This window comes from Nostoc sp. (assembly GCF_036919675.1).
In the GTDB taxonomy this organism is placed as follows: Bacteria; Cyanobacteriota; Cyanobacteriia; order Cyanobacteriales; family Nostocaceae; genus Nostoc.
This window is the reverse complement of the sequence record NZ_JBALCP010000098.1, coordinates 57,672-115,342: the sequence shown is the minus strand read 5'-3', so window position 1 is coordinate 115,342 and position 57,671 is coordinate 57,672. Positions and strand designations below refer to the sequence as shown.

General features: G+C 40.7%; 47 protein-coding genes and 2 pseudogenes (2 of these 49 cut by a window edge). 27 read left to right on the top strand and 22 right to left on the bottom strand.

Annotated features, from left to right (window positions below):
- The 10 genes from V7K49_RS21090 to V7K49_RS21045 all read left to right on the top strand — a co-directional run.
- Positions 1 to 619 carry the 3' portion of a glycosyltransferase gene (locus tag V7K49_RS21090; protein ID WP_335207255.1) on the top strand. It extends 356 nt beyond the left edge of the window, so the window shows 619 of its 975 coding nt (coding positions 357-975); its start codon lies off the left edge, out of view; it ends in the stop codon at positions 617 to 619.
- Positions 620 to 770: 151 nt separating this feature from the next.
- The gene (locus tag V7K49_RS21085; RefSeq protein WP_335207254.1) at positions 771 to 1,424 is read left to right on the top strand and encodes a methyltransferase domain-containing protein; all 654 of its coding nucleotides are present in this window, start codon (positions 771 to 773) and stop codon (positions 1,422 to 1,424) included.
- A gap of 494 nt (positions 1,425 to 1,918) precedes the next feature.
- Positions 1,919 to 3,460 carry a lipopolysaccharide biosynthesis protein gene (locus V7K49_RS21080; RefSeq protein ID WP_335207253.1) on the top strand — a complete coding sequence of 514 codons (1,542 nt, stop codon included), beginning with the start codon at positions 1,919 to 1,921 and terminating at the stop codon, positions 3,458 to 3,460.
- A 191-nt stretch (positions 3,461 to 3,651) separates the two neighbouring features.
- A complete protein-coding gene (locus V7K49_RS21075; RefSeq protein ID WP_335207252.1) occupies positions 3,652 to 5,085 on the top strand; it encodes a hypothetical protein in 1,434 nt (477 codons plus the stop codon).
- 86 nt (positions 5,086 to 5,171) lie between these two features.
- The gene (locus V7K49_RS21070; protein WP_335207251.1) at positions 5,172 to 6,266 is read left to right on the top strand and encodes a glycosyltransferase family 4 protein; all 1,095 of its coding nucleotides are present in this window, start codon (positions 5,172 to 5,174) and stop codon (positions 6,264 to 6,266) included.
- Positions 6,267 to 6,366: 100 nt separating this feature from the next.
- A complete protein-coding gene (asnB, locus tag V7K49_RS21065; RefSeq protein ID WP_334871919.1) occupies positions 6,367 to 8,238 on the top strand; it encodes an asparagine synthase (glutamine-hydrolyzing) in 1,872 nt (623 codons plus the stop codon).
- Between the two features lie 6 nt (positions 8,239 to 8,244).
- Positions 8,245 to 9,432 carry a glycosyltransferase gene (locus V7K49_RS21060; RefSeq protein ID WP_335207250.1) on the top strand — a complete coding sequence of 396 codons (1,188 nt, stop codon included), beginning with the start codon at positions 8,245 to 8,247 and terminating at the stop codon, positions 9,430 to 9,432.
- Positions 9,425 to 10,186, top strand: a complete 762-nt coding sequence (locus V7K49_RS21055) for an FkbM family methyltransferase (RefSeq protein ID WP_334871917.1) — start codon at positions 9,425 to 9,427, stop codon at positions 10,184 to 10,186. The genes V7K49_RS21060 and V7K49_RS21055 overlap by 8 nt, the downstream gene beginning before the upstream one ends.
- A gap of 6 nt (positions 10,187 to 10,192) precedes the next feature.
- Positions 10,193 to 11,026, top strand: a complete 834-nt coding sequence (locus V7K49_RS21050; RefSeq protein WP_334871916.1) for a glycosyltransferase family 2 protein — start codon at positions 10,193 to 10,195, stop codon at positions 11,024 to 11,026.
- Positions 11,027 to 11,044: 18 nt separating this feature from the next.
- Complete coding sequence (locus tag V7K49_RS21045; RefSeq protein ID WP_335207249.1) at positions 11,045 to 12,235, top strand: glycosyltransferase family 4 protein; 1,191 nt, start codon at positions 11,045 to 11,047, stop codon at positions 12,233 to 12,235.
- An 89-nt stretch (positions 12,236 to 12,324) separates the two neighbouring features.
- Here V7K49_RS21045 and V7K49_RS21040 read toward each other — a convergent pair whose 3' ends face one another.
- From V7K49_RS21040 to queA, 3 genes and pseudogenes are all read right to left on the bottom strand, one after another.
- Complete coding sequence (locus tag V7K49_RS21040) at positions 12,325 to 13,167, bottom strand: methyltransferase domain-containing protein (RefSeq protein ID WP_334871914.1); 843 nt, start codon at positions 13,165 to 13,167, stop codon at positions 12,325 to 12,327.
- A gap of 313 nt (positions 13,168 to 13,480) precedes the next feature.
- A pseudogene (locus V7K49_RS21035) lies at positions 13,481 to 14,125 on the bottom strand (tetratricopeptide repeat protein); the annotation flags it as partial.
- Positions 14,126 to 14,494: 369 nt separating this feature from the next.
- Positions 14,495 to 15,679, bottom strand: a complete 1,185-nt coding sequence (gene queA / locus V7K49_RS21030; RefSeq protein WP_442948683.1) for a tRNA preQ1(34) S-adenosylmethionine ribosyltransferase-isomerase QueA — start codon at positions 15,677 to 15,679, stop codon at positions 14,495 to 14,497.
- Between the two features lie 273 nt (positions 15,680 to 15,952).
- Between queA and V7K49_RS21025 the strand changes: the two genes are divergently transcribed.
- Positions 15,953 to 16,342, top strand: a complete 390-nt coding sequence (locus V7K49_RS21025; protein WP_069068139.1) for a hypothetical protein — start codon at positions 15,953 to 15,955, stop codon at positions 16,340 to 16,342.
- Between the two features lie 64 nt (positions 16,343 to 16,406).
- Here V7K49_RS21025 and V7K49_RS21020 read toward each other — a convergent pair whose 3' ends face one another.
- Positions 16,407 to 16,937, bottom strand: a complete 531-nt coding sequence (locus V7K49_RS21020; RefSeq protein WP_335207248.1) for a YraN family protein — start codon at positions 16,935 to 16,937, stop codon at positions 16,407 to 16,409.
- 23 nt (positions 16,938 to 16,960) lie between these two features.
- Here V7K49_RS21020 and V7K49_RS21015 point away from each other — a divergent pair, with 23 nt between their 5' ends.
- Positions 16,961 to 17,536, top strand: coding sequence for a pentapeptide repeat-containing protein (locus V7K49_RS21015; protein ID WP_335207311.1), 576 nt, complete (start codon positions 16,961 to 16,963; stop codon positions 17,534 to 17,536).
- 615 nt (positions 17,537 to 18,151) lie between these two features.
- Here V7K49_RS21015 and V7K49_RS21010 read toward each other — a convergent pair.
- A complete protein-coding gene (locus V7K49_RS21010; protein WP_335207247.1) occupies positions 18,152 to 19,351 on the bottom strand; it encodes a DUF1624 domain-containing protein in 1,200 nt (399 codons plus the stop codon).
- A 77-nt stretch (positions 19,352 to 19,428) separates the two neighbouring features.
- Here V7K49_RS21010 and V7K49_RS21005 point away from each other — a divergent pair, with 77 nt between their 5' ends.
- Complete coding sequence (locus tag V7K49_RS21005; RefSeq protein WP_335207246.1) at positions 19,429 to 19,680, top strand: hypothetical protein; 252 nt, start codon at positions 19,429 to 19,431, stop codon at positions 19,678 to 19,680.
- Between the two features lie 111 nt (positions 19,681 to 19,791).
- Here the strand turns inward: V7K49_RS21005 and V7K49_RS21000 are convergent, their stop codons facing one another.
- A complete protein-coding gene (locus tag V7K49_RS21000) occupies positions 19,792 to 21,546 on the bottom strand; it encodes an N-acetylmuramoyl-L-alanine amidase (RefSeq protein ID WP_334871911.1) in 1,755 nt (584 codons plus the stop codon).
- A gap of 85 nt (positions 21,547 to 21,631) precedes the next feature.
- Here V7K49_RS21000 and V7K49_RS20995 point away from each other — a divergent pair, with 85 nt between their 5' ends.
- The gene (locus V7K49_RS20995; RefSeq protein ID WP_335207245.1) at positions 21,632 to 23,269 is read left to right on the top strand and encodes a CTP synthase; all 1,638 of its coding nucleotides are present in this window, start codon (positions 21,632 to 21,634) and stop codon (positions 23,267 to 23,269) included.
- Positions 23,270 to 23,394: 125 nt separating this feature from the next.
- Positions 23,395 to 23,817 carry a hypothetical protein gene (locus tag V7K49_RS20990; protein ID WP_335207244.1) on the top strand — a complete coding sequence of 141 codons (423 nt, stop codon included), beginning with the start codon at positions 23,395 to 23,397 and terminating at the stop codon, positions 23,815 to 23,817.
- A gap of 191 nt (positions 23,818 to 24,008) precedes the next feature.
- On the opposite strand, the gene V7K49_RS20985 is transcribed toward V7K49_RS20990, so the two are convergent.
- From V7K49_RS20985 to V7K49_RS20970, 4 genes are all read right to left on the bottom strand, one after another.
- Positions 24,009 to 24,347, bottom strand: coding sequence for a hypothetical protein (locus V7K49_RS20985; protein WP_335207243.1), 339 nt, complete (start codon positions 24,345 to 24,347; stop codon positions 24,009 to 24,011).
- A 102-nt stretch (positions 24,348 to 24,449) separates the two neighbouring features.
- Positions 24,450 to 25,346 (bottom strand): ROK family protein, encoded by an 897-nt coding sequence (locus V7K49_RS20980; RefSeq protein ID WP_335207242.1) that lies wholly within the window; start codon positions 25,344 to 25,346, stop codon positions 24,450 to 24,452.
- A gap of 492 nt (positions 25,347 to 25,838) precedes the next feature.
- Complete coding sequence (locus V7K49_RS20975) at positions 25,839 to 26,012, bottom strand: hypothetical protein (RefSeq protein ID WP_273762828.1); 174 nt, start codon at positions 26,010 to 26,012, stop codon at positions 25,839 to 25,841.
- Positions 26,013 to 26,084: 72 nt separating this feature from the next.
- Positions 26,085 to 26,981: an ABC transporter permease gene (locus V7K49_RS20970; protein WP_335207241.1), complete on the bottom strand. Its 897-nt coding sequence runs from the start codon at positions 26,979 to 26,981 to the stop codon at positions 26,085 to 26,087.
- A 225-nt stretch (positions 26,982 to 27,206) separates the two neighbouring features.
- On the opposite strand from V7K49_RS20970, the gene V7K49_RS20965 reads away from it, so the two are divergent.
- Positions 27,207 to 27,446 (top strand): hypothetical protein, encoded by a 240-nt coding sequence (locus V7K49_RS20965; RefSeq protein ID WP_334871903.1) that lies wholly within the window; start codon positions 27,207 to 27,209, stop codon positions 27,444 to 27,446.
- The gene (locus tag V7K49_RS20960; protein WP_334871902.1) at positions 27,443 to 27,856 is read left to right on the top strand and encodes a putative toxin-antitoxin system toxin component, PIN family; all 414 of its coding nucleotides are present in this window, start codon (positions 27,443 to 27,445) and stop codon (positions 27,854 to 27,856) included. Before V7K49_RS20965 ends, V7K49_RS20960 begins: the two co-directional genes overlap by 4 nt.
- A gap of 63 nt (positions 27,857 to 27,919) precedes the next feature.
- Here V7K49_RS20960 and trxB read toward each other — a convergent pair whose 3' ends face one another.
- A complete protein-coding gene (gene trxB, locus V7K49_RS20955; protein WP_335207240.1) occupies positions 27,920 to 29,290 on the bottom strand; it encodes a thioredoxin-disulfide reductase in 1,371 nt (456 codons plus the stop codon).
- Between the two features lie 48 nt (positions 29,291 to 29,338).
- On the opposite strand from trxB, the gene V7K49_RS20950 reads away from it, so the two are divergent.
- From V7K49_RS20950 to V7K49_RS20930, 5 genes and pseudogenes are all read left to right on the top strand, one after another.
- A complete protein-coding gene (locus tag V7K49_RS20950; protein ID WP_335207310.1) occupies positions 29,339 to 29,635 on the top strand; it encodes a hypothetical protein in 297 nt (98 codons plus the stop codon).
- A gap of 142 nt (positions 29,636 to 29,777) precedes the next feature.
- A complete protein-coding gene (locus V7K49_RS20945; RefSeq protein WP_335207239.1) occupies positions 29,778 to 30,335 on the top strand; it encodes a type IV pilin-like G/H family protein in 558 nt (185 codons plus the stop codon).
- A gap of 139 nt (positions 30,336 to 30,474) precedes the next feature.
- Positions 30,475 to 32,694: an O-linked N-acetylglucosamine transferase, SPINDLY family protein gene (locus tag V7K49_RS20940; RefSeq protein ID WP_335207238.1), complete on the top strand. Its 2,220-nt coding sequence runs from the start codon at positions 30,475 to 30,477 to the stop codon at positions 32,692 to 32,694.
- Positions 32,695 to 32,904: 210 nt separating this feature from the next.
- Positions 32,905 to 33,341, top strand: a pseudogene (locus tag V7K49_RS20935) (XisH family protein).
- A complete protein-coding gene (locus tag V7K49_RS20930) occupies positions 33,329 to 33,664 on the top strand; it encodes a XisI protein (protein ID WP_335207237.1) in 336 nt (111 codons plus the stop codon). The pseudogene V7K49_RS20935 and the gene V7K49_RS20930 overlap by 13 nt, the downstream one beginning before the upstream one ends.
- Before the next feature lie 66 nt (positions 33,665 to 33,730).
- Here the strand turns inward: V7K49_RS20930 and V7K49_RS20925 are convergent, their stop codons facing one another.
- Complete coding sequence (locus V7K49_RS20925) at positions 33,731 to 35,023, bottom strand: O-linked N-acetylglucosamine transferase, SPINDLY family protein (RefSeq protein WP_335207236.1); 1,293 nt, start codon at positions 35,021 to 35,023, stop codon at positions 33,731 to 33,733.
- 392 nt (positions 35,024 to 35,415) lie between these two features.
- Positions 35,416 to 39,816, bottom strand: a complete 4,401-nt coding sequence (locus tag V7K49_RS20920; protein WP_335207308.1) for a class I SAM-dependent methyltransferase — start codon at positions 39,814 to 39,816, stop codon at positions 35,416 to 35,418.
- Between the two features lie 277 nt (positions 39,817 to 40,093).
- Between V7K49_RS20920 and V7K49_RS20915 the strand changes: the two genes are divergently transcribed.
- Positions 40,094 to 41,068, top strand: a complete 975-nt coding sequence (locus V7K49_RS20915; protein WP_335207235.1) for an FkbM family methyltransferase — start codon at positions 40,094 to 40,096, stop codon at positions 41,066 to 41,068.
- 68 nt (positions 41,069 to 41,136) lie between these two features.
- On the opposite strand, the gene V7K49_RS20910 is transcribed toward V7K49_RS20915, so the two are convergent.
- Complete coding sequence (locus V7K49_RS20910; protein ID WP_335207234.1) at positions 41,137 to 41,535, bottom strand: tetratricopeptide repeat protein; 399 nt, start codon at positions 41,533 to 41,535, stop codon at positions 41,137 to 41,139.
- 906 nt (positions 41,536 to 42,441) lie between these two features.
- On the opposite strand from V7K49_RS20910, the gene V7K49_RS20905 reads away from it, so the two are divergent.
- Positions 42,442 to 42,660, top strand: coding sequence for a DUF4327 family protein (locus V7K49_RS20905; RefSeq protein ID WP_012407469.1), 219 nt, complete (start codon positions 42,442 to 42,444; stop codon positions 42,658 to 42,660).
- Positions 42,661 to 42,882: 222 nt separating this feature from the next.
- Here V7K49_RS20905 and V7K49_RS20900 read toward each other — a convergent pair whose 3' ends face one another.
- The 4 genes from V7K49_RS20900 to V7K49_RS20885 form a co-directional block, all read right to left on the bottom strand.
- On the bottom strand, positions 42,883 to 44,160 hold the full coding sequence (locus V7K49_RS20900) for a protein kinase domain-containing protein (protein WP_335207233.1): 1,278 nt from the start codon (positions 44,158 to 44,160) through the stop codon (positions 42,883 to 42,885).
- A 288-nt stretch (positions 44,161 to 44,448) separates the two neighbouring features.
- On the bottom strand, positions 44,449 to 46,443 hold the full coding sequence (locus V7K49_RS20895) for a serine/threonine phosphatase (RefSeq protein WP_335207232.1): 1,995 nt from the start codon (positions 46,441 to 46,443) through the stop codon (positions 44,449 to 44,451).
- 413 nt (positions 46,444 to 46,856) lie between these two features.
- The gene (locus tag V7K49_RS20890) at positions 46,857 to 47,663 is read right to left on the bottom strand and encodes a basic amino acid ABC transporter substrate-binding protein (RefSeq protein ID WP_335207231.1); all 807 of its coding nucleotides are present in this window, start codon (positions 47,661 to 47,663) and stop codon (positions 46,857 to 46,859) included.
- Between the two features lie 18 nt (positions 47,664 to 47,681).
- Positions 47,682 to 48,539, bottom strand: a complete 858-nt coding sequence (locus V7K49_RS20885) for an MFS transporter (RefSeq protein ID WP_335207307.1) — start codon at positions 48,537 to 48,539, stop codon at positions 47,682 to 47,684.
- Positions 48,540 to 48,865: 326 nt separating this feature from the next.
- Between V7K49_RS20885 and V7K49_RS20880 the strand changes: the two genes are divergently transcribed.
- Complete coding sequence (locus tag V7K49_RS20880; RefSeq protein ID WP_335207230.1) at positions 48,866 to 50,065, top strand: aminotransferase-like domain-containing protein; 1,200 nt, start codon at positions 48,866 to 48,868, stop codon at positions 50,063 to 50,065.
- Positions 50,066 to 50,307: 242 nt separating this feature from the next.
- Here the strand turns inward: V7K49_RS20880 and V7K49_RS20875 are convergent, their stop codons facing one another.
- The 4 genes from V7K49_RS20875 to V7K49_RS20860 all read right to left on the bottom strand — a co-directional run bounded on the left by V7K49_RS20875 (position 50,308) and on the right by V7K49_RS20860 (position 53,838).
- A complete protein-coding gene (locus V7K49_RS20875) occupies positions 50,308 to 50,919 on the bottom strand; it encodes a J domain-containing protein (protein ID WP_335207229.1) in 612 nt (203 codons plus the stop codon).
- 201 nt (positions 50,920 to 51,120) lie between these two features.
- The gene (locus tag V7K49_RS20870; RefSeq protein WP_334874898.1) at positions 51,121 to 51,732 is read right to left on the bottom strand and encodes an ATP-dependent Clp protease proteolytic subunit; all 612 of its coding nucleotides are present in this window, start codon (positions 51,730 to 51,732) and stop codon (positions 51,121 to 51,123) included.
- A 109-nt stretch (positions 51,733 to 51,841) separates the two neighbouring features.
- Positions 51,842 to 52,504 (bottom strand): ATP-dependent Clp protease proteolytic subunit, encoded by a 663-nt coding sequence (locus V7K49_RS20865; protein ID WP_334874896.1) that lies wholly within the window; start codon positions 52,502 to 52,504, stop codon positions 51,842 to 51,844.
- A gap of 461 nt (positions 52,505 to 52,965) precedes the next feature.
- On the bottom strand, positions 52,966 to 53,838 hold the full coding sequence (locus V7K49_RS20860) for a D-alanyl-D-alanine carboxypeptidase family protein (protein ID WP_334874927.1): 873 nt from the start codon (positions 53,836 to 53,838) through the stop codon (positions 52,966 to 52,968).
- Positions 53,839 to 54,461: 623 nt separating this feature from the next.
- Here V7K49_RS20860 and mnmG point away from each other — a divergent pair.
- Together mnmG and V7K49_RS20850 are read left to right on the top strand one after the other, a co-directional pair.
- Positions 54,462 to 56,384, top strand: a complete 1,923-nt coding sequence (mnmG, locus tag V7K49_RS20855; protein ID WP_335207305.1) for a tRNA uridine-5-carboxymethylaminomethyl(34) synthesis enzyme MnmG — start codon at positions 54,462 to 54,464, stop codon at positions 56,382 to 56,384.
- A gap of 232 nt (positions 56,385 to 56,616) precedes the next feature.
- Positions 56,617 to 57,671, top strand: partial view of a hypothetical protein gene (locus V7K49_RS20850; protein WP_335207227.1) — the 5' portion only. It continues 304 nt past the right edge of the window; only the first 1,055 of its 1,359 coding nucleotides appear in the window; the start codon lies at positions 56,617 to 56,619; its stop codon lies off the right edge, out of view.

Sequence of the window (57,671 nt, the reverse complement as noted above, 5' to 3'; positions counted from 1 at the left end):
TTCTACATATTCAGTTAATGCAGATGGTGAAAGATTACCTGATGCCAAGATTTTTTATGATGATTATATAGCTAAGGAAACAAAAATCTTTCAACCTGAACAAAGCGTGCCATTGTTACTTAAATTCGGGAGTATCAATGGCAATATTACTGCAATGTTCTTTAGGAAGAGTCTTTATGAACGAGTTGGTGATTTTAGATCAGACTGGCGACATGCAGCAGACTGGCAATGGATATATCGAGTTGCTTGTTGTAGCCCAATTCTAATTTCTAGAGTTAACGTAGCAGTTATTAGAGTTCATCAAGAGCAACTGTCAGTTATTAATGGAAAGAATCTCAGCGCTTCCTTAGAAGGATCTGAAATGGTAAAGATGCTCTTGGCCAGTCCGCATGTAATAAATCTTAAGTCAGCACCAAATTGGGCATCGCACATTATGCAGTTTCATCTGTGGTTTGCCTTCAAACTTGCTCTTAGAGGATATTTGTCAGAGGCTCTAACTATTCTTAAGGCTATAAATCAAGTCACGGGCTTTGGCAAAACATTCTGGGCAATGTTGAAAACTTTACCTCAGAGGTGGACTGCTCGTAGACAGAAAGGCTTCATTTTACCACCAAATTAATAATATAAGGATTGTGTCTATGCTCAAACGACTTTATAGCAATTCGTTTTACAGCAATTGAATTTAATTAGATTGAAAACAATTGAATAGCACAAAAAATATTAATATATTGTAATTTTGTAATTTCAAACTAACACAGGAGAAGAATGAGATGATAGGAGCAGATTTTGAATATATTAAAAAATTACTTAATGCTGGTTTGATTTTTTCTCCATGCTTAGACCTTGGTGCCGGCGGTGGCGGTGAAGGAAATAATTGTAAAAGTTTACTCCAAGATGCGGGATTAAAATACATTGGAACTGATATGTATCCAGGAGAAGGAGTTGATATTGTTGCTAATTTTGAAGATTCAGAAATTGAAATTAATAAAGCATTTGTAAATAAATTTTCTTCTATTTTAGTTCTTAACGTTCTAGAGCATACTTTTGATCCAATCAGAGTATTAGATAACGTATTTTCTATTCTGGAACCCAACGGAACTTGTGTTATCATCACTCCAACAGTATGGCCAATTCATGATTATCCAATTGATTGTTGGCGAATTAATCCTACTTTCTATGAAGAGTATTGTAAGCGTCGTTCTGTTTATTTGTTGGAAGAATATTTTGAATATGTAGGATTTTATAATGTTAAAACTAATTTGAACAGAATTGATCATACATACGTATTGCCAAAACCAGAAAAAAATAAATTTGGATTGATGTACTCTAAGACTATTCACAAGCTTTTTAATACCTATGGAAGGTCGATGTCATGTGCTTCACACATTGCAGTGGGTGCTATTATTAAAAACAGTATCAAATAGATTAATTAAAAATTAGCTCGACTTTATTCAAATCAAAGAACGTAACCCTTGTATTTGATAAAAGTTATAGCCCAGAGAGCAAAACTTTTTCTATTGTCATTAGTTCTAGTGGTATCGACAAATTAAAAGGTACTGATAAATCAGATTGTAAGTTAGGCATCGCTCCTTTGGTAATCCTTTAGCAAATGGATAAAGTCGAGTTTAGAGAATATTTCAAATATCGTTAATCATACTAAAGTTACCCTCAAATCTATTACCAAATACTATAAGTAGGTGGGCGTTAAAAAATACAACTAGATTAAGAAATATAAATTAATTAAAAGCTTATATTGAAAGCCTTTCTGGTGCTTTACATAAGTTTACGTAGTTGGGTTTAATTGCGCCCACCTACTTATCTCTTAAGATGTTACATTTATTAAATCTAAAAACAATACAGTATGTTGATGTTTTCTTATCAGTAATCCGTCAAATTAACCCCATCAAGGTCTTTATGTATGAATGTAGAAAGACGTGCTTTAAATGGCATTGTTGTTAATATTTTCTCATTTGCTTTCAATTTGGGTCAGACTGTTTTAATTGTCCCAATTCTCATTAAGTTTTGGGGTGTCGAGAGTTATGGATTATGGCTAACGATATCTGCATTTATGAGTTTATTGCAAACTATTGATAATGGTCATCAAAACTATGTTGGTAACGAGTTAACTAAATTTTACATAACTGGAGCTGGCACAGAAAAATTAAAACAGACATTAGCCTCTAGTATTTGGATGGCGGGAATATTAGGCTGTTTGCAATTAATAATATTAATTGGAATCATAGCTTTTGGATTTATAGAAAAAATTTTGGGAAGTAACTCAGTAATAACAGAAAATCAAGAAATTGGAGTTGCACTTATTGTTTTAGTAGTTACATGGATATTAACTGGTTCTGTTGGGGGTATTCTATCTCGTCTTTATTTACCACTTGGAATGTATGTTAGGTTTACCACCTGGGCAATAATTGCACAGTTTTTTAAAGTAACTAGTATTTTATTGACTGCTATATTAGGAGGAAAACTACTGGTAGCTTCTATAGTTAGCAGTTTGGTTTCCCTAATTATATACATATTTTTCTTTAGAGAAGTATATCAAATCTTTCATAACCTTTATCCCTTTTGGACTAATGGTAGTTGGAAAATAGCATTTACTAATGTTTGTAAATCCTTTTTTCTTACAGGTGTAGGATTTTTATCGCAATTACAAAATAATGGGTTAACTTTATTTGTGTCTGGCATAGTTGGAGCAGCATTTATTCCTGCACTTAGCACTATGCGAACTCTTACTAATACTTTTTTAGCGGGAACTGCAATTGTTACAATGTCATTAATACCTGAGATGACACGCTATCATACTCAGGGTGAACATAAGAAGTTAGTAGATATGATTTCTACGGCTTGGTGGTCAGGGGGTTTATTAATTAATCTTGGCTTAGTGATTACACTACCATGTATCGAGCCAATATATTTGCATTGGACAAGAGGTCAAATCAGCTTTAATTGGGTACTTTACCTAATATTAGCTTGGTCAATTTCGCTAAAAAACTTTGGTAATCCTCAAAGCATTTATCTAATGGGGATTAATCATATAAAAGCACAAACAACAATTGCGGTTGTGCAAACGACAATTATTTTAGGCATAACTAGCCTTTTTTTGGCTAAATATGGCTTGGTTGCTGTAGGGATAGCAATAGTCTGTAGTGAAATCATTGGTTCAGGGATAATGGCAACAATTTACACCATCCTAGAACTGAGGAGTCTAGGTGGAAACTTACTCTTTACTAGAATTGTTTTAGCTTTTTTTGCTGTTGTGATAGTGGGGTTGACTTATATATCTGTAGGACTATATTGGTTGAGTCCGTTAATTGCATCAATAGTTGGAGGAATAATTTTGATAGGACTATATTTATGGCAATGGCAATATTTATCTATAGATGTGCGTTATAGACTAATTAAACTATTTTATAAATTTACATCTTTAAGCTATAAGCATCGGACTTGAGTCTTGCTAGGTATACTGGGAACCAAAGTTTTCTCCAGCAACCTTTCAGTCAGCTTGGGTTTTCAAAAATCAAATGAATTCCTATAGTCAAGATTAACATCAAGTCTAAATTACAAGTTGACGAATTCTAGTTTATTATCCAACTAAATGGATATGGGATTATAAGTTACAGAATTAATACATTTACGAAAATGAATAAACTTTCTTATTTAGACACAACATTAGTATTTTTTTTACTAATATTTTCAGTTATTCCAGGTTTTTTTGGCCTTTTTGAATTGTCTTTGGGAATTTCTGCTGCTATTCCTTTAATTCTGATGATGCGTTTGTCAGTATTAGATGGAAGTTTGGAAACTCGGATGCTATCAATAAGCTATTCAATCAGTCAATTTATTTGTTGGGTCATTGGGTTCTTAGGTTGCATATATTTTCTATCTCCAAAAGGCTTCAATATTGGGACTCATACTGTAGTTACAATGGTTTTGATTAACTTAGTAATGTGGGGAAGTTTATTAGGTACTTTAATTGCTGAACCTTTTAAAAAATTCCAATCTAAAAGCTTAAATTATAATGAAAAGATTACAAATGAATTAACCTCTAAAGGATTTCAAATAACTGGTGCTATTTTTGCATTTTTTCTGGTTGTCAATTATTTCAGTGGTGGTTTTTTCTCTAGGCAACAGATCGGAAACACAGTAGAGCCTGGAACCGTATTATACTTTTTAAGTGCTTTTAGTACATTACAGTACTTATTCTTTCTATTCTTAGGATTTCGCTTAAATCGGCCACTTCTGAATAAATCAAATATTGTTAATCTAATAATTGTACTTTTCTCTATGCTGATAGCTAGTCTAACTGGTGGACGTGGCATGAGTATTCGTATGCTTATTTATACCATTTTAGGAAGCTTTTATTCAAAGCTTAAGTCTAAAGATATCAAAAAATTTATTGTAATTTCAATCCCATTTGTTTTGTTTTTTACTATTATAATTGGCAATGTTAGAGGAAACTTAGATTTTAGTGAATCTATAAATCTAGTTACTCGTATAACACTTATAGGTAAAGCTGCCACTGGAAATTTAGAAGCAACAGGATCTGATTATGATGACCCTCTTTATAGTACTTTTACGAGAATCGCAGAGCCTACAGGACAAATAGTAATCGATCATGTTGCTGAGACTGGATCTTATATTGGGTTACGCAACTTTGAACGTATTGCAACAGCATTTATGCCTAAAATTCTAGGCGACAAAGAGCCTATGGATGATGGAGGGGAAAGATTAAGAGATGAATATGGTGTATATATTACTCAATTTACTAACGCACCTATAACTTCTATGGCTGATGCTTTTGAGAGGGGAGGTTATGGAGCAGTTTTTATATTTTCACTAATTATGTCTTTCTACTTAACAAAACTGAGTGGATATATTGGTAGGTTAAAAAAACAATTACTAAGAATAACTTTAAGGATATCTTTTGCTTACACTTGCTCCGTACTTTATGCTCCAAGTATTCTTGGATGCATTAGCGTTGTAACTTACAATTTTCTTAAAGATGGTTTGTTGATATGGGCTTTGATATTTGTGCTAGAAGCAACAACAAAAAAAATTAAAAATTTACAGTAAAAAACCTAGCAAGGAATTCTAGAAAAGTAAGTCAAACACTTTTGATAAAGACTCTAATTAGGAATTTATATCATTTGTTTAAAAAAATGAGAATATTTTTTCTGTTAACAGATGCCTTTGGAGGACGAGGGGGTATCTCACAGTACAACCGAGACTTTATTAACTGTCTCTGTAGTGCCAAGAATTGTGATGGAGTGGTTGCTATTCCAAGACGTGTTGTCGATCGCATTGAAACTTTGCCACAGAAACTTACATATATTACCTCAGGAATAAAAGGTAAGTTGGCTTACATTCATGCCATTTTTCATACCATCAGAGCCAACCCCAAATTCGATTTAATTGTCTGTGGTCATCTTTATATGCTGCCGCTTGCTTGGCTAGTTAAACTGTGGACAAAAGCGCCTATTCTTCTAGAAATCTATGGCATCGAAGCCTGGAAGCCTCATAAAAACCTTGTTAACTACTGTCTTCCAGCAGTAGATTGTATTGTCTCTATCAGCCAAGTTACATTTGATCGCTTTCAATCCTGGGCAAATATACCCAAAGTGCAACAATTTTTACTGCCAAATGCGATCGCTCTCGACCAGTATGGCCATGATCAGAAAAATTCTGAACTTATTTCCCGATATGGACTGAAGGACAAGATAGTTCTGATGACATTGGGACGCTTGGACTCTTATGAACGATATAAGGGGTTTGATGAAGTAATCGAGTTGCTGCCTAAATTGAGCGAAAGAATTCCTAATTTATCCTACTTAATAGTGGGGGAAGGATCTGATAGAGAGAGATTAGAAGAGAAAGTGCGATCGCTTAATCTTCAGGCAAAAGTGATTTTCACAGGATTTATTTCTGAAGCCAAAAAAGCCGACCACTATCGGCTAGCAGATGTTTATGTGATGCCGAGTAAGGGAGAAGGATTTGGCTTTGTTTTTTTAGAAGCAATGGCTTGCGGTATTCCCGTAGTTGCGAGTAAAGTTGATGGCAGTCGTGAGGCAGTACGAAATGGTTTACTAGGCATTCTTGTTAATCCTGATGATCCAGAAGAAATAAAGGCGGGAATTCTAGAGGCGTTGAAGCGTCCCAAAGGAGTAATACCGCAGGGATTAGAATATTTTTCCTATGAAAATTTTGAGCAGAGGTGTCACCAGATTTGTAACCAAATATTCCAAGTATCTATATAGCGGGTAAAAAATTTTCTCGATTGCAATTCAAGAATCACTTGACAACTCTGCTCAAAATCACAGTTATATTGCTCAATCTACCAATCAAATCCTTAAATACATGTGCGGTATATACAGTTACATAGGCAGAGAAGACTTTAATTCATCAAATGTATTAGCTGCTCTGCATCATCGAGGCCCTAATTCCCAAGGTACATGGCAAAGAAATGTAGGAGCAAACCACATTCACCTACTGCATACTCGTCTGGCAATTCTTGACCTTAGTCCTGCTGGGCATCAACCTATGGTAGATGTAAAAACGGGTAATGTGATTATTTTTAACGGGGAAATTTATAACTTCTTGGAACTACGCCAAGAATTGAAAGCACAGGGTGTAGAGTTTACCTCTCATAGTGATACAGAAGTTTTGTTATTAGGTTATCGTGTCTGGGGTGAGCAAATAGTAGAACGCCTAGACGGTATGTTTGCTTTTTTATTGTTTGACTCTATTCAACAACGTCTTTTAGTAGCACGGGATCATGTTGGAATGAAACCACTCTACTATGCTCAAACTCGCGGTGGAGGCATTGCTTTAGCATCGGAAGTACGGGCATTAATTACGTCTGGATTAGTAGCAACAGACTGGGACGAACAGAGTATCTACGAGTATTTAATATATGGCAGCTTCCAAGAGCCACGGACTATCCGACAAGCGATTAAAGCTTTTCCCCCTGCTCATTATGCTTATATTGATTTGCGGACTGACTTAGCCACTATATCTACCCCTATTCGTTATTGGAATTTAGCCCAACACGTATGCAATCACATAGGGGAACCGACATCTCACATAAGTCATACCGAAGTTTTGTTACATACTCTTAAAGAGCAACTCATTGCTGATGTTCCTGTGGGTTTATTTTTGTCAGCCGGGATAGACAGTACAGTGCTTGCTAGTATGCTAGCTCCAGTTATGCAAGATCATCTCTCTACTTTTACCTTCGATTTACAAGACTCTACTAGAGACGAGAGTAATTTGGCAGCTATGACTGCACAAAAACTCCAGCTAAAACATCATGTAGCTTATCTATCTCATAAAACGCTAAGTACTTGGTTAGTTGATAGCTTTACAGCAATGGATCAACCATCATCAGATGGTACAAATACTTATCTTATTTCTAGAGCTTCATTACAACATGGTATAACCGTTGTTCTTAGTGGTTGTGGTGCAGATGAGTTACATGGTGGCTATCCTCATTTTGTTTCTATAGCAAAGTTATATCAACTAGGAAAGTGTTTGGGTGATATGAAGTCTCTACTTCTGCCTTGGATAGAAAATATCAAAGGCTGGCGTAAGAATTCTATTTATCAAGAAAGATTAAATCTTTTATTCCAGCAAATAAATTCACCTTCCAGAATGTTAAGAGAAACGCGGCGTTTCTTTACCCCTAAGCAAATATCTGAGTTTTGGACTGTAGCACCATATTTTTACAATTCAGTGGCAAATTGGGATGATGAAACAGACAACAAACTTAATCTTGACGTGGAGACTTTAATTTCTCTTGGTGAAATTAAAGGCTACCTGAGAAATACCTTACTAAGAGATAGCGACTGGGCCACAATGGCGAATCAGCAAGAACTACGCGTACCCTATTTAGGTAGGCGCTATATGGAAAAAGTAATGCAAATTCCTTGGAGTGAGAAACGAACAACTAAAAAACAGAAAAAGCCCCTTTTATCTGATCAGATTCCGCCAACCTTAGAGCACGCTCTGAAACGTCAGAAAACAGGCTTCGATTTAGATTATGCAATGTATTTAAGCGGGCCTCTACGAGACTGTTTACACGCAGCTTTTACTCACCTTAATCAAGCTCACGGCTTTCAGCTAAATGCTGACCGAGTAGAACATGATTTAAAAATTGGCGACCCGACAAAACAAGTTCGTCGTTACTGGGCGCTGACGAGCCTTGGGTTTTATCTGCAAAAGCATAGCTAGGTAATAATGCAAAAGCAACTCAAGATTCTGCACTACATCCCCGTTTACGCCCCTGCTTGGCAGTTCGGTGGCCCCGTACTTAGTGTTAGCCAACTTTGTGAAGAATTAGCTGCCCTTGGTCATCAAGTAGAAGTGTTTACTTCTAATGCTGGGTTAAATAATCAACCAGAATTGCCCCTCAACCAGCCAGTGATGCGTAATGGAGTCAAAGTCACATATTTTCAACAAGAACCAGGAATTGGTATTCATTGCCCAGGTATGGAGCAAGCAGTAACAGCAAGAGCCAAGGAATTTGACATTATCCATGTCACAGGTGTTTGGCAGCGTACCAGTGGAGCGGCTTGCAAAGCAGCCAAAAATCAAGGTGTTCCCTATATTGTTTCCCTTAGAGGCGCACTTGGACCTTACTCCTGGCAGCAGAAAACAGCTAAAAAAATACTATATTACTTATGGCAAGAACGCTTCAATGTGACAAATGCAGATGGTATCCACTACACTAGCAAGCAAGAATTACAAGAGTGTCGTTGGCTAAAACTACCAGGAAAATCTTTTATCGTTCCCAATGGCTTAAACACTGAATTTTGGCAACCTGCTTTAGAAGCAGCAAAAGCATGGCGTAAATCTCAAAACTTTAGTGAAGATGACTTCATCCTTTTGAATGTAGGCCGTCTCCACCACAAAAAAGGGTTAGATTTATTACCTCAGGCTTTAGCAGCGTTGCGACATCTTAACTGGCGGATGGTTTTTGTAGGTGGCGATGATGATGGTACTAAAGCAAAACTACAGCAGCATTTTCAATCTGCAAACTTATCAGATAGAGTTATCTTTCTAGAAAGATGCGAACCTAAGAAACTGCCAGTAATATACTCTGCTGCTAATTTGTTTGTCTTGCCCAGCCGTCATGAAAATTTTGGTAATGTCGTTGTCGAGTCTCTAGCCTGTGGATGTCCTGTTTTAATTTCCGACAAAGTTGGGCTACATGATGAGGTAGCCGAAGGTGGCGTGGGGTGGGTGCGTTCTAGAGTTGCATCAGAGTGGACTGAAGCTATTGGGGAATTGATTCAATTTCCTAGCAAAATGCAAACCCTAAAATTTAAATCCAGAGCATGGATAGAAAATATTTTCTCCATTGAGAAAACTTCTCTACAGACAACAAATTATTATATTTGCATCAGAGATAACCATTGTGCTTAATAATTTATATCGTTTCTATAATGAGCTACTATTAGTTAAAAAACTTCTCCCTTTACCTTTATATATTCGTTGGATATCAGGAATAAAAAAATATTTTAATGTTTTAATAAAAACAAAAAGTTTAGGAGTATTAGATAAAAGTTTAAATGAATCATTTAGTATAACGTTTAATGATAAAAAACTTTATTTCACAAATATTGATTTTGGAGTTATACGTGAAATATATGGTCACTTATGTTACACTAAACCACGTAAATTGAAAGATGCAAAACACATACTAGATTTAGGAGCAAATGGTGGAGCATTTACAATATTTGCACTTGCCGAAGCGCCTCAAGCACAAGTTTATGCTGTAGAAGCACAATCAGAATTTCTCAATACCATTAAACATAATGTTAAACAAAATTTATATGAAAATCGTCTGGTAGTTAAATGTGCCGTAGTTGGTGGATTTTATGATGATTGGACACAATCCTTATTTAAATCCAATCCTAAAATACAAGAATTTAATATTTATGAATATATAGAAACTGTAGGAACTTGTGACTTTTTGAAATGTGACGTTGAAGGTGGTGAATTCTATTTATTCCAAGGAGATTTATCTTGGACTCAAGCTGTTAAAAGTATGGCATTAGAATATCATCCAGATAAAGGTGATCCAGATGAACTAGAGAAGATTTTACAATCACAGGGCTTTATAGTGAAGCGAGCAGATCATAAACATCTTGGCTACTTTTATTGTACAAGAGAATAACTACCTATGAATTCAGATATTAGTGCAGCTATTCTTACTAAAAATGAAGTTTGCAATCTCAACCGATGTATAGACTCTTTACAGTGGTGTCAAGAAATTATTGTTGTAGACTCAGGCAGCACTGACGGAACAATACAGTTGGCAGAATCACTGGGAGCGAAAGTGTTTACCCATATTCCATCTTCACCGTTCAAAATTTCTGAGCAGCGCAACTGGGCTTTACAAAATTGTAATTTAAAAAGTGAATGGGTGCTATTTATAGATGCTGATGAGGTTATTCCATCCAATTTAGCAACAGAAATTCAGCGTGTATGTTCTGCCAGTAATCAACAATATAATGCTTATGAACTGCCCGCGCGTTATCTATTTTGGGGTAAATGGCTCAAGCTTACACAAGGATATCCTAATTGGCATTCCCGTTTACTCAAACTAGGAGAAGTCACTTTTACAGGTGGTGTTTGGGAACACTTGGCTTCCGGTGCTAAAGTTGGCAGAATTAATATTCCTTACGATCATTATGCTAATTCTAAAGGATTTGGAGATTGGTTAGAACGGCATGATCGTTATTCTTCTTGGGATGCTCAAAAAGTTGTGGAATTTTTGGAAACAGGCAAAGCATCTGCTCTAGGAACTGAACGCAAACTAAAACTTAGATTATTAGCAGCTAAACTTTGGTTTATACGCCCCATTATCAGATTTCTACAGATGTATTTTCTAAGATTAGGTTTTTTAGAAGGAATAACGGCTGTTATTTTCTGTCTCCTCTATGCCATGTATGAATTTATGATAGTAGTCAAAATCATAGAACTGAGACGTAAAAAATCTGGATTAGGTCTTTGATGATTCCACAATAAATACATGCAACAAATTACAATTATCACTCAATACTTTTACCCTAGCCACGCTGCTACCGCCCAACTAATGACCGATTTAGCCAAAGGACTTTCCCAAAAAGGCTATCAGATAAATATATTCACAGGGACTCAGGCAAAAGACACAACTCCTGAATTATCAAATCAAGCCATAATCAACCGTGCCTTCTCTCCTATTGCAGCCAGCAGTAGCATTTTAAGTAAAATTATTAGCTCAATATTTTTTCTTTTAGGTGCTTTCAAATATGTGATATTTTTACTACCTCGCACTACGCCACTTTTAATCGCTTCTAATCCACCATATGCTGGGATTTTAGGCACTATTTTTAAAATTGTTCGTGGGGGAAAATATCATTTTTTACTCCAAGATATCTTCCCAGAATCTGCTGTAATATCTGGCATTATTCAGCAAAATAGCTTTTCAGTTATTTTTTTTAAAAAATTAATTTATTTAACTTACAAATATGCTGACAATATTATTGTCCTCAGCACTTCCATGCAGTGTTTTTTGGAGAATAAATATCCGGAGTTAAAAGAAAAAATTAAAGTAATTGAGAATTGGGCAGTAGAAGATATTATTAGTTGTGATAAACAAGCAAATGATTTTGCTCAACAGTATAATCTTGACAAAGTTTTCACAGTTTTATACTCAGGTAATCTGGGTAGATTGCATGATATAGAAACTATTGCTGAAGCAGCCAATATACTTAAAAATGCTCCTATTCAGTTTGTCTTTATTGGTGATGGGGCTAAAACAAAAGTATTAAAGCAAGCAATTCAATCCAACAAACTAAAAAACATCTTCTTATTACCTTACCAGCCCAGAGAAATATTACACCTCTCTCTTACCGCTTGTGACCTTTCATTGGTCAGCCTAATACCGGGCGCAGAATCAATAGTAGCTCCTTCTAAACTCTACGGTATGTTAGCAGCAGCAAGAGGAATTATTGCTATCTCCTCAGCAAACTCATACATTGACCAATTATTAACAAATTCTGGTTGCGGTATTAATACCCCTCCTAATAACCCTCAACACCTTGCCAATTTAATCAATGAATTAGCTAGTGATAGTATAAAAGTTAAGTTGATGGGAGAGAAAGCACGTCAAGTATACGAAAGCAAATATACTTTCAAACGGGCGCTGGCTGAATACGAAAAGCTCCTATTTGGTATTTAATCAAACCTGTAACTTTGAGCTTACTAAGTAAGTGGGTGGGCAAAAGTAGATACACCACGGCGTAGGGGCGCACAGCTAACTGTGCGCCCCTACTTATTGCCGCACAATAAGCCAAATCGAATTAACCCACGCTGATAACCGCGACGCATTAATCCCAGTGATAATGCCCCTTGAATGGTAGCCCAACCAGCATTTAGTAAGCCCCAAAGCGCTTGGGGAGTGAATGCAGAATCAATCACCACATTCCAAAAGGGGGCGACAGCGGTTGACCAATCAGCAGTGCGGATATTATGTAATGGTAGTTGATGGGCGATCGCTTCGTACTCTGGCAAAGAAATCACATAAGGCAAACAATACACCCGATAAATATCCTGCAAGTGTTTTTGTTCATCCGCCGTTAGTGGGGACTCATCAGTTGGTCGATGACACCAAGTCACCATAATTAACTTGCCACCAGGCTTCAATACTCGGTAGCATTCCTGGAGAAACTTCTTTTTATCTGGCATATGTTCACCGCTTTCCAGCGACCAAACCAAGTCAAAAGAATCGTCAGCAAAGGGCATTGCTTGAGCATTTGCAACTTGGAACTGTGTTCTCAGACTCAAATTAACTGCCAAGGCGCGTTCTGTTGCTCTGGCGGCTTGCACAGGACTCAGTGTAATTCCTGTAGCCTTAGCATTAAACTTTTGTGCAAGGTATAAAGAACTGCCGCCAATGCCACAACCCACATCTAGGATATTTTCTGCTGCTTGTACCCCTGCCCAATTGAGCAGTTCTTCGATTAAATCAATTTGAGCCTGACGGCGGTCTTTTTTCTGGGTACCATCGACGCCGTAATAGCCGTGGTGCATGTGTTCGCCCCAAATCTGTTCCCACAGCCCGGAGGAAGCATCGTAAAATTCCTGGATTTGCTGGTAAAGTGTTGCACTCATGAAAAAAGCAGTGTTAAAACAAAGCCGAATTAAATAAAAACATACAGATAGGCTACCATGTGTGTTTTTAATTAAAATAGGGACTTTCGGTTTGCAGGGATAATAAACTCCAGTTTCTCTTACCTGGAAAAACCTACTAATTTTACCTTAATAAGCTGCCTTTGCTCTCACTTGCATACCGCATGTTTCCAGGATGCCTAGTACGCCACGGCGTAAATAGAGCAACCATTTAAAATCCCTAAAAAGCCCATTCAATAATACTTTTGACTTTTGACTTTTGACTTTTGACTTCCGCCTTGCGGTACTAGCATGGCTGTAAGGCTTGTCGATAAGTGGCGATCGCAGGCTCTATTTTACCTTGCTTTTCCAAGGCGATCGCTAAGTTAAAATAAGCATTGGCATTACTGCTATCTAAATTAATTGCTTTTTGGTATGTTGCGATCGCTTCTTCTAGCTGTCCTTGTTCATACAGCGCCAAACCTAAATTATACAACGCTGCTACGCTTGTGGGATTTATCACAAGGCTCTGGCGATAAGCCGTAATCGCTGCTTCTTTTTCTCCTTGTCGGTGCAACACTAACCCTAAGTTGTAATAAGCTTCACTAAAATTGGGATCAACTTTAATCGCCTCTGCATATTCTTGTAAAGCTGCATCCAAGCAATTTTGCTGCAAGAACATATTACCTAAATAGTTCCGTGCTGCCCCAAGGTTAGGATCTCGCTGCAATGCTTGGCGAAAGGCATATTCCGCACCCTGTAAGTCTTTGCGGTTGTAGCGCATGACTCCCTGTTGGAAAAAGCCAGCTGCTTCGAGATCCTGAGAAATTGCGGTTTCTGCCAGCAGCTTGCTGACTAGAAAATTAGTAATTGTCGGTGCAGCCAAGACTAAAAACGCAAAGGAAGCAAACAGAAGTCTGAACAAGGGCTTTTGCTGAACAGAGCTTGGGTGAAATGTCACCTTAAATAACCAATGTAACCACTGCTAAGGTCAAAACTTTTTATACATAGGTGGTATCGCCGTACTTGTGCTTATATCTTTATAAGTCAGAGTACTCACCACAACATGAAAAATTACAATTTAATCGTGAAATCACGCATAAAATTACTTGTCTTCGATATTGCAATTCTCTAAAAAAAGTAAGAGTTACTGAACAGCAGCAACTCTAAACTAACTCAAGTAGAATATACCGAAATAAGTAATTTCCTCATTTTCCTTATTTACCAAAGTTTATAGCTTTTCATAACAGTTCAAACCTCAGGAGCATTTCTAGAAAACCTACAAATAATCGCAGTAGATAGATTAAAACTTCAACGAACCGTATTGCCCTCACGCCTGACTTAGGACTCTCATGGCTGACGGCAAAATTAGCATGGCATCACCAAAGGAATAGAAACGATACCCTGAAGCGATCGCTTCGTTGTATATATTCAATAAGCGTTGTCTGCCAATTAGCGCACTTACTAACATCAGCAAACTGGAACGCGGTAGGTGAAAATTGGTAATCAGACCATCAACCACCCGCCATTGGTAGCCGGGATAAATAAACAAGTCTGTTTTACCACAAAATGGTTGTAAATTCCCAGATTGAGCCGCCCCTTCTAAAGCTCGTACTGCCGTTGTTCCCACAGCAATAATCCGACCGCCATCTGCTTTAGTAGCGCGGATTTGCTCTACTGTGGCAATGGGGACTTCAATCCATTCTTCATGCATGTGATGGGTAGTTACGTCCTCCACTTCCACAGGGCGAAATGTGCCTACACCAACGTGCAGCGTTACAAAAGCTTGATTGATTTTGCGATCGCGCAACTTTTGTAATAATTCTGGGGTAAAATGTAGTCCTGCTGTCGGAGATGCGATCGCTCCTGGCTGTTTGGCATAAACTGTCTGATACTGCTCATCAGCAGCTGAGGAGGTAGTGATGTACGGTGGTAGCGGTACTTCACCAAATACCTCTAACAGTTCCACCAAAGACTTTCCCTCTGGCACATCAAATTGCAACAAACGCCCGCCGGTTGCTGCATCTGTTTCTAGAACCGTAGCCGTGAGTTGGGAACTCTTTACTGGGTAGGAATCTTCCCAATCCCTAATCCCTAATCCCTGATCCCTAATGCCCAATTGCCTTGCTTCAAAAATAATCTTCGCTCCCTGTTTGAAGCTTTTTCCTGGCTTAACTAAAGCTAACCAACAGTTATAATGCCGTTCTTCCAACAGCAACACTTGGATTTTAGCACCAGTGGATTTATGTCCATAAAGCCGCGCTGGAATAACTTTTGTATTGTTCATAACCAACAAATCACCAGAGCGTAGCAGTGCAGGCAAATCATGGAAAATGTGGTGCAGGGGTGCTGTTTCGGTGGCTGTGGTGGGAGAATTAACCACCAGTAACCGTGAGCTATCTCTAGGAACTGCTGGGTTTTGGGCAATGAGTTCTGGAGCTAGTTTGTAGTCATAGCCAGCTACCGAGCAATCTAATTCCAAATCTTTTTCTTGTGGGCTAGAGGTGTCTTTCAAATTGGCTTCTACTAGTTTTTGGTTTATATTAGTATTTATACTCTCTTAAAAAAGCTGGTTTGAGCTTTCCCTTCTAAAGGAACTTTAAGGCATCTTCGCTCAATTTTCTCGCTAGGCTATAAGATTGATACTATTAAGTAACACGGAAAACTTAACATAAAAATTGGGTAAACCTCCCCATCTAAAAACGGGGGATTTTACCCTACCGGGAACAGGCACTGATTGACGAAGATAAATATGTAGGATTGGCTTTGATCCCAAGCACCAACAAACATGGAATACTTGTATTATCTGGCAAATGCCAGTCTAACCCTGAGGGTCGTTCAACACCTGCACGCTAGACCCCAGACACCAGTTTCTTTCGTCACCGTAATTCATCAAATTGATGGCTGGGTGGTTAGGATCAAACTCAGAGGTCAAGTCTCGCCTCAAGAAGATGGCGACTTTCGGGCTTTTCTAAATGAATTAGGAATTAGCTACGAACCGCCAATGAGGGTGCAAATGGCACTTTGGAGTTTGGAAGCAGGACAGTGCCCTGTGGACGTGATGCGTCGTTATCAGGTAGCGATCGTTTCTCATGGTAGTCCAGAGAGAGACGAAATCGAAGCCTTTCGGCAACAGTTTGTCCGTGGCTTGGGCTACTGTCCAGAAACTTTGGCGTGATCCGATCTTGGTTGTAACGCCGCTACAAAATTATTGGTAATCAAGATATTTTATCCATTACCAATTAACCATTATCAATTGAAGAGTCGAAAGCTGCCAGAATGTATTCTTGCAGCTTAAACTTATATCCGGCTACTGATGAAGTAGCTAGAGCTGACTGAGTTGCTGTAACCCCAGCCAAATTTTTTGATATCCTTTGACAGTAAACAATAGCAACATCAAATCGGCAAGAATAATCTGCCTTCTCAGGGCACTGGGCTAAGAATATTCCAGCTGTCCGCCAGATTTTTGCTTGCTTTTGTGGGGTGATTGCGTTTCTTCCCCCTGCATCCCAACTACCTGAACTGCGAGTTTTAACTTCAACAAATGCCAGCACCGAGTGCTGAGTCCTGAGTTCTCCTACTACTTTTCTGCTCTCCTGCTCCCCTGCTTCCCCTGCACTTCCATCATGTTGGGCAATAATATCGATTTCTCCCCAGCGGCTAGAAAAGCGGCGATGGAGAATTTCCCAACCTGTAGATTGCAACCATTGGGCTACTAGGTCTTCTCCTAAATGACCAATATCTGGATAATGAGATGGAGGAAGGTTAGCCATTGACTAAAAATATCATGAATTCTGTGAATTCTAGGTTAAGCGATCGCACAGCGGGTTCTATACTCGACTCATTCCGAACAAAGTTGGGATTGAAACGTAAAACAGACTATCACATTTGGGCAATCATACTCAGCTTATTTCTATGGGGAATAGTTGCCATCACCGCAACGGTCAGTTTTGCTCCAACAGCTTTGGCACTCGAATATAATAAAGAAATTTTGGTCGAGGCTGATTTCTCAGGACGTGATTTAACAGATTCCAGCTTTACCAAAGCTAATCTCCGCCAGAGTAACTTCAGCCACGCTAATTTGCGCGGTGTCAGTTTCTTCGCAGCAAATTTGGAGTCTGCAAATTTGGAGGGATCTGATTTGAGAAATGCCACTTTAGACTCGGCTCGTTTAGTTAGAGCAAATTTGACAAATGCATTGTTGGAGGGTGCTTTTGCTGCTAACGCTAGATTTGATGGTGCAATCATTGACGGAGCAGATTTTACCGATGCGCTACTGCGTTCCGATGAGCAAAAAAAATTGTGCAAACTTGCCAAAGGAAGTAATCCCATTACAGGACGAGATACGCGTGACACGTTGTTTTGTCCTTAGTAAGTAGAAGGCAGGAGGCAGGGAAGTCGCCCACGAGGAGCGGGGTTTCAACCTTCACTGATGAAAATTTACTGTAAGGGACTTCCAAAGAATAAATCACTCAAAAAAAATTAATAACCCAAACCTAAACAGTAATGATAGTCCGGATTTATCACAATTGATAAATCCGGACTATCATTAATATTTTTTTGACTTGAGATAATTATCAATATCTTCAGTCAATAAAGTAACCCAAATCACGATGAAGCCTGGTCATTTGTAGGTAGCAAAAGTAATAAGCAGTGGATTTGATTAGCTTTAGATAAAAGAACGAAAGAAATAGTTGAAGCTTACATTGGCGATGCCTACTGTGGTCACTGAGCCTGTCGTTCGCGCAGCGTCTCGTAGAGAAGTACGGCAAGCTACGCAGTGAAGAAGGTGCTTTGTAATTGGGTGAAAACGAGAATAAGAAGCTAAGTATGTAGCATCTTAAACCCTTATCAGCTATAAAAAATTGCTTTTGGCAAGCCCAAAGGAGAATGAGAATATAAAATTTTGGCACATAGCTAGACTGCGTAGAAAAACGCATTCATGTTTAGAAGCCCTAGACCGCCAATTGTGAGATCTGACGAATATTTACAAGTATTTTAACCACTTGTTAGGATACTTTGTCTTGTAATTCCTAAACCAACTACAGAGGGGATAAAGCAGAATTATCATGATTATCCAAATATTGTAAATTATTGGTAAATCATATCCATAATCGGCTGGCATTAGACGGGAGACTATAAAGGGCATAATAATTGCTTTTAACCCATATTTAGGTAAAGCCAGCAAGATAGCAGTTAAATGGATGAGCCAAAGGTGAATTATATAAAAAAATAAAGGAACCTGATCGAATACCACTAGAGGTTTAAAAATCCTCCATTTCTGCTTTTCAAACAGGTAAAGCAAGAGCATTGCCAGACCTAGTGTAATTAACAAATAAAGTAATGAAGGTGGATATTTATTACAGTTAATAAACGATAGTATGGTACGGATAAAATTGGTTTGCACTGCCCAAGGATACGGGTCGCCATATATGTTCAAAGCGCGGAGAACTACGAAGCTAGCAATTAAACCCAGCCCCAACCGTCGTAACAATTGCAGCCGAGAAGCTTTTTCCAGCTTAAATACAGTTCCAAACGCATAACCTGTTGCCATCACCCCAATCCAAGGAATGAGGGGATAGCTAATAAAAAAATTTTTATGAGGAAAAGGTGTGAACATTTTTGGCTCATGAAGTACTGCCCACAACCAACCCCATCTTCCTAGTTGTTCAGCATGGATATTATCAAATAGATTGTGTCCACCTATGAGCAAAATTCCTAGTGCAGCTATTAGAGGAATTGGCATTCTAATTAATGCTGCTAAAACGACCATTGACCAACCAAGTGCCCATAATACCCCCGCTGCCAAAAAAGAGTAGGTTGGGTCAAATAGCCAGCCAAAATGTACTACTGTTAACTCTAGAAATACCAACCACAACCCACGAATTATCAGATAGCGCGAGAGTTCTTGCTTACTTTGTGGTCGTCTCCCAAAGTAAAGATAGACTGCAACCCCAGCCAGAAATATAAATGTGGGGGCGCACAAATGAGTTACCCAACGAGTGAGAAACAGAGGTACGTTTGTCTGGGTCAAGTCTGTAGGGCGGAAGCGAACATTAGTTAAAAAATCTCGCAGATGATCTAGCGCCATTAACACCATCACCAATCCACGCAACATATCTATTGATATGATTCGCTTAGTTCGTAACTGTTTAGTACTAAGAGTTTCATTACTTGAAAAACTCATATTTTATCTAGATTTCAAGTATTTAATTTTCATTTCCCTCATTTTTGCACTTTTATACCCCATCTTTCTCACTACCTGTGACTATATGTCTTTCGAGAATCGACCGCGAACTTTTAGCTGGCGGCGTGGGGGAAGGCGGACGCAATACATCAGTCGCGAAGTTTGCTCGGAACCTCATCGGCACAGCCCTACAATTACAATATCTGGGAATCCAGCACAGCGGTAGCCCCAGGCAATTATTTGAAACTTACGGCGATCGGTCAAAACTATTGCAAAAAATATGCTCTGACTCCTGCTGTATAGAACCCATTTGGGATCTATACACTTAAAAGCCAATGATAGCAAGAAAGCTAATTATTATACCATCAATTTTTAGGGGGTTGGCGTGATAGCAGGTGAGACGAATTTTGAAAGAATGTCTCAAATGGCAGTAGTTGAATCTACCGAACACTCATAAACCATTCTGTAATCCCTTGAGCGATCGCATTTGCTATCTTTTTCTGTTCCTCTGGGTTCACCACCTGCTCAAATTCATTGGGATTGCTCATAAAACCCAATTCCAACAACACCGATGGTGCAGCTGTTGGACGTGTCAGCGCTAAGTTATCCCAAAATACACCATAGGAAGGTCTGCCGAGTTTTTTGACTACATAGTTCTGTAAAAACATTGCCAGGTTGTGGGCTTGGGGTTGATACCAAAAGGCGGCGAATCCCTTGGTTTTTTCGGCATCGCCATCATCGGGTAAGGAGTTGTGGTGTATGGAAATAGCGATGCATGGTTCTTCTTGAGTGATAATTGCTTGACGTTCTGCTAGGGAAACCTCCTTATCATCCTCCCGCGTCATTACCACCGTTGCTCCTTCCTTCACCAACTCGTCGCGCAGCAACTTAGATACCACCAAATTGACATCTTTTTCTAAATATCCAGTTGGGCCACTGGCACCCGATTCTTTACCGCCATGCCCAGGATCGAGTACAATCTTGAAATTAGCTAAAGGCTTTCGTCTTGTGTTCCCGATTTTAGGCGGATGACGCAAAGCCAAAACCAGGGTTGTACCGTCGTATCTTAGCTTATATCCCCACTGTTGAGCTTTTTTGAGGTTGAAGGTGTATTTTACTTGTTCTGGAGCTACCTGTTGCCAGTCTAGGCGAGAAATTAGGGGGTCATCATCCAGGCGAATTATGTCCGTTTGGGCAGTAGTATTGTAGAGAGTGAGAGCGAGAGCTTGCTCACTTTGTTGTACGCTCACAGGTACGGCGACTTGCAAGGGGAAAACTATCTCTGTCGCACCAGGGAGTTGACGGTATCCGACACTGCGAATTATTGTCTGTGGCGGAATGGCACCAGGTAGAATGCGGGTTTCCTGACTATTAATCCAAGCGCCGTAGTCTAGGCGCAACCATTCACCTTCCCTACCTGTTACTGTTGCGCGTGTGCCTTTGGGCAGTGGTGTAAGTCGAGAATAATCGGTACTTGGGCCAGTCCGAGCAACGCCTGCGTCTGCCGTTACCTCAGAAACTGGCAACTGTGCTCTTGAGAGGATTTGAATTTTACCAGATCCTGGTTGAGTTATCGTCTTGCCATTGAGCGTCAGTTGAAACTGAGGTTGTCCCAGATCGGCGGCTGTTGCCACTGTGGTGCAACCTTTATAATTGCCTACGCTAGACTGGGCATGAGGCTGATTTTGCCCTGTCAGAGCTGCCAAATTACTTGGTAGTTGTGCCTGTTGAGGTTGGGGTGAAAGGGCAATAGTTTGATTAGCCAGGTTGACAGATACACTGGCATTGGGGGGTGCGATCGCGCTAAAACAAATTAGTTCTCCTGGTAATCTGGCAATGTCAGATGCAGGAGTCAGGGAATCTTTAGCAAAGGCTAACCCCTGTGGTAACTCAGGTACAGTGGTAAGCCTTGTCACTTTAATCTGGAGTTCTTGATTGTCGTGACGCACAGTAAAAAGATTCTCCCCCAACTGCAAGGGAAAACTAGGGGAAAAATGACCAGCCTTGCTGCGGGTAATTGGCTTACTATTGATCAAAACCTGACCATCTGGTGGTGCAGTGCCCAGAAAAAAGATTTTTTGGGCACTTGTCTGGTAGTTTGTTTGGGGAAAAATGACTATAAGAGATGACTCGGTCAACGCTACGGAGGATGTGAGAATACAGCCTAATATTACTAATCCTAAGAGGTTTTTCACGACAAAATCACAGAAGATTACACCACAACAACTGTGGCACAATGACGGGATGTATTTTTAGAAGTTGTTAGAAATTCAAACTACTATGACTAAGTTTATCTTTGTAACTGGAGGCGTAGTCTCCAGTATTGGTAAAGGCATTGTAGCAGCAAGTCTAGGGCGTTTGCTCAAGTCGCGCGAATATTCCGTGTCGATTCTCAAACTCGACCCTTATATCAATATCGATCCTGGCACGATGAGTCCCTTTCAGCATGGGGAAGTATTCGTTACCCAGGATGGTGCGGAGACAGATTTGGACTTGGGGCATTACGAACGCTTCACCGATACCTCAATGTCACGATTGAATTGTGTTACTACTGGCTCGATTTACCAGGCAGTAATCAATAAAGAGCGGCGCGGAGACTACAATGGCGGTACTGTACAGGTGATTCCCCATATTACCAATGAAATAAAAGATCGGATTCTGCGAGTTGCTAAAAGTACAAATCCCTCTGTAGTGATTACAGAAATCGGCGGTACGGTAGGAGACATTGAATCACTGCCGTTTTTGGAAGCAATTCGCCAGTTCCGCAAAGAGGTGGGACGGCAGAATGTACTGTATATGCACGTAACGCTGGTGCCGTGGATTGCCTCTGCGGGTGAGATGAAAACTAAGCCAACACAGCATTCAGTTAAAGAACTGAGATCCATTGGCATTCAACCAGATATTTTAGTTTGTCGGAGCGATCGCCCCTTACCCAAGGGATTAAAGCAGAAATTGTCTGGATCTTGCGATGTGCCCGAAGAATGCGTCATCACTTCCCAAGATGCCAAAAGTATCTATGAAGTACCGCTAAATCTGGAATGGGAAGGAATGGCAGAACAAGTGCTGAACTTGCTGCAAATGGAACAACGTAAACCAGATTTGACGCAGTGGCAAACCCTGGTAAAACGGTTACATAGTCCCAAGCACGAGGTGGAAATTGCCATCGTTGGTAAATATGTGCAGTTAAGTGATGCCTACCTATCTGTAGTCGAAGCACTGAACCATGCTGCAATTTCCACCTATGGCGAACTGCGCCTACGTTGGGTGAACTCAGAAGATTTGGAAACTGAACCAGCCGAAAATTATCTTCAGGGTGTCGATGGCATAGTTGTGCCAGGAGGTTTCGGTGTTCGGGGAGTGGATGGCAAAATTGCCGCCATTAAATATGCCCGCGATCACCAAATTCCCTTTTTGGGTTTATGCCTGGGAATGCAATGTTCTGTAATTGAATGGGCCAGGCACGTAGGGGGATTAACAGATGCCAACAGTGCCGAATTTGACGCCTATACAATTGATCCAGTAATTAATTTATTGCCAGAACAGCACGAAGTAGTGGATTTAGGGGGTACAATGCGCTTAGGACTATATCCTTGTCGTGTTCTTCCTGATACTCTGGCTTTTAAGCTTTATCAAGAAGATGTAATTTATGAACGACATCGACATCGATATGAGTTCAACAATGCTTACCGCGATCTGTTATTAAAGTCTGGCTATGTGATCAGTGGTACTTCTCCCGATGGACGCTTAGTTGAAATTATAGAATTACCCAAGCACCCATTCTTTCTTGCTTGCCAATTTCATCCAGAATTTCAATCGCGCCCCAGTACCCCTCATCCCTTATTTAAAGGGTTTATTCAAGCAGCGATCGCTCTTTCTCTCTCGACATCTGGTAAACCAACACCATTAGAGGTGTCATAACAATTCATAATTCATAATTATTTTTTTTAATTTTGAATTCGTGCATAGCAAGATTAATTTAAGGCTTCAGTAGATTTGGACAAACAGGGTGCATCATTCGTAAATTTCGGACTTGAGGAGATGTTGTGGCGTACTGGATGAGAATCCTTTACGAGAGGAAAGAATATGTAGTGAATTTTGAGCGTGTCCATGCTTTTTGTTATGAACTGAATGGCAGGGTTACTTTTTGGTTACCCGATAGTGCAATTCCAGTAATAATTAACCCACAAAGTAACTTGGAAGATTATCAAAAGATTCTTGATTATTTACAATGTGTGACGGCGTTGGAATTAGATCATGCCCACTGGGTAAAAATTCTTTACGAAAAAAACGAATATGTAATTAATCTCAACTGCATCAGTTCCTTTTGTCATGAACCAAACGGCAGGATAACTTTTTGGTTGCCAGATGGTACTATCCCTATCATCATTAACCCTGTGAGTAATCCGGAATCTTATGAAAAAGTTGTGAAATACGTTAAGAAAGCAACAGGATATTCTTTGTCTTGAAATCCCTGTGTAGCAAAACAAGGTAACAATAAAGTTTAAAAATAGATTTACTGTCTTCCCAATTAAAAAAAAGAGTTTGTCGAGATTTTTGCTCAATTAGCCTAGCCATTGAATCATCTTTTTTGTAGAGTTATTTAAGAAGAAAATTGTAACTTTAGCGGTAAGTCGCTGATTTAAAAATTGCATATAGCTCACTGCCATTCGTCAAAAATTTGTTTTATCCGCTTAATTGCCGTGTCTGCTGCTTGCTCTGGAGATATGCTATTGACAACTATTCGATTCAGAGCCTTACCCCAAACATTCTCTTCTAAAACTAGGCTGTAAGCAGGGTTTTGGACAATATAAAATGGGCGAGTTAGACCTTTAGTCAGTGTTTGAGTTGCAGTGGAAAGATGCGGATCTGCTGGATTTGTCCAAAAGGGGTCTTTCCAAACAGGCTTCATTACTGGTAAATACCGACCTCCGGTAGCTTTTAGATAGTTTCCTATTATCTCAGGTTTAATTAAATACGCCAGAAAGTCCTTGGCCACCTTCTGGTTTTTAGACTTGGCAAACTATTTCATTAATCGAGACTAAATAGCGCATCGGTTTACCATTGGGTTTGTTCGGAAATTCATTGTTTGAACCATAATCTAAAACCCTGAATAGTTTTGCCATGCCAACTTTGCTGCACCTACTATCCCAGCAAAATTGCCTAACTCCGCTGGCAATATTTGTAAACCCGCTCGTGATAAAGGCTGCACTCGCTTCTCAATTTCTGCCTTCACTGCTGGGAAGAAAAACTCAAAGCTGCCACTGATCCCACCACCAATCACGATCGCTTGCGGTGTGAGGACATAAATCAAACTTGTCAAACCAATTCCCAAATTCCTACCATATTCTTCCCAAAAAGTCAATGCTGCGGGATCTCCTTGTTGGGCAAGAACACCCAATTCGATGGGTTCCTTGAGAGTGCGGCGGCGAATTGCAGTCACACAGGCATATTGTTCCAAAGAGCCTTGATTGCCACTATTACAAATTGGCCCATCTGGGTTGAATGAAATTAAACCCAATTCCCCGGCGGCTCCTTGATGTCCAACAAATAGTTTGCCATCTAGAATAATTGCACCACCAACCCCAGTTCCTAAAGTGAGCAGAATCAGATTTTGAAAGTGGCGACCGGCTCCCAGCCAAGCTTCTCCCAAAAGAGCGCAATTAGCATCGTTAGCGATCGCAGTAGGTTTGCCAGTTTTAGCTTCTAGCCAGTCCGCTAAAGGCACATCGCGCCATCCAGGCAAGTTAATCGCGATTTTGGCAATGCGTCCGGTTGCATCGGATGGGCCAGGAGTCCCAACACCAATAGCAACAGTTTGATTATCTGGATCAATTTGGGCGATCGCATCTACGATTACCGCCAGCACAGCCTCTGGTGTTGTTGGTTGGGGAGCTGTCACAGTCAAAGATTGCAGACAAGTACCATCATCTGCAAAACGCCCCAGCTTAATTGCTGTTCCCCCCACATCAATACCGATTACTTGAGAACTCACCACTTTAAAATCCTCACACCAAGCCGCAAATTTTCGACTTTAACAAGCATCGTAGTATAGCTTTGCACAAGTTCGTAGCAAATAAAATAGCCACCTAGCAAACCTTCGCGTACCCTCTGCGCTTACCTCTGCGTTTAAATTTCAACCCTCAATTCGCCACTATTTTCTGCAAATCTGTACTTAGGGTCTTAGCGCGAAAAAATTCTAGATTTTCCGTCTAATTGAGTGCGAGTCATTTTCATTGCCGATCTGTTCGCGCAGCGTCTCACGCCACTTGACGCCAGTCCGCTCAAGTCGGGATACCTGCCCACACGGCTGGCTCCTCTACTTGGGGAAACCCCTCTGAGCGAGTGGCTCCCCTTCTCCCAAAGGGAGAGGCTAGCTAGCGCCTGCCGTAGGATGCCCGAACGCAAGAACGTCTCCTGTCTTGAGAAGGGCTGTAGGGAGAAGACACCGGGCTTTCAACTCCGATCTGTGTGACTGGCGTCCCCACATCTAGAAGGAGTGGGCTTTCTGCTCTAATAACTGTAAATTAGCGACAGTCGTGGTCCGAAAACTCGATTGCTCTTGCCAAGCTGTAATTGGCGCACCTCGTAAAATACCAGCAAGGGCAACGGAAAGGATAAACCCGCCAGTAGCGGCAGCAATTAACGTTAGGTTATCTTTCATACAAATCTCTCTATTGTTATTTGTAATTTGTCAATGGTTTTTTGCTATTAACCACTGACCATTGACTAGTGATTAGTTTCGGATTCTATTTTCTCTCCGTAAACGAGGATTGACAAATTCGTTTAACCCTTCACCAAGTAGTGATAACCCTACCACCATGCATGTCATTGTTAAACCGGGGAAAAGCGTAGTCCACCAAATGCCAGTAGGTAGAGCTTCTAGAGCTTGTTTTAAATCATGTCCCCATTCTGCCACTTCTTCGGGAAGACCTAGCCCCAAAAAACCCAAACCGCCCAACACCAAAATCGCATCAGCGGCGTTGAGTGTGAATAGGACGGGTACGCTTTGAATGACGTTGAAAAACAGATAACGAGAAAGCACAACCCAAGTGGAAGCGCCCATTGCTTGAGCAGCTTCGATGAACACTTCAGTTTTCATGCTCACGGTGTGGTTGCGAACAACGCGGTAATATTGAGGGATGTAGGCAATGCTAATAGCGATCGCTGCATTTAATATCCCACGCCCCACCACAAACGCCAGTGTCACAGACAGCAGTAGTCCCGGTAGGGTGTAGATGCTATCCATAATGAACAGCAACACTTTATCCAATTTACCGCCGAGATAACCACTCAGCATCCCCAAAGGTACACCGATAATCATACTCAGCCCTGTTGCCAAAATCACCACCTGCAAAGCAGCTTGAGCGCCGAACAATGTCCGGGAGAACACATCATAGCCCAGGCGACTAGTACCAAACCAATGTTTAGCTGAGGGTGGCTCGTGAATTGGATTAGAGAGAAAATCTTTGGGGTTTTGCAGCCATCCCCAAGCCTGGAATACGGGAGCGAAGAATGCTAAGAAGATGAAAAATAGGGTAATGGCTAACCCGATGAGCATGAGTTTTTGGGAAAGATTCGGACTTTTGGCAAATTGTAAAAATGTCGGTAGCCGCCGTTTTGTAATGGCCATGTGCGATCGCCTGGATCAAGCAAGATACGCTGACCATTTTACATATCAGATTGGAGATTGGTTAAATATCCTTAATAAAAGTCCGACTGTTGAGCGGTGGTTACAGAGATAGACTGAGTAAGAGGTGAGATTATGCGTTATTTTTGCTAGAGATAAATTCCCAGCCAGTGTCACCACAAAGGTTAATTATCCCAAGTAGAGAAAGGTCAAGTTAATGGAGGAATTATGAACGCCTACAAAAAATACATCACTATTACAGATCCAAGTCAACTAATATTATCTGATTTACCTTTTAAGGTTGGACAGAGAGTAGAAATAATTATCTTAGCTGAGGATAACCCAAGAGCAGAAATCAGTAAAAAGCTGAGAAATTTATTTGATAAAACACAGTCGATATCAGGAATACAAGATATTACAGAAGCAGAAATATCAGCAGAAATTGAAGCTTACCAACGCGGAGAATGAAAGTTGTTATTGACACCAATGTTTTAGTTTCTGCTGTCCTTAAGGGTAGAGTACCAAGGGACGTTATTCAGTTTATTTTTGATAATCCTGATTGGCAATGGATAGCTTCTGAAGAAATTGTTGTGGAATATAAAGAGGTATTAAGTCGCAGGAAGTTTAAGTTGACGGATGAAGTAATATGCGAATGGTTTGAAATTATCGATACATTTATAACGCTAATTGATGTCAATTTGGAAGTTGATTTTTCCAGAGATAAAAAAGATGCAAAGTTTTTAGCTTGTGCTATGGCCGCAGAAGCAAATTTTTTGATTACAGGTGATTCTGATTTTAATCAGGCGCAAACTTTGGTAAATACAACGATTATTTCTGTCTCTTTATTTAACAGGTTAGTTTGCGATGTCGGGGGGTGAGTATTGAGCATTGGTAATTGTCAATGGTTTTTTACTATTGCCCACTCCCCACTCCCCATTCTCTTACAGATTGCTTTCAATCAACTGACGATATTCGCTCTTTTGCTTGACGCCTTTGACTTCCTTCACCAGTTCTTTATTTTTGAACAATTGAACAGTTGGCGTTCCTGTCACACCAGCATTTTCAGCAATATCTCGGTCTTTGTCGATGTCAATTTCTACAAAGTGAATTTTGCTGTCAAATTCATCCACCACTTTATTTAAAATCGGCTTCAGAGTATGACAAGGGCCGCAACCAGGAGAGACGTATTTAACAAGAATTAAGCGATCGCTTTCATGGAACAATTTCCGTAAAGCATAACCTCCCTCATGGCGCGTCGCATTCAAATTAAATCCAGCTTCTTCCTCGGCTTCAGTCTTTTTGGCTGGCTGATGTTCTAATTCATTGTCTGCTGTTTCTGCCTGTTGATGAAATTCTTGAATCAAGCCACTGGATGATAACCAGCGTTCTGCCAACATCGCCGCCATACAGCCAGTACCCGCAGCCGTAATTGCTTGTCGAAACTCATGATCTTGGACGTCACCAGCGGCAAAAACGCCTTCTACACTGGTTTCCACAGTACCGTGCTTGGTAACAACGTAACCGATTTCATCCAGTTCTAACTGACCTTTAAATAGAGAGGTATTGGGACTGTGACCAACGGCGTAGAATAAACCCTTAGCGTGCAGTTGGCTTTCTTCACCAGTTTTGGTATTGCGGACTTTCACCCCATCCATATGACCGTTACCGAAGATATCCACAGCTTCTGTGTTCCAATGCACCTGGATTTTTGGGTTGCTCAAAACGCGGTCTTGCATGGCTTTAGAAGCCCGCATTTTATCGGTGCGTACCAACATATTCACCTTAGAGCCGTATTTGGTGAGGTAAATTGACTCTTCCGCCGCCGAGTCGCCAGCACCAATCACAGCCAGTTCTGCACCGTGAAAAATTGGTGTTGCACCATCGCAAATTGCACAAGCGGAGATACCCCGACTCCAAAATTCATGTTCGTTGGGTAAACCCAAACGCTTTGCAGTTGCACCCGTAGCAATGACGATGCTGTTGGTTTTTATTTCCCTTTCTTGCGATCGCACTGTAAATGGACGCTGACTCAAGTCAACTGATATAACATCTTCAGTATATAGTTCAGCCCCCCAGCGCTCCGCCTGCGCCTTCATCTGATCCATCAGTTCCGGCCCGGTAATCCCTTGGGGAAACCCTGGAAAGTTCTCAACTTCCGTCGTTGTCATTAGTTGCCCACCAGGCAAACCCCCGGCTTGGAAACCTTCAAATACAACGGGTTTCAGGTTAGCGCGTCCGGCATAGATGGCGGCTGTGTACCCTGCTGGGCCAGAACCGATAATTACTAAGTTTTCTACTGTGGGGTTAGTCATGATATTTATACAAACTCATAACGACTACGTTTAATATAACATAACAAACTGCGATTGGCTACGCCAGATGGTAAGCGATCAGAAAATGCCTACGGTACTATGCGGTCAGAGGAAATTGGCGCTCGTCTAATTACCTTCTTGAATAACTGGGTAATGTCGCGCAAGCTAGGACATATAACTGGTTCTAGCGCCGGCTTTATCCTGCCGAGTATAGAAGAGGACGACTCGGAAAAAAGAAACCTGCGATCGCCTGATGTGTCTTTTGTTCGCGCTGACCTGAATAAAGCACTCTCACAAATGAAATCGAGATATCTAGCCCTTGGGTCTACACCAGGGGCTTATTAATGTTTGTGCCTGGGATGCAAGGATTGTGGATTGTGTAACCGCATCTCGCCAAACTTTTTTCTCTAGGTGATAGGAAAGCGATCGCAGGTGGGTAAGTTACATCTAGAACACCCAATCACTTCCTACCCCCTGGAAAACATTTATGAAAACCGAATTAAAAGCCAAATTTATCCAACACATCCTCGCCAAGAAGAACGAAAATGAGGGTTTTACACTCATTGAATTACTAGTAGTAATTATTATCATCGGTATTTTGTCTGCGATCGCACTGCCTTCTTTCTTGAACCAAGCGAACAAAGCCAAGCAGTCAGAAGCTAAAACCTACGTGGGTTCCATGAACCGCGCCCAACAAGCTTTTTACCTAGAAAATACTGGATTTACAACTTCAATTGGTGCTTTAGGCCTTGGTATTGCAACACAAACCGTAAATTACCAATATGCAGTTATTAATGCAGATACTAGTACAGTAAACAACCAAGCAATAGTAATAAATAGTGCTGCACCTCTTAAAAGCTATGTTGGTGCTGTAGAGGTGACAACCCAAGCTGCTACCAATGAAGCTACTACTATAGCTATTTTGTGTGAATCTAACACCGCTATGGTTAACAGTGGTACAAATGCAAATGCAACTGCCGCTAAAATTACTTACACAGCTGGAACACTTAGTTGTGCCAGCAACTTCGTTTCTTTGGCTAAGTAACTAACCAAGGACAAAGAGTATATAAATTCTCTCTCAACTAGATATTTTCCAAAGTGGGTAGATGCTTCTATCCACTTTATTTCTATTATGTGAGTTGTTCACAAGTATATTTCTCATAAAAATTTTCTCAGAGAATACAATGATTACTGATATATATAATTGGCAAAATGAAGCTGAACAATACTTCCTTGAAGAAAAATATTTGCAAGCAGCACAGTTATATGAACAAGCAATAGCAATAGAACCAAATACTATTTCTTATTATTGGCATTTAGGGTTACTATTGCTATTACAAGGGCAAGAAGCAGAAGCTCAAATGACTTGGATGCTGCCAATGACACAGGCAGATGAAGAACAGTTACCAATTTGGACAAATGAACTATTTCAAGTTTTACAAATAGAAGCTGAAAGGCGTGAAACACTAGCAGAATATTCTCTAGCCTGGTTAATTCGCCAGCACATGCGGGAAATTAATCCTAATTATATAAATAATTTGCTTCAAATTATTCTCCTTTCTATCAAATTGCAAAAGTTTGAAGAACTTGATAATTTAAATGACTGGGGATTAATTGAAAGCTTAAACACAAAAGAAAATATAGAAATTAATACCGAATTATTGATCCAAGTTTTAAAAGAATTTTTAAATGCTGTTCCCTTACATCCAATTAATCTAAATTTAATAGAAGCTAGTCTTCCTTATTTCTCTGATCCTCATCAATGCTTCTGTATAGTGCTTCCTGCTGCTATGGAAATTGGTCATACTTTGCGGCAGCCTTTACTAGGAGCATCTCTGCTAGAATTGCATTTACGATTGGAGCCAGATAATGTAGAAATTTTGCGGCACTTAGCGACTTTTTATCAAGATGCTCGTAATTATTCTCAAGGTATAGAGACAGCTAGATTGTGTTATTCCTTATCAGAAAGCTTGGCTGATAAAATTTTTGCACTCCATTTGCTGTTAAGGGGTCTAATGTCAGCAGGAGGATATTGGCAAGAGATATGTACAACTTGTCAAGAATTGGAAACTGTGTTTCAACAGTTTATTAAAGCTGAACGAATTCCTTTAGAAGAAGGAAGAATATTACGGTTACTTACACCATCTTTTGCAATACCTCACATTAAAGATGCTCCTGTTGAATTTCGAGCTATTCATAATCAGGTAGCTGAGATTTATAATAATTATATTCAAGCTCTTGGCCAATCAAAAGCAAAAAACTATGCTCATCAAAATATTAATCACCAATCTTTAACACATCATCCGAAGAAATTAAAAATTGGTTATATATCTTACGCTTTAAGGAATCATTCTGTTGGTTGGCTAGCTCGTTGGTTATTTCAACATCATGATCGAGATAAATTTGATATTCATACTTATTTTGTTAACTACAAATTAGCAACCGATTATCTCCAAGAGTGGTATTTATGTCAGGCAGGAAAAGCTCGTCAATTAGGTATGAATGGCTGGGAAATTGCTGACCAGATATATCAAGATGAAATTGATATTTTAATCGACCTTGATAGTATCACTCTAGATATTACCAGTGAAGTGATGGCACTCAAGCCAGCCCCAATTCAAGTTACTTGGCTGGGGTGGGATGCATCAGGTATACCTGCAATTGATTACTTTATCGCAGACCCTTATGTACTGCCAGATGATGCACAAAATTACTATACAGAGAAAATCTGGCGATTACCTCAAACTTACATAGCAGTAGATGGTTTTGAAATTGGTGTACCAACTCTCCGCCGCGATGACTTGGATATCCCTATGGATGCCGTTGTATATCTCAGCGCCCAAAGAGGATATAAACGCCATCCACAAACGACAAGGTGGCAAATGCAAATTATCAAACAAGTACCTAACAGCTACTTTTTGATTAAAGGACTTGCTGAGGAGGAAACAATTAAACACTTCTTTTATCAAATTGCCGAAGAAGAAGATGTCGATTGTTCTCGGTTACGATTTTTACCAATAGTTCATTCAGAGTCAGTTCATCGTGCTAATTTAGGCATTGCTGATATTGTATTAGATACATTTCCCTACAACGGAGCGACAACAACTCTAGAAACATTGTGGATGGGTATACCATTGGTGACGCGAGTTGGTGAACAATTTGCAGCGCGTAACAGCTACACCATGATGATAAATGCGGGTATCACAGAAGGCATTGCTTGGACTGATGAAGAGTATATAGAATGGGGTGTGCGCTTAGGGAAGGATGAAGTTTTACGCCAGCAGGTGGCTTTGAAATTGAAAGCATCTCGACAAACAGCACCCCTGTGGAATGGTAAGCAGTTTACCCGTGAGATGGAAAAGGCTTACGAGCAGATGTGGCAGAAGTATATTGAGCGAAAATAAGCTCGTAGTCAGCGGCTCCAGCCCTCAAAATGACCTCTTACAGCAATTTCTAGGTAAATGAACCACAGATTATCCTAACTTTAAGGAAGCCTATAGCAGTTTTCATGTATTTGAACCACATCTGTCGTAGTAGGGGCGCAAGGCCTTGCGCCCCTACCGCATAGTCTATTTACCTAAAAATAGCTGTAAGAGGTAATATAAAAGTAAGAAATGCAATTGTGGATAGCTATGTCTGCTAAAGATGTCTTTCATGAAGTTGTCAAAAAAGCTTTGCAGAAGGATGGTTGGCAGATTACTCATGACCCGCTCTCAATTAGCGTAGGTGGTGTGAATCTCTCTATTGATTTAGCTGCTGAAAAACTGATTGTGGCAGAACGGGAAGGAGAAAAATTGCTGTTGAAGTCAAAAGTTTTTTGGAGAAATCTTCTGCAATCTCAGAATTTCATACAGCATTAGGACAGTTTATCAACTATAGAGGCGCATTAAGACGACGACAGCCAGAGCGTGTTTTGTATTTAGCAATACCTTTGACAACTTACAAAACATTTTTTCAACTTGATTTTCCTCAAGCCATGATTGAAGAGAATCAAGTCAAAATGATTATTTATGATGTAGAGAAAGAGGTTATTTTCAAATGGATAAACTAGCCCAGTATCGCCAGATTGTACAGCAGATATTACAGGAGCATAGTGAGCAAAAACCCGCTGATGGAAATATAGAAGTTGAAAATATTTTTGATATAGAACGTGACCATTACCAAGTAGTCTATGTAGGCTGGGAGGGGCAAGATTGGGTACATAGTTGCATCCTCCACATTGATATTAAGGGTGAAAAAATTTGGCTTCAGTGGAATGCTACAGAAGATGATATTGCAGCAAATTTGGTTAGTATGGGAGTTCCTAAAGAAGATATTGTGTTAGGATTTCAGTCTCCTTTCATGAGGAAGTTTACAGAATACGCAGTGGGTTAGGGCATTTATTGAAAAGTACCTTTAGTTGTCATACTGTGAATTTGCGATATTCTAGAAATTAATTTATTAAGCACTAAAGTGCTTAATAAAAACTTGTTTATAAAAGGCTTCTAAACCTACGACACAGGCTTTATCATCAAAAAGACGATTATGATTTTGGCTCATTCTTTCCGCAATAGTGCCTCGCCAAGCTGGGTCTAGTCCTAATTTGACAGCAATTTCGATGTACTCTGCTTCATTTTCAGCTATGGTATTTGTCACCCCTAGCATTTTCAGGAAGCTGTCAGAGTGGCGACCCCGCATAAATTCTCCAGGACAGGTAACAATGGGGAGATTACAAGCGATCGCTTCTAAGGTAGTATTACCACCAGACCAGGTGAATGTATCTAAATAAACATCTGAAAGTAAGTTAATCATTAGATAGTCCAGTCGCTCTGGAATACTAATAAATACACAGTAATCCTCGCTGTTCAAACCGATAGCAGCAAAAGCACGTTTGAGACGCGGCTGAAGTAAACCACCACGCAGAAACACAAATTTAGCTGGCGGAAGGCGGCGAGCAATTTCTGCAAAAATAAAATCATATTGCGGTAGATACTTGAAAAGAGCTTGACAGCATAAATAGATGACTGCATCATCTGGTAGCTGAAAATATGAGCGGGTTTTGATGACTGGCGGAATATATGGTTTAGGGTAAGAAACGCCAATATTGGGTAAGCGAATTAATTTTTCTGAATAATGCTCTTGGGCATTTTCTGGTTCCATTAACTCGCTAGATAAAAAGTAATCAATTGTGGGTAAGCCAGTTGTTACCGGATGTCCCCAAGCGACACATTGCACAGGCGCAAGCCGCAGACCTGCCATTTGCATAGTTTGGGGATTCATACCAATTTCAGGAAAAACTAAGATGTGCAGCTTATCGGCAATTATCTGTTCACAGGCTGCTGATAAATTATCAGGAATATGATGGAAAACATTACTGTACTCTTGAAACTGTTGGGTAATTGGATCTGGCTCATTTCCTATATAGTAACAATAGATTTCAAAGCTGGAGCGATCGCAGTAACGTAACCACCCAGTTAACCAAAGTGTTCCACTATAAGAATGCAGGTAATGGGAAACGTAACCAACACGAATTTTGTTATTAGGCTGAAGCTTAGGTATAGATAAAGGAACGACCCATTGTGGATAGTTAGCTGCCATAATTTCATGTCCTAGCTTTCCATACTGGCGTTGCAAATCTATATCATTTTGTGCCTGATATGATAGGTAAAAATTTGTGAGGCGACCTATACCTGCTAAAGCACTATGTTGATCTTCTGTAGTTTGAAGAGATGTTTGCTCAATTAAATCTTGCAATCCTTGAGTGTAGCGTTGGCGATAAAAGTTAATTTTCCCCTGATTTTCATATATTGATGGAACTGTTAAATATTTTATAATTTGAAAAGTGTAATCATTAGGTAAGGATTTAGCAGCATTATCTGAACTTAAAATTGCTTCTTTAATACGTCCATTCTGGCGTAAATCAATAATTAATGAAAAATGTAGTCTTCCATCTGTAGGGTAAAGTTTAATTCCTTGCTGGAGAGTACTAAAATATTCATCTAGCAGGTTTAACTGTCTATAGCAATAGCTGAAATTCCAATAAATTTCTGCATCACCTGATTGGCTTTCTAAGAGTTTTTTATATTGCCCGATCGCTTCTTGCCATCTTCCCTCGCAGAAGAATTTATTGCTTAAGTAAAAAAAAACTATCTAGCTTGTACTTGGCTAAAGTCTTCTATTTTGTAAGATGTCAGACTTTCTGCTTTTGCTTGGTTCAGTGCGTTTATATCTTCGTATTCCAAAACAATTCTGGCATAGATGCGAGGTAGCAAAGTTTTCCATTGAATATCAGCCAAATTTCCAACTAAAGAAATTTCTAATTCTTCAGTAACATCTAAATCTTCTTGCACTAAAAGATTCATAACCACACTAGATAAAAACAGTTCCGCATCTTCAGCAGTACTGTTACCTGTATCGATAAATAGGGTAGTTTTTTGACTATTAGGATGAGTTGCTACCGTCTTCATCACTCGTTCTAATTCTAAACCAATTAATTCTTCTGGTTGCGACCAATCTGGGAAAATAATTAAATTAATCTCCTTGAGCTTTAAAGACACAAGGGTAGCATCAATTAAGGCAGCACTTATAGTCTCCGCCATTTTTGCCCAGGAGAACTTTTTCGCTTGTGCTATACCCGCAGTTATTAATGAGTTACGAATACTGGGCTTTTGCATCTCACAAAGCGCATTTGCTAGTTCATTAGCATCATCATCACTCACGTATATTACTGCTTCCCCCGCAACTTCTGGAATTGAGGCATTAGGACAAGTAATCACAGGACAACCACAAGCCATTGCTTCAATAATAGGCATTCCAAAACCTTCATACTTAGAAGGATAAACTAGTGCCACAGCACCAGAGTAAGCTGTTGCCAACTCTTCATCACTGAGTTGCAGCATATGAACAATACTACCTGATGTATAAGCTCTAAACTCAGATAGGAATACACCACCGCTTCCTGTACAGACAATATCAAATCCGTAGCTACTGGCAAGCTGTGAAAAAGCTTGGAAGAATAAAATACTATTTTTATAACCACTTCCACCACCAACTAAAATAAAGTATGGTTTTGTAATCCCGTATTTAGATTTAAAAGCATTAACCTCTTCAGGTTTAGCTGGCGAAAAAGGGCTTTTAACTCCACAATTAGCTACGGTCACAGAATCTACGGGTATATCAGTAAAACAGCGTGCCAAGTCATGCGCTGTATGTTCTGAAATTGCTATATAAGTAGATGCATGTTGAATACCCTGATGCTTCTCTCGCCACATGAGATTATCCATATCCCATTCCATAACTTCTGGAATCATGTCATATGCCATGAACACAGAAGGCGTTGTAGTTGGCGTTGTATAGTAAGAAGAGATAAATAAATCTGCGTCTTCTTGATCGCAAATTTGCTGTAGTATTTCCCGTTCAGCAACAGTATTGTTATAGTCATAACGTGAAATGCTGCGATATCTAATACCAGCAATTTTGGGAGCAGTTCCAGCCCGGTCAAGTACAACAATATGCGTAGCAAACCCACTGTTTACCCATTCTTCTAATAAGGATTTCCAGACACGCGCAATACCAGTTTGGTAAAGTTGGAAAAATACGCCGTCAACCAGAATAATTGGTGTTGCTTTCTTAATAAGTGCAACTTGTTGCTGCACTTCATCTGGTTGCAAAAACCGCCAACTATTGTTGCTGAGTTCTCTTTGTGCGATTGGTACTATACCGCATGATTCAACACTATCAACCATTGTTTCATCTTGTAGCCACGAAAAATATTCGCGTAAAAGAACTGGAAATTTAGTTGTTTCCTGCAAAGCTTTCCACTGGGAAACAGCATTGCTATAACCGTAGTATTGCTCTTTAAAGCTTAATTGTTCTGGTGTTACGTAAGCAAAATGTTGGAAAACTAAACCATGCTTTTCAGTCTCTTGATGCAGAAAAGGATTTACTGCTGCAACATCCCGCCATTGACCATTTAGCAAAGGTTCTTCTAGTCTTGGTGGTTCATGTGCTACCCACACTGATCCTGGTTTATATCTCCAGGTTCGCAACCACTCTTGTCTGGGATTTTGGGCGTAACAATTACGAGTACTGATAATTATTTTTTCTCCTACAAAATACCAGCACCAATAGAAAGCAGCAGTTTTTTCAGGATTATCAATAAACATTTGTTGTGCAGTAGAAATATGCTTGACTGTCCATAACTCATCTGCATCTATTTGCCATAGTAAACATTCTTCATTGATGTTCAACAATGGCTCATTAACCATTTCCCGTTTGCCATCCCAAAACACACCCTCTGGCTTACGATAAATTGTGATATTGTCGGGATATTGCTGTGCGAGATCATCTAAATATTCTGTTGTACTGTCATTGCTGCGACCATGATGATGGATTTCATCGTTTATATATCCACCCAGCTTCAGACTCCATCCAGTATCGTGCTTTAATTCAGCTACACCTTCGACAATGTGCCAATGCCATTTGAAAGGAAGTTGTTTAAATATCTCAATGTGATAGCGGATAAATGGTTGACCATTCAGAACAATAGTAAAAAAGTGAATTGGTAATTCTGGCGTTGAGGTAAACGTGATAGCAGTCAAACTTTTTTGACCACACGCTAGGGTTGAGGAATACTCATGGTTGACAAGACGTAGTTTAGCAATGTTATGCCATACACGTTCTGGGCCTGGCCAGGTGTGTACAACATCATGAAATGCTATCCATCCGCCATTTTTTACCAGTGAAAACGAGAGTTCAAAATCTTTTAAAACATCTAAGTACTGATGAGAACCATCAATAAAAATAAAATCAATAGCTTTATAATCTGTCAAATTATGCCAATTATTTAATACATCATAAGAGTAGCCACGTAATGGTATTACATATTGCTCAAGACCGTTTGATTGAACATTTTGCTGCCAAACATCAAAAAATTGTCGTTCAGAAAAGTCAGCATTATTACCATCCCATGTATCAATGGAATAAATTTTACGTTTGGTTCCTATGCAAGCATATGCCATAGCAACTGTCGAGCGACCTTTAAAAGAACCAATCTCAACTATAACAGCATCTTTAGGAAGAGATTTCACTTTATTAAAAAGGTATTCTTCTTGCCCAGTAACCATGAATCCTTCAATAGATTCAACGGCATTATGAATATTTTGATAACTGACTGATTGCACTGTTTTTTGTTGAAAGATTGCATAGCCATTACGTATATTTTGGTTTGAGATAATTAGGATGTAATCAGGATCACTTAACAGGCGATTGAAATTTTGATAGTTCTTAAATGTATTGATATCATCTAAGCAAATATATTTTGCTCCATATATCTCATCTAATTCTGCACTACCAGTGAATTCCGAGCCATCAATTAATACTAAATCAAAGAAATCAATCTTGTTTTCCTGCTTAATTTTTTGAATCCCTTCGTCAGAAACTCCGGAGTGATTTACATATTCTACATCCTGTCGCAACCAACCAATAACCTGCTCAGATGGGTAAAAGTTTAAATTAGTTTGAGTGTTGTTATAGAAGTCGATGACTTCCTTTTCATCAGGAAAGTTTGTTAGAGAAACAGATGAAATATTGTAGCACTTGACAAAAGAATCATTCTCATACTTCTTTTTTAACTCAGTAAATCTAGTTTTTGAAACTTCCATGCAAAACAATATTGGCTTGTTAGGATTTTCTCGAAGCCCTGTTACAAATGCTTCAGTACTTCCTTCCCCTGAAGATGAGCCAATTTCTAAAACTGTTTTAATATCTTCTTTTTGTACAATTTTTTGAATCGCATAATAAAATTCATCGTTTTTTATCTCTGCTGGGATTAGTGAATTTAGCTCTGAATTAAAAAGAGGGTCATTGTTAATAATATTTTTAAATAATACTTGCACTGAATAAATTATATCTTCCTGATTCCACTGGTCTATTTTTAATTCTTGAATATTAGGTAAATAATAATGGCGTCCCCCATTTCGTGGATCTAATTGCGAGTATTTACGAATTTTGTCACGTCGTTTGTCTTCGCTGTTAATAAATAAGTCTAAATGATAAATACTTAATTCAGCTAGGTATTGTCCCTGATCCAATAAATTATGAATAGTTTCGTGAATTTGACCTTGATAAAAAATATGTTCATTGTACTTAAACAGCCGACGCTGAAAATCAGGATAATGGGGTTTACTTGTAATGTAGTGATTTCTGCTAAAAGGACTAATCCACTTTCTAGTAATCCAAAAGTTATCAGTATTTATTTGAGTACTAGGCAATTTTATTAATTGCAAAAATTCTACAAGTTGGCTGTTAATAAATTCATCATAGTCCAGAACAAAAACCCAATCAGTATTGACAGCTTTTAGGTATACATTCCGCTGTTGAGAGTGATTTCCCAACCACGGGGAATGTATTATTGTAGCTCCATAACTCAAAGCAATATCACACGTAGAATCATTGCTGCCACCATCTACAATTATTAGCTTGTCATAAACATTAGCGAGAGATTCTAGAGCAACGGTTAATGTATTCTCTGAATTTTGCACCATCATACATACAGAAAGACTTGGCATATAACTTTTTTTCACTCCATTAAATTGATTGAATTTACAACTCATTAGGTTTAGCACACGTCAAAGAATATCAGTAAATGTTTGTAAAGTGTAACATTGTACTATCATTTAACTATTTAATTTGATATTTTAAATTAATATTAATAGTAATCATCAGAATTTAAAAAATCAGATTACCAGAGATTTTTGATCAATATATACCCAAAACTTATTTCAAGATTTATGATGATGATGGATTAATTAAAGGAATACAAATATGTCTTTTTTCCTGCCTGTTCTCAAAGGAAGCGGTAAGCTTGACGAAGTTCATATTACAGTTTGTGTTGTTGGGTCTCGCAAAATATCAATTGATGATGATTATTGTTCGGGCAGCTGGATTAAATTAGCTCCTAATCTGACGATTTACGGTTTTGATGCAGATCCTGATGCTTGTGAACAAGCAAATAAAGATTTAGCTGCACGACAGATAAATTGGAAAGAGAAGCACATTCCTATAGCACTGAATAATTCTATTGGTTCATATCCCTTATATGTTACTAATCAGATTGCTTGTACATCATTGTATCCACCTAATAGTTCTTACCTGACAAGATTTCAGCAAATAATTTCCGATTCTTTTAAGGTAGATTGTACTGTTGAGATTGAGACTACAACCTTAGACAACTACTGTGAACAGCAAGGAATTGAGGAAATAGACTTTTTGCAAGTAGATGTTCAAGGAGCAGATTTCCATATTTTAGAAGGAGCTTCCCTTTTGTTACAACGTAGCGTTCTAGCTATCCAAACTGAAGTTGAATTTTCCCATCTATACATAAATCAACCTTTATTTTCAGACATAGATACCTTTCTAAGAAAAAATGATTTTACGCTATTTGATCTTGTAGGGTGTAGTCGTTATTCTCGTGCTTGTTCACCAATTTGTTCACCTGAACGTAGTGGTCAATTACTTTGGGCTGATGCTTTCTATTTTCGAGATTTGATTAGAGTAGATATTAGTACGCAGTTTAAAACACCATTGCAAATCTTAAAGTTAGCTTGTATTGCTGATATCCTTGGTTTCCCTGACTATGCTTTAGAGTTACTAGAATATTTGACTATCAATCATGCAGATGAACCAAAATATAACTTCGCCGATGTGATTATCAGGAGTCTATCTCAAGTTCCGGAGTTAGTTGAACGAGGGTTAGATTCTCTTCCTGTAGTCGCTAATATTCGCCATCGTCTCAATTAATTTCAACAACATCTAGCTAGCAGACAAAAAGAATACAATTTTTGATATTGACTGTCTGTTAGCTACCCCTATTGCTCACTATTACCCTGTTGCTTTATAATCTGCTCTAATACAACTTTGTAATCTTGCCGATCAGGGCGCAACTGCACCAGCTTCTCTAAAGGTTCTATTGCACCTTTCGCATCCTTCAATTGCAACCGCAGTACAGACAGCTTCTCTAAAGCAACTTGGTTTTCTGGTTCCCGTTGTAAAACCAGCTCGTAACCCCGCGCCTGTTGCTGTAATACTGACTCAGCAGAAGGAGACGCAATTGCTGGCTTAGGTTGGCTAGCCTGTTGGATTACTGGAATGACTGCAAATACCGTAGATCCAAAAAACGAGAACATCGACACTATCGTTACAATCTTTTGTCGCCGCTCAATCTGCTTTTTGCGGGTGATTAGGTATTCTTCGTCTGAACCAGCCATGTATTAATTATTGCTGCGGTAAATAGTTAGATGTCAGCAACCCTCCCGTTATCAGGTTACCCATCTGCCCAACAGAAACTAACATCTTGGCTAGAAATTTTTTACACAAAATTCAAATGCTGACTCTGAAGACGAGGGAACTTTATGGTAAGCCCATACTGTACCGACAATTTTGCCATGCGATCGCCCCTATGCTTCAAAGCAAAACTCTCTCCTGCGCCTAAACAGAGCAACCCTCCAGGTCTTATTCACTGGGCGGAACATTACAATTATATAAAGATTTGCGATGATTCTGCCTAATGCCAGATGTTTGCGATATTCTAAATAACGTTTAAATAGATAAAAAGAGTAGACATTTCTACTCAATTGCAAATTTCCCTGTCAGTCAAAAACTTTCAAACTAGCCCGTTTCCTATGGGTTCTTCAACAAGCAAACATATTTTTCGTGATTCAAACAAATAGAATTTTCCCACTCGTCCTCAGTCACACTACTTAGTGCAACTTTCTAAAGGACTAATTATTCTGCTCGGCGTCCACAATATATCTCTTACAAAAGGTACTGTTGCACTCTAGTGAAGAAAGGGTAAAGGTTAAGAGGAAAAAGAAGACGGGGAAAGTTTAAAGGGAAAAGGGGAAACAGAAACATCCCTTACCCCTTTAGTCCTTAAACTTTGTCTGGTTTCTGCAAAAAGTTTAAGGACTGCTTGGTGGAATTGGAGTTTTGTGGTGGTAATTACCGTACAAAACCGAATTTACCAGTAACTTAGTAGAGTTTGTTATGGTATAGTTAAAAAGTCAAGACTAGCTTTACCAAATTACACCACTCTACGGGCCGGCAACAATTGCAGAATGGGAAGCAGTTTTGATTAAGCATTTACCAACAAATATCAGAATTCAATCGAGGTTATGACTCAGCAAGTGATTCACCCAATGGTGAAATTGCAGCGCAACGTGCAATCACTCATAGAATCGAACATTATCAAGCCAAGCGATAGCATCTGGAAAATCGCTTTGCTCTACGGTAATGAATGGCAGCACTGGAAACAGGAACTGCTTGACTTTGGCTTTAGTATGCAAGACCCAGTTAGTGAATTGCTAGCTGTAGAAACTTGGGATGAAGAATAGGTATTGGGCATTAGGGATTGGAGACTAGTACACTGTGGCGGAAGTTTGTCTACTTATACAAGGGGCAACATCCCCTTGTATAGTCGCAAGTCTTGTTAATTGAGATGGTAGGTGGATTTACGTGCCTGCTTTACTAGCGAAGAGGTGACAGGTGATAGGGAATAATTTGTACCCTGTAACCTGTACCCTATTCCCTTCTTCAGTCCCTAGTCCCCAGTACCTTTATTGGCAAGCAGCTAACGCCGCAGCTAACTCCTTTGCAGTTTGGTAGCGATCGCGTGGCAATGGTTCTGTAACGCGATCAATCACATTTCTTAATTGGGAACTAATGGTGGGAACCTTTGCTACATCAAACCTGAAGTTTCGCCCTTTTTGGCGGTAATACTTGAACGGGTTTTCGCTTGTGAGCAGAAAAATCAGCGTTGGCCCAATTGCATACAAATCAGATTGAGTCAAAGGTTGTCCTCGTTCTTGTTCAGGAGCGCAGTAACCTTCTGCACCAATCCGAGTACCGGGCGCTGTGCCAATTTCCTTAACTGCGCCAAAATCCAACAGTACTATGCGATTTAAAGAACTTCGCACCATCAGATTGGCAGGTTTAATATCGCGGTGAATCAGTGGAGGCTCTTGGCTATGAAGATAGTCTAAGATATCGCAGGTTTGGATCATCCAAGCGATCGCTTGGCTTGGCGTAACTGGCCCATTGGTAAAAATACGTTTCTCCAAATCTTGTCCGTGGATTAGTTCCATTGCCAAGTATCTTTTTCCGTCTTCTACAAAGAAGTCATAATATTTGGGAATTCCAGGATGGTTAAGGGATTTGAGAGTGTAGGCCTCCCGCTCAAATAATTCTTGAGCTTTGGCAATTTTCACCATATCAGCATTCATTTGCTTCAACACCAGCAGTTGAGGGGTACCCGCAAGACCAGCCGCATCCCAAGCGAGATAAGTAGTACCCATACCCCCTTGTCCGAGAGTTTGCAACACCTGATAATGACGAATTTTCTGTTGCACTGAGAGAGGTTGACCGCAGTGGATACAAAACAGATTGTTCGGGGAGTTGCCTTCGTGCGTGCAAATGGAGGATGAATTTGCTCTAGCTTGGGCTGAATAGACTGTTGCAACGGCGTTTTCTTCTGTCGCTTGCATTTGTTGCGATCGCACACCAGTTTCCAGCACTGTTACTTCCTGAATTTGAAATTGCAGTATTGGGCCTCCCTGTGCCAGTTGCAAAAGGGAATTATCTGGTAAGGAACTCTGAATCACAAGAACACCGTTGAGGAAAGTCCCATTTGTACCCTGACTAACCAGCCGCCAACCACCGCTATTGTCGGCAGAATCGACTTGTCTGAGTTCTAGATGATGCCGGGAAACTAAACTATCAGTTAAAACAACGTGATTATCTGCCGCTCGACCAATCCGAATTATGGAGGAGTTCTCAAAGCTCCACTGCTGGAGGGGCGTTTTCTGCTGCGGTTCTAACAGAGTCAGACTAACCACAATACAACCTACAAGGTAAATGGATCAGGCATTGGGCATTGGGCACTTGTACTGAGCGGAGCCGAAGTATTGGGCATTGGGCACTTGTACTGAGTGGAGCCGAAGTATTGGGCATTAACTTTATCCGTAAATTAGGTTTTAACCCCTGATTTATAAGGCTTTGAGGTGAATTAGCGGATATGTCTATTGGGAATTAGTGATTGTTCTTTCTTCTTATTACCCATGCCCCATACTTCGACGCCGCTCAGTACAAGTGCCCCATTCCCAATGCCCCATTCCAATTTATTTTTAACTTTCCAGATTTGGGCGTACTTTTGCCCGAATAAGTATACCAGTAATATTGTCATGACCATTCTGTTGGTTCGCCAAATCAATTAAGTCTGTAACACCCTGTTCTAAGTTAACGCCAGAACTAAGTAAGGGTTCTAAGTGAGTCTGCCAATGGGTTTCTATTAAATCATTATCTGATAGACCGTCCGATGCCAACAGCAGAAGAGTATCTTCATTGATCTCGAAAAAGTCTACATCGGGATTAATCGAGTTTTCGTCACGAGGCCCCAAGGCTTGGGTGAGTTGGTAAGCATCCGGGCGGGCGTAAGCTATGCTTGCTTCCACTCCGCGGGTTATTTCCCGTTGCCCAACTTCGTGATCTACTGTGACTTGTTCTAGTCGCCGCTTGCGCGTCAAGCGATAGAGACGGCTATCTCCCACATGAGCAACTGCTGCTTCAGTATCTTGAATTAAGAGCATTACCAGAGTTGTACCCATGCGCCCCACTCCAGAACGGGCATCTTGTTGATTAAGCTTGTAAATTGCCTCATTAGCTAAAAACACTGCCTCACGAATGCTATCTTCTGTTGGCAGTTGGTTAGTAATCCAGTGTTCTTGAAAGTATTGCCGTAGGGTGTTGACTGCTAACTCACTGGCTATCTCGCCGCCAGCGTGTCCACCCATACCATCACAGAGAATATACAAACCATGCCCTTCCAGAACTCGATTTTTAGGTAACTCCAGCTTCTGAATTTTGGTTTCAATGCCAAAGTAGTCTTCATTATGATGACGTTGACGCCCCACATCTGTGCGTCCTGCATCTTCTAAGCTACTTAACTGCATCGGCAGCACAACAGTTGGCATATCATCAGTTTTGCTAATGATATCTTCTGGCTCATCTGATTGCGGGATAGTGGGCACAGCAGTATTTTTCTCCTTTATTGGGGATAAAGTTACGGTTCCTAGTGCTTCCAGTTCAACAGAGATTTCCTCTAAACGCGATCGCAATTGTGCGATCGTGTGAATCTTACCTACATCTAAATCCCCCAACATCTGGACTACAGAGCCAAATTGAGTCCGTTGAGACTGCCTAAATAGCGCTTGCCAAACCCGCCCCAAAGCTTGGATAGTTAACGGCTCCTCTGGAATAGCAAATGTTTGGGCTTCGGCATCTTCTGGGGACTCGGTAGCAGGCTGAGAACTTGATGATTCCACATATAACCGTTGCAGCGCCAGCGTTTGGTCTTCATCCAATCGCAAATTTGACAAATCTAAAAGGCTTTGACGACAATTCACTGGTTCTAATACTGCCCAAAGTTGGGTCATTTGATAACACCAGTGTAAAATTTTTAACGAACTCGTTGTTTCTTCTTGCCATCGGTCGAGTAAAGGCTGCCAATGTGAGCGGTCTTCAATTATTACTACCTGCATATCCCCCTGCTGCCATGCATCGTGAATCGGCGGTATCTCCCGCTGACCTTGGGATTGTAAGGCAATATAAAGTTTAGCAAGGCGAGAAATTCCACTTGTTTCCACTGATGGCGTTAGCAAATCTGATTGCTGACTTGCTAGTATTGCCTCAATGGGTGATATTTGATACGGCTGGCAGTCTAGAACTCTGACACCTAGATCAGTAGTAGTTTCCGTTTTTTCAGGTAGCATATGTAACAATTGATAGCGCTCTTGGGAGTCTAAATAGGAGCCTAATGCAATCTGAAAACTAGGGGGTAGAGGAGATGAGGAGTATATTGCTCTCTCATCTCCCTCTACTCCCACATCTCCCTTATCTCGCTGATTTTTCTCTACTCCCAAAGCTTCCCCATTCGTTTCCTTAGCAATAATTGCCCAAAACACTGTTCCACATTTTGTACTACAGTTATGACAACGTAGTGCATTTATAGGTACATCAGTACTGCATTCAGGACAGACCTTGTGGGTCAGGGACGTGCCACAGTTTTGACAGAATTTGTTGCTATTGGGGTTTTCAAATTTACACTGAGGGCAAATCAGCATAGTGGAAGTTCCTTAATTCCCGTTCCAAGGTGCTTCTAGCCACTAAGATCCAAGGTGCCACAATTGGCTATCCCTGACCACAGTAGACCTACAAGAGATTGTAGTTTATCAATGAATTTTGGTGGCAGTATTAATTGTGACGCATATTAGATAAATATTTAATATATTGGCAGCCAATTCCTAATAAATGGGTGAATGGGGAGTGAGGAGTAAAAATTTTAGATTTTAGATTTTGGATTTTAGATTGAAATTTAATCCAAAAGACACTCTCTTACGAGACGCTCTTGCTAGCTTGCTTCTCCGTAGGAGTATGCGGACTCGCTCTAAGCGTTGGCGCAGCCTCTCTAAGAATTGCCATGCCGCGGGCTTTACGCTGCGCTATCGTCTAATCCAAAATCCAAAATTGAATTGCCCTATGCCCCATACCAAGAGTCTGGCAATTGTGGAGGTTCAGTGTCAAACCATTTTTGATAAATTTGCTTGTAAGTGCCATTGGATAACAAAGTCGCTATAGCTTTGTTAATTGCATCCAGATGGGGGGAGTCTTTAGGTGTAGCAATCCCGTAGTATTCTTGAGTGAGCAGATCGGTAACAACTCTGATGCCTTTGAGTTTGCCATTTTTAATCGCATACAAAGTTGCGAAAGCATCGCTAACCACAGCATCAACATTGCCATTGAGCAAGTCTTGGAAAAATTCTGGGCCAGAATTAAAAGTACTAATTTTGGCATTGGGGATGGTTTTGGCAAAATCCGCCCCAGTTGAACCAATTTGTACAGCAATTTTTTTACCTTTGAGACTATTGAAGTCTTTAATATTTTGGTTGTCTTCGCGAACAGCGATCGCTAGTCCGGCTTTAAAATAAGGTCTGGAAAAAGCAATTGTTTTCAGGCGTTCGGCGGTAATCGTGATTCCACTAATTGCTGCATCCACTCTTTTAGCTTGCAAAGTCGAGATCATGCCATCAAAGGGCAGACTTTCAAACTGGATTGCAAAACCTGCTACTTTAGCCATCGCATTCATCAAATCAATATCAAAACCTTCCAAGTAACTACTAGCCGTTTGGATTTCAAAGGGGATAAAGGTAGGGTCTGTCGCCACCTTGAGAGGTTGAACACCTGGATTTGGATAAGAATTGTTACAGGCAATGAACAGTAGCAAACAGCCTAAGCTCAGAATTAGTTGCCGCCACTTAAAGTTAATCAAATTCCCTTTAGTCATTAGTCATTAGTCAAATACCTAATTTTTCGTTTCGTGTAGTGCTTGAATCCGAGCAAAGCGACGCTCGGCAGGACGTGCGAGTCCAAGATAAGCGGTGAAAGAGGCGATCGCAAACACTGCCATTAAACTAGACATGGCGATCGCTGTACGCCCATCATAGAAGAAAGCAACTAACCCACTCGCCAACGCCCCACATAACATTTGCAGAAATCCCACTGTGGCGGCTGCAACTCCAGCTATCTCTGGCAAAGGCTGAATGGCACCCTGGATTGCATTGGGGGAGATTATCCCCAGGCAGAAGGTGTTAAGTACTAGAAGAGGCATTAGCGTAGTAACTTGTGCAGCACCACTCACTGACAACATCGCAAGGGCAACAGATGAGCCAACGGCACTCACCAGCCCAAAGGTGAGCAACCTTGACGGAGATACGCCACGCATACTCAGATGCCCATTCAGAAATGAGCCTACCATGATGCCAAAAGCGGTCGATGCAAAAAGCCAGCCGTAGATTGTAGTCGGGACTTTAAATACATTAAGCAGCACGAGTGGCGATCCCGCGACATAGGTAAACATGCACCCAAAGCTTAGTGCGTTGACGAGGGCGTAGCCGAGACAAATCCGATTGCTGAGAATGCGCCGATAATTTTTTATCAGCCGACGTGGTTTAATCGCATCTAGATCACGATTAGCTAGCGACTCACTTAGTCCAAGGGCAACAAACAGCAAGAGTAAAAACCCTCCTACAGCCAGTGTCCCATAGATAGTCCGCCAACCAGCGATTGCCAGCACCCAACTACCGATTGTAGGTGCAATCATCGGTGCTACGCCCATCACTAGATTGACATATGATGTGGTTGAACTTTTCCTAAGAGCGATCGCACCAATTCAACTTACAGTGATTTTCAGATGAATGGATTTGTTATATAAATATTTTTTGATATCACGGAGAGGAGGCATTAAGTTGGGCGGGTTTAGAGCATTATCGCATCTGGTGTCGCGCTCCAGGCGCAGAGATAAGGTTATAAACACTCGATTAAAAAATTATTTGAAATCTTTAATTGTTAAACTATTGATGATAAACTAACCAAACTTTACTTATAAAATCACGATAGCATTGTTCGGATTTAGAATAAAGCTGGCTATCAGTATTTCTTCCCTAAAATACTGATATACTCATAAACTTAGAAGACAACTCGCCCTTTATGGCTCCTACCACTTCTGCCTACCAAATTGCTGATTTGTTCGCCGAAAGAGCTAGAAACCTCGCACCACCAACTTACAGCACTGAGTTAACCAAAATTATCACTGTCAGCTTTGCCTACGGTTTAGCTGACCCAATTCTCTTTCCCCACGCCGACTTGGCTGCTGCAAGTGCGGCTGTGCTGACAGAAGAAGCTCCGATCGCCCTCAATTATGGCCCACCTTCAGCTCAACTGTATGAGCAAATTATCCTCCGCTTGCAGGCTAAAGGAATTGCTGCCGATCGCGATCGCCTGATCATTGGCTACGGTTCTGGTCAGATTCTCGGTTTGCTACCAGATGTGTTTGTCGAACCTGGTGATGTGGTAATTGTGGAAGGGCCAACCTTCCTGGGAGTAGTTGTCAGATTTGTCCACGCTGGCGCACGCATAATTACCATTCCTGTGGATGAGTTGGGGATGGATGTGGACGCCCTAGAAGAAACTTTGAGCGACTTGAAGAAACAGGGCATCCGACCCCGGTTTATTTACACCATCCCCACCTTTCACAATCCAACAGGCGCTACTATGCCGTTATTTCGCCGCCAAAAACTGGTAACGTTAGCGGCTGAGTATGGCGTCTTAGTGGTGGAAGACGATGCTTATAGCGATTTGCGGTTCCAAGGAGAAACTGTGCCCCCTCTGGCAACTCTTGACCAAGAGGGGTGGGTATTATATGTGAGTACCTTCTCGAAAATTATTGCGCCTGGTATCCGCCTGGGCTGGGCTTGTGGTGATCCAGCGATTATAGAGCGGCTGGCAATGTTCAAAAGTGAGGGGCCTGTGGGGCCATTTGTCAGCCATGTGGTCGCCCGCTACTGTGCTACAGACAAACTAGATAATCACATTCAGCAGCTAATCGCCTGCTACAAGCATAAGTGCAATTTATTGTTAGAGGCGATCGCTCAAGAGTTTCCCAGTGATATAGTTGCTTTGCGACCAGATGGGGGCTTTTTCGTTTGGTGTAAATTGCCGCCAGACATCAGCGCCAAAGCACTCCTAACAGCTGCCAATGAACACGGCATCAGCTTTCTGCCAGGGACTCGCTGTTATACCAATGGACAGGGAGATGATGCCATCAGGTTAGCTTTTAGCTTTCAGCCAACACAGAAGATTGTTGAGGGAATCGCTACATTAGGAGGAGTGTTGCGCGGATTGCGGTAATGACCGTGCCAATTTTAGATTTTAGATTTTAGGTCGCACCTTTGGTGCGCTGACAGCGCAACTTGGATTTTAGATTTTGAATTGAAGATAATTTACCTCGTTCCCAGTCTCAGACTGGGAATGCTCTTTGGAAGGCTCCCGCCTTCCGTCTGGGCGGCAGCAACCCAATGAAGACCATTTCCTTCTTAGAACTTGGAAAGGAGATTTTGATTTTCAATAAATTTTGTAAATCTTTAAAAAATTTATTCTAAGCGTTGGAAATCGCGTTGCACTTCATACCAGAGACTTTTATTATAGGGGTCTGTCTTCAAAGCTTTTTTGAGATAAATTCTGGCTTTGAGCAGCTGGTTTTCGGAAATTAGCGCCCGTCCCCAAATTTGATAAGCGATCGCTTGCCATTGACGCACTTCTGCATCTGTTGACAACCGATCTGCTAAAGCTTCCGCCAGGGCGATCGCTTGCGGAAATCGTCTTTCTTGCAAAAATCGCTGCAATTGCTCATAAGTTTTCCACTTCAGCCGGTCTTCTATTTCCAATAGATTCGGCGGCTTTGGTTTCGGTGGTTGTTGGCTTGTCACCGTTGCTACTGGTGTTTTCTGCCAATGCATTGCCTTGGTGTCATCATACACAGTTGACACCTGACTTGAATGTGCGGCAGTTTCCTCTGGCAATACTACCGTCAGCAAGAGCTTATAAGCCTCTGTCAAGGCAATAAACTTATCTTTGGCTTTGTTGTCATCTGGGTTCATATCGGGATGATATTGCTGCGCTAGTCGTCGGTAAGACGCTTTGATCTCAGCAAAAGAAGCTCCCGACCTTAAACCCAATAAACGGTAGCAATCTCCAAGATCCATCTTGAGCTATGAGCTATCGAATATTCAGCTAGAGGCTATCAGCTATCTGCTTTAAGCCTGAACTATTAATAATAAGGGCTAATTTTCTATTTTAAAGTTCAATGTTGACAGTTTGTTTAGGAAAGCGAGTGGAGAGTGGGGAATTAGGAGTTAGAAGTTAGGAATTATTTCTCCCCCTGCAACGCCAGCTTCCCCTACTCCCTACTCGCCTACTACTATAGAGGTTCGTTCTTCAATCACACGGTCAATTAAACCGTATTCTTTAGCCTCTTCGGCAGACATGAAAAAGTCACGATCCATATCTTTTTCAATTTTTGTTATGGTCTGACCGGTTTTATCGGCATAAATCCCATTCAGTTGGTGACGAATCCGCAGAATCTCTCTAGCTTCAATTTCGATATCGGTTGCTTGTCCACGGGTGCCACCTGAAGGCTGGTGAATCATAATGCGTGAGTGAGGCAATGCTAGCCGTTTGCCTTTGGTGCCAGCTGTTAGCAAAAAAGACCCCATTGAGGCAGCTAAACCCACGCAAATAGTCACCACATCTGATTTGATATGTTGCATGGTGTCAAAAATAGCCATGCCAGAGGTGACCATTCCACCGGGGGAATTGATGTATAAATAAATATCTTTACCTGGATCATCTGAGTCCAGATACAGCATTACAGCGATAATTTGATTGGCAATTTCATCATCAATATCTCGCCCCAAGAATATAATCCGTTCCCGATAAAGGCGATCGTAGATGCTAATCCAATCTGTATATTGTCCTCCGGGCATCCGGTAAGGAACTTTAGGAACGCCTATAGGCATAATTTGCTCCGTTATTAATAAATTGGGGATGATCGGAGAGTGAAAAGTGAGGAGTTAGGAATGAGGAAGGAGTATAAAATAACTCATAACTCATAACTCATAACTGAATTTAAAGGACACTGGCAGGGAGTGGAGGATTTGCGAGTTCTTCTTTCTCAAAAACTCGGTCAATCAGACCGTATTCCTTCGCTTCGTAGGGTGTCATATATAACAGCCGATCCATATCTTTAATAATTTTTTCTGGAGGCTGTTCGGTAGTCCGATGCAAGATATCAACTAGCGCCCCTTTATTTACCAAAACTTCCCTCGCGCGGATTTGAATATCCGTTGCTTGACCTTGGGCGTAGCTCTTGGGCTGATGCAGGATAATCGAGGAGTGAGGCAAACTGGCGCGGCAACCTTTTGTACCAGCACTGAGAAGCATCGCTGCCATACCCATCGCAGAACCGACGCAGATAGTGTGGATAGGAGGCTTGATATATTTCATGGTGTCATAGATAGCGAAGGCTTCGGTTTCAAAGCCAATGGGTTCGCCACTGTAACCGGAAGTGCCGGTGGAGTTGATATAGATTTTAATTGGCTTTTCGGGGTCGTCGGACTGCAAAAACAGCAACTCGGCCACGATCAATTCCGTGACAGCAGGCACAAGTGGCATCCCAAGATAGACAATTCGCTCCTTTAATAAGAGAGAAGGTAAATCTGGCGGCGGTGTCCGGTAAAAGTTATCGCCGTAATAAGGGGCTTGAACAGCCTTGATGGGGGAAATGTCCATAGCAACTGATCGCCTGAAACTATGCCGTTAACTGTAATACATCCTAGCGCGATGCTAGCGTTCCTCAAGGTGCGGATTTCTCCCTAATGCTTAAGGCGGCTTCGCATCTGCCAATGGTTGGCTTGTGAAGTACCTACACTCAACGCTTGCCTTGAGTGGAAACTTTCGGTTTGATTTGCTGTTGCCTCCTTGTACAAGTACAAATTGAATTGGTCTTACACAGCGTCTCTTGTCAATAATAGACGTTTACTAGGTTTTACAGCTTTGCTGGTTCTAATTCCGGCTGTAACTGCTCAGTTAATATATTGCTTTGAGTCTGGGTTTGGACAGTCTGCTCCCGAAGTCCCCCAATGGTTTATAGAGATAATATGTTGGCGTTACTGATAAGCTGTTACCAAAGCTTGCTGAACGATATCCCACTTTTTAGATTAAGATTCCCAAGTTTTCCTGCTATCTAACAATTAAAGTGGTGTAATCCAATAAGTAATGCCCCGGATAACTTGTTTGTTAAAACCAAACAGAGGTAAATTCTCTTCAGGCAAACCCACATAAGTCCAATGTGGAACATCATTTTCTACAGTTTGAAACCAGCCATTTTGATTAAGAGCTTTTCTTTGTTCTTTACTGCTTACGCGTAAATCAATTGCTAATCCCCACAGATGTTGTGAAGTTCCAGGAGGTGCAACCAAACCGAGAATTTTTATTTCTTTGCCCTGTTGAACTTTTGTTAAAATTTGATTGTTAGCATATTTGTACCAAAATCTTAAATTTGTGTTGAAAGTGCGAGTACAATCACCAGAACCATAACCAGATTTTAGCGGGATATGTTCTTGGATTCGCGCTTTATTTAAAGCATCAGCCGCTGATTTTTGTAAGTAACAGTCATTAGTGTTATCAACATGACCCATTGTCAAAGTAGCTTGAAATTCTTGGGTTTCTTGTTCATTAGCAAAAATATCTTTTTGCGGCAGTTTAATCGCAACATCTTGATTTACAAAAACTGCACCATATGTCCGCAACAAAGTATATTCATAAGTACCAAGCTGGGGAATTGTGGGTAATTTCTGGCTAATTACAGATAAAAAACGCTGTTGCCCATTTAATTTGGGGTCAGGAATAAATGGTTTTGATGTTATTTCTTTAGAGGTATCTTTACAAGCTAATGAATCTGTAGTCAAGCATACATTTAATGGTTGGGCAGTTCTACCCAATTGGTTATGGGTAATCTCATTACTAGCGACTAAGACAAATATCATCATGATAACTATACTGATGAAAGTTGTCTTTCTGATAACCTTAGTAAGAAAATTTTTCTTCCTGATGAGGATTTTCATTTTTAAATAATTGCTTAATTGATTCAAGAATAAAAGTAATAAGCTGATTGCAAATATCTGTTATTGATTAATACACTTTGGTAAAAGCTTGATCCTCCTTGAAATTAAACCCCCTTTTTTAAGGCTTGTCATTACTCACATTTTTGTAACAATCAAAGTGTCGTGTTGACCGACATCCCGCCCAGAGCTTAAGTTCAGCAGATCATAGCAACGAAGTGGGGATTGCCATATGTGGGTAATGACAAGCTTCTTAAGGGGGGTTGAGGGGATCTTGTGAGGAAAAATATCATTAACACCAAGTGGATTGTGTTATTGATGAGTTGAAAACACAGATAAGTCATCGTGTTGATAGATGGTTCTAGATAAATTGTGCAATATATCTAATATATATCCGTAATAAATCAATTTTTTTTATGCCTAAATATGTGAGAAATAAACCGGAAGATTGTCACAATTAGTAAAAAAATTATATTGTTTTACTTAATATTCAAGTAAAGAAAAAGAAACTTGTCTGTAATTGAGTATTAATAAATTTGATAACTTTTTTCTCAGAAAGTTACATCCATGAAACCACTGGAACAGTTAAAATTGAAAAGAACTCTAAGCTTGCCGATCCTGTAAGTATGACCATGCACAATTCCGTTGAATTCCAAGACGCTTTTGATGTCATAGTCGTCGGTGCAGGTCACTCCGGTTGCGAAGCAGCTCTTGCCTCTGCACGCCTCGGTTGTCGTACCCTGTTATTGACGCTCAACTTGGATAAAATCGCTTGGCAACCTTGTAACCCAGCAGTGGGTGGCCCAGCTAAATCCCAGTTGACCCATGAGGTAGATGCACTCGGTGGAGAAATTGGTAAAGTAGCAGACCGCACCTACCTGCAAAAACGTATCCTCAACTCTTCACGGGGGCCTGCTGTGTGGGCATTACGCGCCCAGACGGACAAGCGCGAATATGCAGCGGTGATGAAAAATATTGTCGAGAACCAAGAAAACTTGACAATCCGCGAAAGTATGGTAGTAGATTTGGTGCTGGGTGCTAATGATCAAGTCATCGGCGTTGAAACTTATTTTGGTGTAGGGTTCCAATGTAAAGCAGTCATCTTGACAACTGGCACCTTTCTGGGAGGCAAAATTTGGGTAGGTAACAAATCAATGCCGGCGGGACGGGCTGGAGAATTTGCGGCTGAAGGATTGACACAAACTCTAAATCGCCTGGGATTTGAAACCGGAAGACTCAAAACTGGAACTCCAGCCCGGGTAGACAAGCGATCGGTAGATTATAGTAAAATGCTAATCCAGCCAGGGGATGAAGATGTGCGCTGGTTTAGCTTTGACCCGGATGCGTGGGTAGAACGGGAACAGATGCCTTGCTATATCACCCGCACAACTGCCGAAACCCATCGCCTAATTCAGGATAATTTGCACCTGTCACCAGTTTATGGCGGTTGGGTGGAAGCCAAAGGACCGCGTTATTGTCCTAGTATTGAAGATAAAATTGTGCGCTTTGCCGATAAGGAAAGCCACCAAATCTTTATTGAACCAGAAGGAAGGGATATACCCGAACTTTATATCCAAGGGTTTTCCACAGGGTTGCCAGAAAATTTGCAACTGCATATGTTGCGGACTCTCCCCGGTTTGGAAAAATGTGTGATGCTCCGTCCGGCGTATGCTGTGGAATATGACTATTTACCTGCAACTCAGTGTTACCCCACACTGATGACTAAGAAGATTGCCGGACTGTTTTGTGCTGGGCAGATTAACGGCACTACAGGTTATGAAGAAGCCGCAGCCCAAGGGCTTGTAGCCGGAATTAACGCAGCTCGATTTGTTCGCTCTGAAGAAATGATTGTCTTTGCCCGTGAGCAAAGTTACATTGGAACGCTAGTTGATGACCTGTGTACAAAAGACCTGCGGGAACCTTACCGGATGCTTACCAGTAGGTCAGAGTATCGATTGATATTGCGTTCTGACAATGCTGACCAACGCTTGACACCTTTGGGACGGGAAATTGGTTTAATTGACGATCGCCGCTGGGATCTATTTACCCAAAAACAGGCTAATATTACCACAGAAAAACAAAGATTGCAAGCCACACGAGTCAAAGAACATGATGAAATAGGAATAGCGATCGCATCTAATACCCAACAAGCAATTAAAGGTTCAATTACCCTTAATGACTTGCTGCGGCGTCCAGGATTTCATTATGTTGACCTCGACAGATTCGGATTGGGAAACCCCAACCTCAACCGCGCCGAGAAAGAAGGCGCAGAAATTGATATCAAGTATTCTGGCTATCTCGCTAGGCAACAAAATCAGATTGACCAAATTGCCCGCCAAGCGCACCGCCAATTACCTGGGGATTTAGATTACACAAAAATTGATACTCTTTCCAAAGAGGCACGGGAAAAGCTGACTCACGTAAAACCACTCACTCTTGGTCAAGCCGCACGTATAGGTGGTGTAAACCCAGCGGATGTTAACGCTTTATTATTATATTTAGAATTGCGTAGAACCAAGAGCCAGTCAAAGTTTCCAGCGCTAGCTTAACACAAACTTCATAAAGACTGAGTATAGTAGTAGGAAGGGAAATTGGTATGATAGATGACAATAAGTATTAGTGCTGCCATCATCAACAATCCCCAGATGAAAGTTGATTTTAATACCAACGCTCAACCAACTCGTCTCAATCAGACGGCGGATTGGATATTTCATCTGTAATCCTAACTCCCAGGCAGTAGGCGCGGCGTTTCCTCGTCCTAGCAACAAAGATAGAACGTCTATGTTACAAGAAGCCAGCACCCGTCTCATAGTACCGGAACCATCAGAAGATTTAATCGCCAACGAACCTTGGTCGATAGAAAACTATGCTGATGGCCTAATGGATGAACTCTTTGCGGATATCGACTACATTCTGGATGTTACTGGTAATTTGCCTTCTCAAACCGTTAGGCAGAGTAGGCAGAACAAATCGAGCCAGTCTGTTGCTGGGGTTTCCCCCCAACCTCAACGCCAGTCGCCTCCAGAATCCATTCCTCTGCAAACAGTTACGATACCGCAGATTATCTTACCGAACACATTGAACCAAACAGTAGAGTCAGTAGCTCAAGATAATCACAAGCAATTGAGTACTGTTGTGTTTGACACCGCCACCGTTAAACCAGTTAGTAGAAAGCGTCAGAAAAGTAGTCGTAATTTGGGCAAACTGCTGATTGTCGGAACAACTTTAGGTGTGGCGATCGCTGGTATTATCTACCTGGTACAGTCTGGAGTAGTATATCTTTTAAATACGAAATTGCCTGAGTCAGCTCTTCTACTGCCGCAACCGCAGTCACAGTTGCCAACAAAAACAGAAATTGAGGCAGAGTTGGTTGATTACATGCTGGGAGCGCTGGCAGTTATAGATAAACAAGAAGCAAAAAGCAATCAAAAATCTAGCATACTTGGATTCTCCAGTCAAGCAAATACTAATCAAATAGCCCTTGGGAACGGGCAAACAACTGGTAATCTACCAGCACTTCCACTTCTAGGTAACAATACGCCACTAGCCCCTAACCGCTCTGGAAGCGTTGTTGAGCGCATCTACGTTCCCGTTTATCAAGCGCCGTCGCCAATGCACTACGGGCTGCCGGCGATTCCTGGTACTCCTACATTTCTACCTAGAATTGCCAGTGCGTTACAGGGATATCAACCTAATGTTGTGAAAAATGCCCTGAATACGGTGCGACTAGCTGCCAAGCCTGTAACCGTCAACATGTTAGCTGCGGCTGTGCAAGCAGAACTCAAGCCTGTAGCTGGACGAACTGCACCCATTACCGTGCGGCAAACACCCAACCC

Excerpts from the sequence above, each read along its gene's own strand:
- V7K49_RS20960 (WP_334871902.1), top strand. The coding sequence starts at position 27,443 with ATGAAAGTTGTTATTGACACCAATGTTTTAGTTTCTGCTGTCCTTAAG.
- V7K49_RS21080 (WP_335207253.1), top strand. The coding sequence starts at position 1,919 with ATGAATGTAGAAAGACGTGCTTTAAATGGCATTGTTGTTAATATTTTC.
- V7K49_RS21010 (WP_335207247.1), bottom strand. The coding sequence starts at position 19,351 with ATGAGTTTTTCAAGTAATGAAACTCTTAGTACTAAACAGTTACGAACT.
- V7K49_RS21020 (WP_335207248.1), bottom strand. The coding sequence starts at position 16,937 with ATGGCTAACCTTCCTCCATCTCATTATCCAGATATTGGTCATTTAGGA.
- V7K49_RS20940 (WP_335207238.1), top strand. The coding sequence starts at position 30,475 with ATGATTACTGATATATATAATTGGCAAAATGAAGCTGAACAATACTTC.
- V7K49_RS21045 (WP_335207249.1), top strand. The coding sequence starts at position 11,045 with ATGCAACAAATTACAATTATCACTCAATACTTTTACCCTAGCCACGCT.
- V7K49_RS20965 (WP_334871903.1), top strand. The coding sequence starts at position 27,207 with ATGAACGCCTACAAAAAATACATCACTATTACAGATCCAAGTCAACTA.
- V7K49_RS20865 (WP_334874896.1), bottom strand. The coding sequence starts at position 52,504 with ATGGACATTTCCCCCATCAAGGCTGTTCAAGCCCCTTATTACGGCGAT.
- V7K49_RS20880 (WP_335207230.1), top strand. The coding sequence starts at position 48,866 with ATGGCTCCTACCACTTCTGCCTACCAAATTGCTGATTTGTTCGCCGAA.
- V7K49_RS21025 (WP_069068139.1), top strand. The coding sequence starts at position 15,953 with ATGGAATACTTGTATTATCTGGCAAATGCCAGTCTAACCCTGAGGGTC.
- V7K49_RS20905 (WP_012407469.1), top strand. The coding sequence starts at position 42,442 with ATGACTCAGCAAGTGATTCACCCAATGGTGAAATTGCAGCGCAACGTG.
- V7K49_RS20895 (WP_335207232.1), bottom strand. The coding sequence starts at position 46,443 with ATGCTGATTTGCCCTCAGTGTAAATTTGAAAACCCCAATAGCAACAAA.
- V7K49_RS20910 (WP_335207234.1), bottom strand. The coding sequence starts at position 41,535 with ATGGCTGGTTCAGACGAAGAATACCTAATCACCCGCAAAAAGCAGATT.
- V7K49_RS20860 (WP_334874927.1), bottom strand. The coding sequence starts at position 53,838 with ATGAAAATCCTCATCAGGAAGAAAAATTTTCTTACTAAGGTTATCAGA.
- V7K49_RS21040 (WP_334871914.1), bottom strand. The coding sequence starts at position 13,167 with ATGAGTGCAACACTTTACCAGCAAATCCAGGAATTTTACGATGCTTCC.
- V7K49_RS20945 (WP_335207239.1), top strand. The coding sequence starts at position 29,778 with ATGAAAACCGAATTAAAAGCCAAATTTATCCAACACATCCTCGCCAAG.
- V7K49_RS20930 (WP_335207237.1), top strand. The coding sequence starts at position 33,329 with ATGGATAAACTAGCCCAGTATCGCCAGATTGTACAGCAGATATTACAG.
- V7K49_RS20995 (WP_335207245.1), top strand. The coding sequence starts at position 21,632 with ATGACTAAGTTTATCTTTGTAACTGGAGGCGTAGTCTCCAGTATTGGT.
- V7K49_RS20915 (WP_335207235.1), top strand. The coding sequence starts at position 40,094 with ATGTCTTTTTTCCTGCCTGTTCTCAAAGGAAGCGGTAAGCTTGACGAA.
- V7K49_RS21050 (WP_334871916.1), top strand. The coding sequence starts at position 10,193 with ATGAATTCAGATATTAGTGCAGCTATTCTTACTAAAAATGAAGTTTGC.
- V7K49_RS21085 (WP_335207254.1), top strand. The coding sequence starts at position 771 with ATGATAGGAGCAGATTTTGAATATATTAAAAAATTACTTAATGCTGGT.
- V7K49_RS21060 (WP_335207250.1), top strand. The coding sequence starts at position 8,245 with ATGCAAAAGCAACTCAAGATTCTGCACTACATCCCCGTTTACGCCCCT.
- V7K49_RS20870 (WP_334874898.1), bottom strand. The coding sequence starts at position 51,732 with ATGCCTATAGGCGTTCCTAAAGTTCCTTACCGGATGCCCGGAGGACAA.
- V7K49_RS20970 (WP_335207241.1), bottom strand. The coding sequence starts at position 26,981 with ATGGCCATTACAAAACGGCGGCTACCGACATTTTTACAATTTGCCAAA.
- V7K49_RS20975 (WP_273762828.1), bottom strand. The coding sequence starts at position 26,012 with ATGAAAGATAACCTAACGTTAATTGCTGCCGCTACTGGCGGGTTTATC.
- asnB (WP_334871919.1), top strand. The coding sequence starts at position 6,367 with ATGTGCGGTATATACAGTTACATAGGCAGAGAAGACTTTAATTCATCA.
- V7K49_RS21075 (WP_335207252.1), top strand. The coding sequence starts at position 3,652 with ATGAATAAACTTTCTTATTTAGACACAACATTAGTATTTTTTTTACTA.
- V7K49_RS20875 (WP_335207229.1), bottom strand. The coding sequence starts at position 50,919 with ATGGATCTTGGAGATTGCTACCGTTTATTGGGTTTAAGGTCGGGAGCT.
- V7K49_RS21070 (WP_335207251.1), top strand. The coding sequence starts at position 5,172 with ATGAGAATATTTTTTCTGTTAACAGATGCCTTTGGAGGACGAGGGGGT.
- V7K49_RS20920 (WP_335207308.1), bottom strand. The coding sequence starts at position 39,816 with ATGATGGTGCAAAATTCAGAGAATACATTAACCGTTGCTCTAGAATCT.
- mnmG (WP_335207305.1), top strand. The coding sequence starts at position 54,462 with ATGACCATGCACAATTCCGTTGAATTCCAAGACGCTTTTGATGTCATA.
- V7K49_RS20890 (WP_335207231.1), bottom strand. The coding sequence starts at position 47,663 with ATGACTAAAGGGAATTTGATTAACTTTAAGTGGCGGCAACTAATTCTG.
- trxB (WP_335207240.1), bottom strand. The coding sequence starts at position 29,290 with ATGACTAACCCCACAGTAGAAAACTTAGTAATTATCGGTTCTGGCCCA.